This window comes from Natrinema salaciae (genome assembly GCF_900110865.1).
Taxonomy (GTDB): domain Archaea; phylum Halobacteriota; class Halobacteria; order Halobacteriales; family Natrialbaceae; genus Natrinema; species Natrinema salaciae.
Window position 1 is genome coordinate 1 of the sequence record NZ_FOFD01000004.1, and the last position, 54,186, is coordinate 54,186.

General features: G+C 64.3%; 60 protein-coding genes, 1 tRNA gene and 2 pseudogenes (1 of these 63 only partly in view). 29 read left to right on the plus strand and 34 right to left on the minus strand.

Annotated elements, in window-relative coordinates; all coding sequences use genetic code 11:
- The 6 genes and pseudogenes from BMX07_RS13540 to BMX07_RS13560 all read right to left on the minus strand — a co-directional run.
- Window positions 1-218: pseudogene (locus BMX07_RS13540) on the minus strand (transcriptional regulator); the annotation flags it as partial.
- 112 nt (window positions 219-330) lie between these two features.
- Window positions 331-531, minus strand: coding sequence for an RNA polymerase subunit sigma-24 (locus tag BMX07_RS13545; RefSeq protein ID WP_090618458.1), 201 nt, complete (start codon window positions 529-531; stop codon window positions 331-333).
- The gene (locus BMX07_RS13550; RefSeq protein WP_090618459.1) at window positions 521-889 is read right to left on the minus strand and encodes a hypothetical protein; all 369 of its coding nucleotides are present in this window, start codon (window positions 887-889) and stop codon (window positions 521-523) included. The genes BMX07_RS13545 and BMX07_RS13550 overlap by 11 nt, the downstream gene beginning before the upstream one ends.
- Window positions 886-1,014, minus strand: coding sequence for a hypothetical protein (locus BMX07_RS25465; protein ID WP_281246965.1), 129 nt, complete (start codon window positions 1,012-1,014; stop codon window positions 886-888). Before BMX07_RS25465 ends, BMX07_RS13550 begins: the two co-directional genes overlap by 4 nt.
- Window positions 1,007-1,246, minus strand: coding sequence for a DUF7563 family protein (locus tag BMX07_RS25170; RefSeq protein WP_090618460.1), 240 nt, complete (start codon window positions 1,244-1,246; stop codon window positions 1,007-1,009). The genes BMX07_RS25465 and BMX07_RS25170 overlap by 8 nt, the downstream gene beginning before the upstream one ends.
- A 168-nt stretch (window positions 1,247-1,414) precedes the next feature.
- Window positions 1,415-1,488 (minus strand) — tRNA-Tyr (locus BMX07_RS13560).
- A 125-nt stretch (window positions 1,489-1,613) separates the two neighbouring features.
- Here BMX07_RS13560 and BMX07_RS13565 point away from each other — a divergent pair.
- From BMX07_RS13565 to ftsZ, 3 genes are all read left to right on the plus strand, one after another.
- Window positions 1,614-2,249: a double zinc ribbon domain-containing protein gene (locus tag BMX07_RS13565; protein WP_090618461.1), complete on the plus strand. Its 636-nt coding sequence runs from the start codon at window positions 1,614-1,616 to the stop codon at window positions 2,247-2,249.
- 195 nt (window positions 2,250-2,444) lie between these two features.
- A complete protein-coding gene (locus BMX07_RS13570) occupies window positions 2,445-2,624 on the plus strand; it encodes a ribbon-helix-helix domain-containing protein (RefSeq protein WP_090618462.1) in 180 nt (59 codons plus the stop codon).
- A gap of 2 nt (window positions 2,625-2,626) precedes the next feature.
- Window positions 2,627-3,814 carry a cell division protein FtsZ gene (gene ftsZ, locus BMX07_RS13575; protein WP_090618463.1) on the plus strand — a complete coding sequence of 396 codons (1,188 nt, stop codon included), beginning with the start codon at window positions 2,627-2,629 and terminating at the stop codon, window positions 3,812-3,814.
- A 270-nt stretch (window positions 3,815-4,084) separates the two neighbouring features.
- Here the strand turns inward: ftsZ and ncsA are convergent, their stop codons facing one another.
- Window positions 4,085-5,044, minus strand: a complete 960-nt coding sequence (gene ncsA / locus BMX07_RS13580) for a tRNA 2-thiolation protein NcsA (protein WP_090618464.1) — start codon at window positions 5,042-5,044, stop codon at window positions 4,085-4,087.
- A 164-nt stretch (window positions 5,045-5,208) separates the two neighbouring features.
- On the opposite strand from ncsA, the gene BMX07_RS13585 reads away from it, so the two are divergent.
- Window positions 5,209-5,907, plus strand: a complete 699-nt coding sequence (locus tag BMX07_RS13585; protein ID WP_090618465.1) for a hypothetical protein — start codon at window positions 5,209-5,211, stop codon at window positions 5,905-5,907.
- A 28-nt stretch (window positions 5,908-5,935) separates the two neighbouring features.
- On the opposite strand, the gene BMX07_RS13590 is transcribed toward BMX07_RS13585, so the two are convergent.
- Window positions 5,936-6,655, minus strand: a complete 720-nt coding sequence (locus BMX07_RS13590; RefSeq protein WP_090618466.1) for an alpha/beta fold hydrolase — start codon at window positions 6,653-6,655, stop codon at window positions 5,936-5,938.
- A 182-nt stretch (window positions 6,656-6,837) separates the two neighbouring features.
- On the opposite strand from BMX07_RS13590, the gene BMX07_RS13595 reads away from it, so the two are divergent.
- The gene (locus BMX07_RS13595) at window positions 6,838-7,533 is read left to right on the plus strand and encodes a DUF7095 family protein (protein WP_090618467.1); all 696 of its coding nucleotides are present in this window, start codon (window positions 6,838-6,840) and stop codon (window positions 7,531-7,533) included.
- 12 nt (window positions 7,534-7,545) lie between these two features.
- Here the strand turns inward: BMX07_RS13595 and BMX07_RS13600 are convergent, their stop codons facing one another.
- Window positions 7,546-7,917 carry a DUF7344 domain-containing protein gene (locus tag BMX07_RS13600; protein WP_090618468.1) on the minus strand — a complete coding sequence of 124 codons (372 nt, stop codon included), beginning with the start codon at window positions 7,915-7,917 and terminating at the stop codon, window positions 7,546-7,548.
- Between the two features lie 137 nt (window positions 7,918-8,054).
- On the opposite strand from BMX07_RS13600, the gene BMX07_RS13605 reads away from it, so the two are divergent.
- Entirely contained in the window at window positions 8,055-8,732 is a 678-nt protein-coding gene (locus BMX07_RS13605) for a helix-turn-helix domain-containing protein (protein WP_090618469.1), read from the plus strand.
- Between the two features lie 41 nt (window positions 8,733-8,773).
- On the opposite strand, the gene BMX07_RS13610 is transcribed toward BMX07_RS13605, so the two are convergent.
- The 5 genes from BMX07_RS13610 to BMX07_RS13630 form a co-directional block, all read right to left on the minus strand.
- Window positions 8,774-9,562, minus strand: a complete 789-nt coding sequence (locus tag BMX07_RS13610; protein ID WP_090619869.1) for an ABC transporter permease subunit — start codon at window positions 9,560-9,562, stop codon at window positions 8,774-8,776.
- Window positions 9,555-10,523 carry an ABC transporter ATP-binding protein gene (locus BMX07_RS13615; protein WP_090618470.1) on the minus strand — a complete coding sequence of 323 codons (969 nt, stop codon included), beginning with the start codon at window positions 10,521-10,523 and terminating at the stop codon, window positions 9,555-9,557. The genes BMX07_RS13610 and BMX07_RS13615 overlap by 8 nt, the downstream gene beginning before the upstream one ends.
- A gap of 113 nt (window positions 10,524-10,636) precedes the next feature.
- The gene (locus tag BMX07_RS13620) at window positions 10,637-10,945 is read right to left on the minus strand and encodes a 2Fe-2S iron-sulfur cluster-binding protein (RefSeq protein ID WP_090618471.1); all 309 of its coding nucleotides are present in this window, start codon (window positions 10,943-10,945) and stop codon (window positions 10,637-10,639) included.
- A gap of 7 nt (window positions 10,946-10,952) precedes the next feature.
- Complete coding sequence (locus BMX07_RS13625; RefSeq protein ID WP_090618472.1) at window positions 10,953-11,240, minus strand: hypothetical protein; 288 nt, start codon at window positions 11,238-11,240, stop codon at window positions 10,953-10,955.
- On the minus strand, window positions 11,233-12,288 hold the full coding sequence (locus tag BMX07_RS13630) for a ribonucleotide-diphosphate reductase subunit beta (RefSeq protein ID WP_090619872.1): 1,056 nt from the start codon (window positions 12,286-12,288) through the stop codon (window positions 11,233-11,235). Before BMX07_RS13630 ends, BMX07_RS13625 begins: the two co-directional genes overlap by 8 nt.
- Before the next feature lie 250 nt (window positions 12,289-12,538).
- On the opposite strand from BMX07_RS13630, the gene BMX07_RS13635 reads away from it, so the two are divergent.
- Window positions 12,539-13,267 carry a sterol carrier protein gene (locus BMX07_RS13635; RefSeq protein ID WP_090618473.1) on the plus strand — a complete coding sequence of 243 codons (729 nt, stop codon included), beginning with the start codon at window positions 12,539-12,541 and terminating at the stop codon, window positions 13,265-13,267.
- Window positions 13,268-13,380: 113 nt separating this feature from the next.
- Here the strand turns inward: BMX07_RS13635 and BMX07_RS13640 are convergent, their stop codons facing one another.
- The gene (locus tag BMX07_RS13640) at window positions 13,381-14,004 is read right to left on the minus strand and encodes a hypothetical protein (protein ID WP_090618474.1); all 624 of its coding nucleotides are present in this window, start codon (window positions 14,002-14,004) and stop codon (window positions 13,381-13,383) included.
- 178 nt (window positions 14,005-14,182) lie between these two features.
- Between BMX07_RS13640 and BMX07_RS13645 the strand changes: the two genes are divergently transcribed.
- On the plus strand, window positions 14,183-14,431 hold the full coding sequence (locus BMX07_RS13645) for a PRC-barrel domain-containing protein (RefSeq protein WP_090618475.1): 249 nt from the start codon (window positions 14,183-14,185) through the stop codon (window positions 14,429-14,431).
- A gap of 278 nt (window positions 14,432-14,709) precedes the next feature.
- On the opposite strand, the gene BMX07_RS13650 is transcribed toward BMX07_RS13645, so the two are convergent.
- Window positions 14,710-15,360, minus strand: coding sequence for a helix-turn-helix domain-containing protein (locus tag BMX07_RS13650; RefSeq protein WP_090618476.1), 651 nt, complete (start codon window positions 15,358-15,360; stop codon window positions 14,710-14,712).
- 394 nt (window positions 15,361-15,754) lie between these two features.
- Between BMX07_RS13650 and BMX07_RS13655 the strand changes: the two genes are divergently transcribed.
- From BMX07_RS13655 to BMX07_RS13665, 3 genes are all read left to right on the plus strand, one after another.
- Window positions 15,755-16,360, plus strand: coding sequence for a DUF6230 family protein (locus tag BMX07_RS13655; RefSeq protein WP_090618477.1), 606 nt, complete (start codon window positions 15,755-15,757; stop codon window positions 16,358-16,360).
- A gap of 6 nt (window positions 16,361-16,366) precedes the next feature.
- Window positions 16,367-16,984 carry a DUF6114 domain-containing protein gene (locus BMX07_RS13660; protein ID WP_090618478.1) on the plus strand — a complete coding sequence of 206 codons (618 nt, stop codon included), beginning with the start codon at window positions 16,367-16,369 and terminating at the stop codon, window positions 16,982-16,984.
- A gap of 196 nt (window positions 16,985-17,180) precedes the next feature.
- Entirely contained in the window at window positions 17,181-17,642 is a 462-nt protein-coding gene (locus tag BMX07_RS13665) for a hypothetical protein (protein WP_090618479.1), read from the plus strand.
- Between the two features lie 38 nt (window positions 17,643-17,680).
- On the opposite strand, the gene BMX07_RS13670 is transcribed toward BMX07_RS13665, so the two are convergent.
- The 3 genes from BMX07_RS13670 to BMX07_RS13680 all read right to left on the minus strand — a co-directional run bounded on the left by BMX07_RS13670 (window position 17,681) and on the right by BMX07_RS13680 (window position 20,470).
- Window positions 17,681-18,478 carry a class I SAM-dependent methyltransferase gene (locus BMX07_RS13670; RefSeq protein WP_090619875.1) on the minus strand — a complete coding sequence of 266 codons (798 nt, stop codon included), beginning with the start codon at window positions 18,476-18,478 and terminating at the stop codon, window positions 17,681-17,683.
- A 206-nt stretch (window positions 18,479-18,684) separates the two neighbouring features.
- Window positions 18,685-19,569: a deoxyribonuclease IV gene (locus BMX07_RS13675; protein ID WP_090618480.1), complete on the minus strand. Its 885-nt coding sequence runs from the start codon at window positions 19,567-19,569 to the stop codon at window positions 18,685-18,687.
- Between the two features lie 76 nt (window positions 19,570-19,645).
- Complete coding sequence (locus BMX07_RS13680) at window positions 19,646-20,470, minus strand: lipoate--protein ligase family protein (protein WP_090618481.1); 825 nt, start codon at window positions 20,468-20,470, stop codon at window positions 19,646-19,648.
- Between the two features lie 234 nt (window positions 20,471-20,704).
- On the opposite strand from BMX07_RS13680, the gene BMX07_RS13685 reads away from it, so the two are divergent.
- The 6 genes from BMX07_RS13685 (at window position 20,705) to BMX07_RS13710 (ending at window position 28,138) form a co-directional block, all read left to right on the plus strand.
- The gene (locus BMX07_RS13685) at window positions 20,705-21,940 is read left to right on the plus strand and encodes an MFS transporter (protein WP_090618482.1); all 1,236 of its coding nucleotides are present in this window, start codon (window positions 20,705-20,707) and stop codon (window positions 21,938-21,940) included.
- 54 nt (window positions 21,941-21,994) lie between these two features.
- The gene (locus BMX07_RS13690; RefSeq protein ID WP_090618483.1) at window positions 21,995-23,128 is read left to right on the plus strand and encodes a SagB/ThcOx family dehydrogenase; all 1,134 of its coding nucleotides are present in this window, start codon (window positions 21,995-21,997) and stop codon (window positions 23,126-23,128) included.
- A 954-nt stretch (window positions 23,129-24,082) separates the two neighbouring features.
- On the plus strand, window positions 24,083-24,616 hold the full coding sequence (locus BMX07_RS25570; RefSeq protein ID WP_342708180.1) for a nitroreductase family protein: 534 nt from the start codon (window positions 24,083-24,085) through the stop codon (window positions 24,614-24,616).
- Between the two features lie 2 nt (window positions 24,617-24,618).
- Window positions 24,619-26,364, plus strand: a complete 1,746-nt coding sequence (locus BMX07_RS13700) for a M3 family oligoendopeptidase (RefSeq protein WP_090618485.1) — start codon at window positions 24,619-24,621, stop codon at window positions 26,362-26,364.
- Between the two features lie 92 nt (window positions 26,365-26,456).
- The gene (locus tag BMX07_RS13705; RefSeq protein ID WP_090618486.1) at window positions 26,457-26,978 is read left to right on the plus strand and encodes a GNAT family N-acetyltransferase; all 522 of its coding nucleotides are present in this window, start codon (window positions 26,457-26,459) and stop codon (window positions 26,976-26,978) included.
- Window positions 26,979-27,229: 251 nt separating this feature from the next.
- Window positions 27,230-28,138 (plus strand): serine/threonine-protein kinase RIO2, encoded by a 909-nt coding sequence (locus BMX07_RS13710; protein ID WP_090618487.1) that lies wholly within the window; start codon window positions 27,230-27,232, stop codon window positions 28,136-28,138.
- Window positions 28,139-28,470: 332 nt separating this feature from the next.
- Here the strand turns inward: BMX07_RS13710 and BMX07_RS13715 are convergent, their stop codons facing one another.
- Both BMX07_RS13715 and BMX07_RS13720 read right to left on the minus strand, forming a co-directional pair.
- Window positions 28,471-30,147: a transposase gene (locus BMX07_RS13715; RefSeq protein WP_090618488.1), complete on the minus strand. Its 1,677-nt coding sequence runs from the start codon at window positions 30,145-30,147 to the stop codon at window positions 28,471-28,473.
- Window positions 30,148-30,359: 212 nt separating this feature from the next.
- Window positions 30,360-30,980, minus strand: a complete 621-nt coding sequence (locus tag BMX07_RS13720) for a hypothetical protein (RefSeq protein WP_090618489.1) — start codon at window positions 30,978-30,980, stop codon at window positions 30,360-30,362.
- Between the two features lie 150 nt (window positions 30,981-31,130).
- On the opposite strand from BMX07_RS13720, the gene BMX07_RS13725 reads away from it, so the two are divergent.
- Together BMX07_RS13725 and BMX07_RS13730 are read left to right on the plus strand one after the other, a co-directional pair.
- Window positions 31,131-31,715 (plus strand): helix-turn-helix transcriptional regulator, encoded by a 585-nt coding sequence (locus BMX07_RS13725; protein WP_090618490.1) that lies wholly within the window; start codon window positions 31,131-31,133, stop codon window positions 31,713-31,715.
- 162 nt (window positions 31,716-31,877) lie between these two features.
- A complete protein-coding gene (locus BMX07_RS13730; RefSeq protein WP_090618491.1) occupies window positions 31,878-32,507 on the plus strand; it encodes a hypothetical protein in 630 nt (209 codons plus the stop codon).
- Window positions 32,508-32,699: 192 nt separating this feature from the next.
- On the opposite strand, the pseudogene BMX07_RS25650 reads toward BMX07_RS13730, so the two are convergent.
- The 5 genes and pseudogenes from BMX07_RS25650 to BMX07_RS13755 all read right to left on the minus strand — a co-directional run.
- Window positions 32,700-32,822, minus strand: a pseudogene (locus BMX07_RS25650) (ketopantoate reductase family protein); the annotation flags it as partial.
- A gap of 15 nt (window positions 32,823-32,837) precedes the next feature.
- Window positions 32,838-33,344, minus strand: a complete 507-nt coding sequence (locus BMX07_RS13740) for a PIN domain-containing protein (RefSeq protein WP_090618492.1) — start codon at window positions 33,342-33,344, stop codon at window positions 32,838-32,840.
- The gene (locus BMX07_RS13745; RefSeq protein ID WP_090618493.1) at window positions 33,341-33,709 is read right to left on the minus strand and encodes a UPF0175 family protein; all 369 of its coding nucleotides are present in this window, start codon (window positions 33,707-33,709) and stop codon (window positions 33,341-33,343) included. Before BMX07_RS13745 ends, BMX07_RS13740 begins: the two co-directional genes overlap by 4 nt.
- A gap of 182 nt (window positions 33,710-33,891) precedes the next feature.
- Entirely contained in the window at window positions 33,892-34,590 is a 699-nt protein-coding gene (locus BMX07_RS13750) for a YqjF family protein (protein WP_090618494.1), read from the minus strand.
- Window positions 34,591-34,733: 143 nt separating this feature from the next.
- Window positions 34,734-35,465: a DUF7847 domain-containing protein gene (locus tag BMX07_RS13755; RefSeq protein WP_090618495.1), complete on the minus strand. Its 732-nt coding sequence runs from the start codon at window positions 35,463-35,465 to the stop codon at window positions 34,734-34,736.
- A gap of 205 nt (window positions 35,466-35,670) precedes the next feature.
- Here BMX07_RS13755 and BMX07_RS13760 point away from each other — a divergent pair, with 205 nt between their 5' ends.
- The 3 genes from BMX07_RS13760 to BMX07_RS13770 all read left to right on the plus strand — a co-directional run bounded on the left by BMX07_RS13760 (window position 35,671) and on the right by BMX07_RS13770 (window position 37,624).
- Entirely contained in the window at window positions 35,671-36,201 is a 531-nt protein-coding gene (locus BMX07_RS13760) for a hypothetical protein (protein WP_090618496.1), read from the plus strand.
- 232 nt (window positions 36,202-36,433) lie between these two features.
- Window positions 36,434-37,024, plus strand: coding sequence for a 50S ribosomal protein L15e (locus BMX07_RS13765; protein WP_090618497.1), 591 nt, complete (start codon window positions 36,434-36,436; stop codon window positions 37,022-37,024).
- A 165-nt stretch (window positions 37,025-37,189) separates the two neighbouring features.
- A complete protein-coding gene (locus tag BMX07_RS13770) occupies window positions 37,190-37,624 on the plus strand; it encodes a universal stress protein (protein ID WP_090618498.1) in 435 nt (144 codons plus the stop codon).
- Between the two features lie 148 nt (window positions 37,625-37,772).
- On the opposite strand, the gene glmS is transcribed toward BMX07_RS13770, so the two are convergent.
- From glmS to thrS, 3 genes are all read right to left on the minus strand, one after another.
- The gene (glmS, locus tag BMX07_RS13775) at window positions 37,773-38,219 is read right to left on the minus strand and encodes a methylaspartate mutase subunit S (RefSeq protein WP_090618499.1); all 447 of its coding nucleotides are present in this window, start codon (window positions 38,217-38,219) and stop codon (window positions 37,773-37,775) included.
- Between the two features lie 193 nt (window positions 38,220-38,412).
- On the minus strand, window positions 38,413-39,123 hold the full coding sequence (locus BMX07_RS13780; RefSeq protein ID WP_090618500.1) for a phosphoribosyltransferase family protein: 711 nt from the start codon (window positions 39,121-39,123) through the stop codon (window positions 38,413-38,415).
- Between the two features lie 163 nt (window positions 39,124-39,286).
- Entirely contained in the window at window positions 39,287-41,233 is a 1,947-nt protein-coding gene (gene thrS / locus BMX07_RS13785; RefSeq protein ID WP_090618501.1) for a threonine--tRNA ligase, read from the minus strand.
- 327 nt (window positions 41,234-41,560) lie between these two features.
- Here thrS and BMX07_RS13790 point away from each other — a divergent pair, with 327 nt between their 5' ends.
- Together BMX07_RS13790 and BMX07_RS13795 are read left to right on the plus strand one after the other, a co-directional pair.
- Window positions 41,561-42,271: an HAD family hydrolase gene (locus BMX07_RS13790; RefSeq protein ID WP_090618502.1), complete on the plus strand. Its 711-nt coding sequence runs from the start codon at window positions 41,561-41,563 to the stop codon at window positions 42,269-42,271.
- Window positions 42,268-42,909 carry a class II aldolase/adducin family protein gene (locus tag BMX07_RS13795; protein WP_090618503.1) on the plus strand — a complete coding sequence of 214 codons (642 nt, stop codon included), beginning with the start codon at window positions 42,268-42,270 and terminating at the stop codon, window positions 42,907-42,909. The genes BMX07_RS13790 and BMX07_RS13795 overlap by 4 nt, the downstream gene beginning before the upstream one ends.
- Before the next feature lie 4 nt (window positions 42,910-42,913).
- On the opposite strand, the gene BMX07_RS13800 is transcribed toward BMX07_RS13795, so the two are convergent.
- Both BMX07_RS13800 and pyrE read right to left on the minus strand, forming a co-directional pair.
- Entirely contained in the window at window positions 42,914-43,414 is a 501-nt protein-coding gene (locus BMX07_RS13800) for an NUDIX domain-containing protein (RefSeq protein WP_090618504.1), read from the minus strand.
- Window positions 43,415-43,456: 42 nt separating this feature from the next.
- Window positions 43,457-43,984 (minus strand): orotate phosphoribosyltransferase, encoded by a 528-nt coding sequence (pyrE, locus tag BMX07_RS13805; protein ID WP_090618505.1) that lies wholly within the window; start codon window positions 43,982-43,984, stop codon window positions 43,457-43,459.
- A 184-nt stretch (window positions 43,985-44,168) separates the two neighbouring features.
- Here pyrE and BMX07_RS13810 point away from each other — a divergent pair, with 184 nt between their 5' ends.
- Window positions 44,169-45,128, plus strand: coding sequence for an alpha/beta hydrolase (locus BMX07_RS13810; RefSeq protein WP_175480155.1), 960 nt, complete (start codon window positions 44,169-44,171; stop codon window positions 45,126-45,128).
- A 53-nt stretch (window positions 45,129-45,181) separates the two neighbouring features.
- Here BMX07_RS13810 and BMX07_RS13815 read toward each other — a convergent pair whose 3' ends face one another.
- Window positions 45,182-45,727: a CDP-2,3-bis-(O-geranylgeranyl)-sn-glycerol synthase gene (locus BMX07_RS13815; RefSeq protein WP_090618506.1), complete on the minus strand. Its 546-nt coding sequence runs from the start codon at window positions 45,725-45,727 to the stop codon at window positions 45,182-45,184.
- A 207-nt stretch (window positions 45,728-45,934) separates the two neighbouring features.
- Between BMX07_RS13815 and BMX07_RS13820 the strand changes: the two genes are divergently transcribed.
- From BMX07_RS13820 to BMX07_RS13830, 3 genes are all read left to right on the plus strand, one after another.
- A complete protein-coding gene (locus BMX07_RS13820) occupies window positions 45,935-47,116 on the plus strand; it encodes a M24 family metallopeptidase (RefSeq protein ID WP_090618507.1) in 1,182 nt (393 codons plus the stop codon).
- Between the two features lie 63 nt (window positions 47,117-47,179).
- Window positions 47,180-48,466 (plus strand): glutamate dehydrogenase GdhB, encoded by a 1,287-nt coding sequence (gene gdhB, locus BMX07_RS13825; RefSeq protein WP_090618508.1) that lies wholly within the window; start codon window positions 47,180-47,182, stop codon window positions 48,464-48,466.
- 113 nt (window positions 48,467-48,579) lie between these two features.
- Window positions 48,580-49,248, plus strand: a complete 669-nt coding sequence (locus BMX07_RS13830) for a DUF502 domain-containing protein (RefSeq protein WP_090618509.1) — start codon at window positions 48,580-48,582, stop codon at window positions 49,246-49,248.
- A 13-nt stretch (window positions 49,249-49,261) separates the two neighbouring features.
- Here the strand turns inward: BMX07_RS13830 and BMX07_RS13835 are convergent, their stop codons facing one another.
- Together BMX07_RS13835 and BMX07_RS13840 are read right to left on the minus strand one after the other, a co-directional pair.
- Window positions 49,262-52,465 (minus strand): FAD-binding and (Fe-S)-binding domain-containing protein, encoded by a 3,204-nt coding sequence (locus BMX07_RS13835; RefSeq protein WP_090618510.1) that lies wholly within the window; start codon window positions 52,463-52,465, stop codon window positions 49,262-49,264.
- A gap of 6 nt (window positions 52,466-52,471) precedes the next feature.
- A complete protein-coding gene (locus BMX07_RS13840) occupies window positions 52,472-53,461 on the minus strand; it encodes an NAD(P)-dependent oxidoreductase (protein WP_090618511.1) in 990 nt (329 codons plus the stop codon).
- Between the two features lie 127 nt (window positions 53,462-53,588).
- Here BMX07_RS13840 and BMX07_RS13845 point away from each other — a divergent pair, with 127 nt between their 5' ends.
- Window positions 53,589-54,186, plus strand: partial view of an amidohydrolase gene (locus BMX07_RS13845; RefSeq protein ID WP_090618512.1) — the beginning only. 731 nt of this gene lie beyond the right edge of the window; only the first 598 of its 1,329 coding nucleotides appear in the window; the start codon lies at window positions 53,589-53,591; the stop codon falls past the right edge of the window.

Consider the following 54,186-nt stretch of genomic DNA (forward strand, 5'->3'; position numbering starts at 1 on the left):
TGCGGCTCGAGGTCGCGATCGCCGACGTGCTCGCGCCAGTAGGCCAGCGAGCGATCGTATAGGGTACCACGATCGAGCCCTTGAGCAGCAGCGTCGTCGATGTCCGCGAGGTGGTTCATCACCGCGGCGCCGTGAGCGCGAGGCTTCGGGAAGGTATCCGGCTCGGACCCAGTTACGTCGTCAAATTGAACCGGATCGTCAGCAGCGTCGACGCTCATAGCGGGCCCTCCCGCGCGTCGCGAACATCACGCGTACAATCCGGACACAGCCGACGAAGGCCGTCGACGGTCTCACCGCATCGCTCGCACTTGCTGTCCTCGACGAGTCGGCTCACGGCGATCCCTCCTCGAGTTTCTCCTCGGATCGAGCGAGCAGATTGCCGATCGTCCCCGGCTGGCGGTCGGTCCGGCGAGCGAACTCCCGAACGCCGATGCCGTTCTCTCGACAGGAGACGTAGGCCTCACGTTCGGCCTCCGTGAGCACAGAGAGGTCCGGCCCAAAGTCGACCAGCGTCGCTTGCTCACTCGACACGCTCGCTCACCTCCCGTTCGGGGGTCGCAACGTGGCGGACGTGTTCGTCCGAGAAGCGGATCTGGACACCGGTCCAGCCGTCGACGAACGCGCTCGCGTCCTCACCGCCGACTCGCATCGGCAGCACGATCTCGTAGGGGTGGCGCTCGCACCGCCACCCAAACGTGATGAGTTCGTCGAAGGCAGCAGCGAGAGCGACGTGTACCAGGTCCGGTTTCTCGACACGCTGTGATCCCTTCGACTTCACGACCGGATGGCAGCACTCCGGACAGACCGGAATGCCCTCGCTATCCCGCGTGGGTTCCCGAACGATCGCCGGAGAAACGACACCGAACCGCTCGAGACCAGTTCGGCTCATCGCTCACCTCTCTCGAGTGCGCGGCGAACGTCCTCGTCGCTGGCCTGCGTCGCAGGGTGAGCGATGACTGTCCCGGTCTCGACATCGTACAGCCGACTCGCAGGCACGAAGACGGCCTCACGCATCGGCCTCACCGCCGTGACGACCGGCCGATGTTTCCGGATCGGGGATCGAAACGTCGATACCAGCGGCGGAGCCGCGGCTCAGGCGGGCATAGGAGTCACAGTCGCCACAGCGGTGGGCCCGGTCGTCGTCATCACCGAAGACGCGACGGAACCGGTCCGTAACATGGGCTCCGCAGTGGGTACACGTCGAGTTGTCGACCGGCGGCCACGGCGCGACCGTCACGCAGACCACCCCGCCAGTCGACTATGAAAATCGCCCGAAGGCGTACACCCGGAACTGGAAGCAAGTTCCACACCGAATTTGACCCCTGAATTCGAAAACAAGAAATCGGCAATAGAGGCGCTATTAGTCGTGAAAACGCCAGTATCAGGTTCGACTACGCTTCGACGGGAAAGGAAGTCCGCCCTCCCCGATTTGAACGGGGGGCAAGTCGATCTACAGTCGACTGCTCTACCAGTCTGAGCTAAGGGCGGGCACTCCAATGTAGCCGCCGTGGTGCACATAAGGGTTATTATTCGGGACGGCGGGGAGGTGTTACGAGCCGTGAACAGCAGAATGATTGATATAGGAGGCGTGATAACATGTTGGCAACTCGTCCATGAGCAAGATCACGTTTCGGGCCGACGACGACCTCGTCGAACAACTCGAGGGACTCGAGATCTCCAAGAGCGAAGCGATGCGGGAGGCGCTGCGCTCGTACCTCGAGAGCGGGGCGGCCCGGGACGACGACGCTGGCTCCGAGCCGGTGCGCGAGGCCGACGGCGCGATCGACGACCTCGTTCGCGAGCGGGTCGACGAGCGACTCGAGACGCGACTACGGGAACTCGGCCTCGAACACGCGTCGTCGCGTACGCGCGAATCGAATTCATCGCCACCGGCCGAGCCACAGGACGTCAGTATCTCGATCTCGCTCGAGGGTGCGACGGAGTCGGACGACCGAGTTCGAGTCGACGGCGCACGCACGCGTCAGACAACGGTCAACGACGACGGGCGACCGAACCGGTCGCAGCAACGGACGGAGACGCGACCCGAGGAGACGGACACGCAGTGTAACCAGTGTGGCGACCGCCTCGACGGCGATCACGTCTACTGTCCCAACTGTGGTGAAAAAGCCTCGAAGCGGCTGTTCTGCGACTGTGGCGACGAAATCCGATCCGACTGGTCGTTCTGTCCCAGCTGCGGTCGTCGGACGCCCGCAGCGGACGTCCTCGAGTCAGACGGTCAGCAGTACTGACCAGTGTAAGACAGAGAACGTCCAGTCCGACGGAAGTTTTATTATCCATGCTAAACATCCCTTTATTCGCGTAAGACGGTTTGTCTTACACCCGTCGTTCAGACGGAAAATCGCCCGATGTCGGGTGGTTCAAGCGTAAGACACGCCGCGTCTGACAGGGGCGCGCCACCGTCTTACCCCACGGGGAATACAACCATGGAGCGTGTGACACTGCGAATTCCGAAACAGCAGATCGAAGAAGTAGAGCAACTGGTCGATTCGGGCGAGTTTCCGAACCGGAGCGAGGCGATCCGGTCGGCCGTCCGCGAGATGATCAACGAGCAACAGGACGGGCCCACCGAGCAGTCCGGCAAACGCAACTGGGCGAAGGTGTAACGATGCAGGATATCGTTCAGGACGCCCTGGAGAACGCGGAGGAAGAGGCCCGGGAGATGGACGCCTCGATGGGCGACGACGAGTTCGGGGAGCCCCGAATCGTCATCGTCGGCTGTGGCGGTGCCGGAAACAACACGATCAACCGACTGTACAACATCGGCGTCGACGGTGCCGACACCGTCGCGATCAACACGGACAAACAGCACCTCAAGATGATCGAGGCCGACACGAAGATCCTGGTCGGCAAATCGCTCACCAACGGGCTCGGTGCCGGCGGCGATCCGTCGATGGGCGAGCGCGCGACCGAGATGGCTCAGGGCACGATCAAGGAGGTACTCGGCGACGCGGACCTCGTGTTCGTGACTGCCGGAATGGGCGGTGGCACCGGCACGGGTGCCGCCCCCGTCGTCTCGAAGATCGCCAAAGAGCAGGGCGCGATCGTCGTCGGGATGGTCTCGACGCCGTTCAACGTCGAGCGAGCCCGCACGGTGAAAGCCGAGGAAGGCCTAGAGAAGCTGCGCGAGCAGGCGGACTCGATCATCGTGCTGGACAACAACCGGTTGCTCGATTACGTCCCGAACCTGCCGATCGGGAAGGCGTTCTCGGTGATGGACCAGATCATCGCCGAGACCGTCAAGGGGATCTCGGAGACGATCACCCAGCCCTCGCTGATCAACCTGGACTACGCCGACATGTCCACGATCATGAACCAGGGCGGCGTCGCGGTGATGCTCGTCGGCGAGACCCAGGACAAGAACAAGACCGACGAGGTCGTCAAGGACGCGATGAACCACCCGCTGCTGGACGTCGACTACCGCGGTGCCTCGGGCGGACTCGTCCACATCACTGGCGGCCCCGACCTCACGCTGAAAGAGGCCGAGGGCATCGCCGACAACATCACGGAGCGCCTCGAAGCCAGTGCGAACGTCATCTGGGGCGCCCGGATTCAGGAGAACTACAAGGGCAAGGTGCGGGTCATGGCGATCATGACCGGCGTCCAGAGCGCGCAAGTGCTCGGACCGACGACCCAGAAGCAGGCCGACAAATCGCGCCAGAGCATCGAGGGCGTGACCGAAGCCGAGTTCGACGCGAGCAACAACGTCGAGAACGCGGGCTCCGGATTCGGCGCGCAGAGCGACGGCGGCCGCGAAGAAGTCGAGCGACAGAACGGCGTCGACGTGATCCGATAATCGAAGCGGCAGACCGTCCGGCGCGATCACGCGATTGACACACCACCGTCGCGCCGGCCGGGAATCGGTCTCACGGATCGCGTTTCTCGAAAGCGAACTGCTATTCGCGAGTGGCGACGCGCTCGCGACGCGGCCCGTTCGTCGACGTCCCGACGATCGAGAAGGGTTCGAATTCGGTCACGATATGCATTAGAAGTGCCGTTTACGGCCGTATACGGGATAGGACCGATCGGAACTCGTTCGAGTCGACGAGAGACGTGCCGCTGTGAGTCAGACCAGCGACTCGAGCAGCGAACACTTGCGACAGACCTCGCGCGTCGTCGTCGAGCCGCACTCGACGCACTCCCGGAGGTCGGCCCCGTCGTCGCCGGCGTACGTCTCGGCGGCAATTCCCGCGAGTTCCTCGTACCCCGAGAGGATCGAGTGGCGAGTGCCGGGGTGGTTCTCCTCCAGGTCGTAGAGGAGCTGCTGGATCTCGCCGCGGTAGGCCTCGCTGGCGTGGGGGCACTCGGTGATGTGGGCCGGCAGATCGTTGATGTGGGCATAGAGCGCGACCTCTTTCTCGGGAACGTCGCGAAGCGGTTTTGCGCGGGGAACGAATTCGTTCTGCTCCTCGCGCTCCGAGAGCGGGCCGAGGCTGGCGTCGAAGTGTTTCGCGACCTGTTCGACGTCCCCCTCGAGGAAGTTCATGAGCGCGGTCTGGGCCTCGTCGTCGAGATTGTGGCCCGTCAGGAGGAGATCGGCCTCGAGCTCGTCGGCGTAGTTCGAGAGGAGGTCGCGCCGGAAGACGCCACAGTAGGCGCAGGCGGCCATGTTCTCGGGATCGTCCTCGACGACGTCGTCCATCCGAACGCCGAACTCGTCCTCGTAGGTGACGAGTTCGTGGCGGATATCGAGGTCGTCGGTGAGTTCGACGCACGCCTCGACGGACTCGTCCCGGTAGCCCTCGATCCCCTCGTGAATCGTCAGCCCGACGAGTTCGATGCGGGGGTCCTCGGCGAAGGTGTCGTGGAGGATCTGCGTGAGGACGACGCTGTCTTTCCCGCCGGAGAGTCCGATCACCCAGGTCTGGGGGTTCTCGGGTGTCGCGTCGTGGGGAACGAGATCGTCCCGTCGGACCCGGCGGCGCACCCGCTTCTCGACCGATTCGCGGAAGTGATCCGCACAGAGGTGTGCCCCGGAGTAGGCGGCGTGCATGACCGCCTGCTCGCCGCAGCGGTTACAGTCCATTAGCGGTCCGTTGTCGGTCGCCGCCAATCACGGTTTCGTCTGGCGAAGGCGACTGGCGGCGTCTCACGACGAGGTCGCTGTCTTACGCTCGACGTGAGACGGTCGGATCTCCCGCGATCGCGTCGTTCGAAACGCCCTTCCGCGCTCCTCGAGTCGGCGCGCACATGGTGATATACGATCGATCACCGTCGACCGCGACCGAGCTGATCGACGAGTTCGACGGCGGCGTCGGCTGGTTCGCCCATCCGAACGAAACCGGGCTGCGTGCGAGCCACGCCCTGCTGGGCGACGACGGCGGCGTCTGGCTGTTCGATCCCCTCTGGGCACCCGGGATCGACAAGGAGATCGGCGCGCTCGGCGACGTCGCGGGCGTCGTCGTCTGTTCGGCCTACCACGCTCGAGACGCCGATCGGTTCGCTCGCCGGTTCGACGTTCCCGTCGCCGTTCCGCGGTGGCTGGACAGGGTTCCGGCGCGTCTCGACGCACCGCTCGAGCGGTTCGATGGCGCACTCGGGACCTCGGGATTTCGAGTCCGGGAGGTGAGCCCGCTCCCGGGCTGGTCCGAGGCGATCGCCTACCGGCGGTCCGACGGGACGCTGTACGTTCCGGACCTCCTCGGAACCGCGCCGCCGTATCTGGTCGGCGACGAACGGCTCGCGGTGTACCTCCTGCTCCGGCCGGTCGTTCCGACGGCGGTCTTCGAGGGGATCGCACCGGAGCGGATCCTCGTCGGCCACGGGACGGGCGTGTTCGCCGACGCCGCGAGCACCCTCGCGGACGCGCTCGCGACTGCGCGACGGCGGTTCCCGCGGGCGCTACTCGAGGGACGGTCGCAACTGCGTGCACTGGTCGACGCGATCTGAGCAAGGCTGCCGGCTGTGACGTACGGCGTCAGACGGTGACCCGCGCTCGCTCTTCGACGGCACTGGAGCCCTCCTCGAGGGCGGTCAGCAGGAGGTCGACGTACCGATCCCGGCCGGCGGAGGAGAACAGTTCGTGGCCACCGTTGTAGAGGACGACGTGTTCGGCGGGAACCCGCTCGCCGATCGGTCGGAGATTCACGACGGGATCGCGCAGCGAGCAGAAGACGACCGCGTCGTGGTCGATCGTCAACAGCTCGTCCTGCGCGCGGCGCGTCTCTCGGACGAACGCGGGCGAGACCCACGAGGGGGTCGTCGCGAGCTGGTGATCGGTCGCCCGCTCGCCCAGCGCCTCCCTGTCGAGCCCGCTGACCGGCAGACACGGGAACGTGGTCGGAATCTTCGACATCCCGTCCAGCACGGGCTCGGGGAGTCCCTCACCGTATCCCCACCACGGACTCAGGTAGACGTGGTTGTCCGCGCCGTCCAGGGCCTGTGCGACGAGCGCGCCGGCGCTGTGAGCCAGCAGCTGGTACCCGTCGAAGTCGAGGACGTACTCGGCGATCGGCTCGAGCCAGTCGGCTTTGAAGTCGTCGATGTTGGTGGGGAGTTCGAACGCGTGGACTCGGTAGCCGGCCTCGGTCAACGTCCCGATGAGCCAGCTGACGTTCTCGTGGGTCCAGCGGTTGCCCCAGCCCATGACGAAGACGAGCTCTTCGTCGCCGTCCTCGTTGAAGATCCGGTGTCGCATAGGTTTCCGTTCGCCGCGAATCGATAAAAAACCTGATCTCTCGACGCACCGCTCGAGACGATCGCGGCTGCAACCTGCCGGTTTCGCGGCTCGAGCGCACCGGCGCACACCGCGAACCGCCGGGAGAGCCGCGATCGGCCGACTGAGAAACGACTTTGCGCCTCGAGCCCCAAGCGCGACCGATGAGTGGATTTGACCGCAGTGACGCGGTCGACCGCCTCGAGCGGCTGGTCGAGACCGTCGCGACCGACCGGATGCCGGTTCCCGTCCGGGAAGTGTGGGCGTTCGGCGACGTGGCGCTCGGCCTCGATCCGGTCGAGCGACTGGACGTCTACGTGACCAAGGACATCCTGCTGCGCGACGACAGCGAGTCCGCGCCCGCGAGCGCCGGCGGAGCGGCGTCGGACGCGGACCCCGAGGCCGAGTTCCGCGAGTCCCACGGCATCGAGGGCGTCGGCAAATCGGTCCGGGCCGACTGGGCGCGCGACCACCCGGCGTTCCTCCGGGCGAACAGGAACGGTCACGCCGCGCCCGAGCAGTGTCTCGCCGCCCACCTCCTCGAGGACGACGAACCGGTCCACCTCGAGGTCTGTAACTCCCCGTTCGAGGACAACGTCACCCAGCGGCTGCGCGGCGCGCGACTGCGCGAGGATTACACTCAGTTGCTCGATCCACGGGGGGTCTGTCTCTGGGCCGAGGGCACCAGGAGCGACGAGGCGTTCCGAAAACTCCGCGAGAGCGACCTGGCGCTGCCGACGCTGTCCGCCGCCCTCGAGATGCTCGGCATGGATGCGGACGAGGCCGAGACGGCCGCTCGAGAACTCCACGCCTGGCGCGAGCAACAAGACGGCGTGACCGTCCGCGGCGACGTCGTGTGACGCGGCCGGCCGTTACCGGTCGATCGGCGTCTCCTGTAAGTCCGCGACCGTCTCCCGAACCCGCTCGAGATACGTCGCGGTCGTCGCCCGGTCGACGTGGACGACGCCGCGCTGCCGATCGTGTTCGATCAGTCCGGCTTCGTCCAGTTTCGGGAGGTGCACGTGGCGGAGTTCCGTTGCGATCTCCCGACGATCGGGGTCCGCCGCGGCCGTCTCCGGCGCTCGATCGACGACGTAGTCGACGAGCTCCTCGTGCGTAGCGGTGTCGGCCGTCGTTCGCATCGCGTACCGACAGATCGACCGCCGGTACGGATCGTTCAACGCGTCGAACGACGGATCGATCGGTACGGGTTCCACATCGTCCTCCGCGTCCCGGTCGCTCATTGTTCAGCAATGCTCACTTCTGTCGGATAGGTGCGGCGCGGAAGTATTCACGCCCTTTATCCGAGTTCGCGATCGTCGCGGACGGCCGGCCGAAACTGGGAAACCGAACCGATACCTATCACCGGTAGTTCGCCAGTATGCTCCTCGCTACGCTCGTTGTCGACTATCCTATTCTTCGGGAAACGCTGTCGCACGCACCGAACGCGAACGTCACGTGGGAACAGTCCGATCTCACAGAAGCCGGCGGCCATCAGATGCTCATCTGGGTCGAAGGCGACGACGACACGTTCGCCGCGTTCGACGCCGGTCTCGAGAGCGACCCGACCGTCACCGTCCCCGACCGCGTGGTCGAGGTCGACGATCGCCGGCTCTACCGGCTCGAGTTGACGGCCGACGGCCATCGGAGGAGCGTCTACCCGACCGTGATCGAAGAGGGCGGGGTCCTTCAGGAAGTGACCGCAACGGCGGAGGGCTGGTACTTTCGCATCGCCTTCCCCAGCGACGAGGCCCTCGAGCGGTTTCACGCCTTCTTCGTGGATCGCGACCTGGACGTCGAACTCCGGAAACTGCACGAAACCCGAGAGGGCGTCGACGGATCGGGAACGCGTTCCGCGTTCGGGGTGACCGAGAGGCAGCGCGAGGCGCTCGTCGCCGCGGTCGACGCCGGCTACCTCGACATTCCGCGATCGTGTTCGCTAGCCGAACTCGGAGAGCAGCTCGATATCTCGCCGAACGCGACGTCGGAACGGTTCCGTCGCGGCGTCAGATCCCTCGTCGAGAACACGGTGTATCCGGACGACGAATCGTCGAATTGAGCCGTCGCCCTCGCGTGACCGCAGCTGCAGGGTGACGGCGATCAGGCGATATCGATGCGAGCGAACCACAGCTGGGCCGCGACGAGGAAGACGACCGTCATCGCGACGAGAATTCCCGCGCCGACGAAGTCGTAGCTCCCCTCGAGCAGGACCGCGTTGGGATCGTAATACCGCATCGGGGCGATCACGCCGATCGCCCCGGCGTCGGTGCCGGTCAGCAGCGACTCGGACAGGAACAGCGCGAACGTGACGCCGAGAGCGACCCGTTGCGCGATCGCCGCCCGATCGAAGACGACCGACGCGAGCAGGCCGATTCCGGCGCAGGCGAAGAGATAGGGGATCGAGAGCAGGTGGACCGCGAGCACGTCGGCGACGGCGAGGGGTTCGTCGATCAGTCGCGCGCCGACGACGACGACGAGCGGCGGCACGACGTTCACGAGGACGATCGGAACGGCCATCGCGGCGAACCGCTCGCCGACCAGCCGCCGCCGGGAGATCGGCATCGCCAGCAACACGTCCATCCGTCCGCGGTCGACGTCGTCGGCGATCGTCCCCGCCGTGGCGTAGGCCAGATACAGGCCCAGCAGGATGACCCATCCGAACGTGTAGAGTTCGAACGAGAGGAACCCGCCCAGGCTCGCCATCGTCTGGATCCCCATCACCTGCAGGATCGGCTCCGGATAGGCCGACAGCAACTGGTTGAGGTCGATCTCCGTCTTGAACGAGGGGTAGACCCAGATGACCATCGCGGCGAGCAGGGACATCCCGATCGAGAGGTAGATGCCGCCGCGAATCCGGCGTCGGCCGTCGTATCGGGCCAGTTCAAACATCTGCATCACCCCTGGCGTCGGTATCGGCGGCTACGCGATCGGGTTCGTCCGTCCCGTCGTCGGCACCGTCACCGTCGTAAAACCGCATGAAGACGTCCTCGAGCGGCGCTTCCTCGATCGAGAGGTCCAGAAGCCGGTGTTCGCGACACGCCGCGAGCAGTTCGTTGACGTCGCCGGTGAACGTAAACACGTACTCGGTCCCCGATCCGGCGGCGTCCGCGTCGGCTTCGAGATCGTGGACCCCCTCGATCTCGAGATCGGCGCGGGAGATCGGCTCCGCCGACCGCAGGCGGACGACCTTGCCGCTCCTGTCGAGCAGCGATTCCACCGGCTCGACGGTGACGAGCCGTCCGTTCCGGATGATGCCGACGCGATCGCAGAGCTGTCGGACCTCGCTCAGGATGTGCGAGGAGAAGAACACCGTCACGCCGCGGTCGCGTTCGGCCCGCAGAAACTCCGCGAAGCGCTGTTGCAACAGCGGATCCAGTCCGCTGGTCGGCTCGTCCAGAATCACGACGTCGGGATCGTGCATGAACGTCGTCACGAGTCCGAGCTTCTGGACGTTCCCCCGCGAGTACTCCCGGATCTCGCGGTCCAGCGGCGGTTGGAACAGTTCGAGGAGTTCCTCGCTGCGTTCGTCGCCCGTGATCGACGCGCGCAGATCGAGGACGTCTCGGCCGGTCGCCGTCTCGTCGAACGCCGGGCTGTCCGGGAGGTAGCCCAGCTGGCGTTTGGCCTCGAGGAGCTGGTCCTCGTCGGTCACGTCGCGGCCCAGCAGCCGAGCCGTTCCGGCGGTCGGCGAGATGAGTCCCAACAGCATCCGGATCGTCGTGGTCTTCCCCGCGCCGTTGGGGCCGAGGTAGCCGAATATCTCGCCGCGGTCGACGTCGAACGTGACGCCGTCGTTGGCGACTACCTCGCCGTAGTCCTTCGTGAGTCCCTCGAGTTCGATCGCGCCCATACGTCTCCTTTCCGGTCTGACACCATTGCTGTGGCGGTCCGTCGGTCGGTCGCGTCGCGTCTCGAGGCGACCGTCTCCGCGCTCGTCGGGGTGAATGGAGGGGGAGGGTCGACTCAGCGTGCGTCGAGGCCGAGCAGTTCGTTCTGGACCCGTTCGCCGACCCGGATCTCGCAGTCCGCCAGGGGGACGGCACAGCACAGCAACACGTAGCCGTCGGCCGCTCGGTCGGCTGGGAGCGCCGTCCCCTCGCTCCCGTCGAGTTCGCCCTCGAGCAGTTCGCCGACGCACGACGTACACATCCCGCTTCGGCAGGAGTGGGGGAGGTCGAGGTCGGCGCGTTCGGCCGCCTCGAGGACGTACTCGTCGGGGGCGATTTCGACGGTCTCCGTCGCGTCTTCGAGGTGGAACGTGACGTCGTACATCGCCGATCTAGAGTCGCTGCCGGAGTTTGTACAGTTCCAGTGCCTCGAGACGCGGGTCGCCGGTTCCGACCTCGTCGTGCTCCAGGCTGGCACCGCTGACGCTCTCGTTGAACGACGTGCTGACGCCGTCGTCGTCGAACGTCGAGTCCATGATGTAGGCGACGTTCTCGCGGACCTCCGCGACGCTCCGGTCGAGTTCCGCGGCGGCATCCTCGATCGCCTCGCGTACGTCTTCGTCCGAGGCGGTAAACGCCGCGCCGCGGGAGAGCTCCGCGAGGTCGACGTCGTCAGTCATCGTCTCGCCCTCCGTCGGCGGCGCGTTTGCGCCGGTAGAGCTTTCGGTACTCCCGAACCGCATCGTCGACGTCCGTCTCGAGACACTCCTGGTGACGATCGGCGACGAGGCCGACGACCCTGTGGTGGTCGACGTCGAGGTCGAGCGCCTCGTTGAACTGGCCGTCGATGAGCCGGCCTACCCGCAGCAGGAGGTCGTCGAAGCCGATCTCGAGGGGATCGTCGACGGCGTCCGTGAACATGTAGCCGAAGTCAGCGATCGACGCCACGTTCTCGTAGAGGACGTCGACGATCGCCCGGCTGACGCCCTGGAACTCGGGCTCGCCGGCGCGTTCCTTTTCGATCAGTTCGCTCAGCGCCTCGACGCCGTGGGTGATGTGTCGCCCCTCGTCGGTGCTGATGAACTTGAATCCGTGGTTCAACAGCGGCAGCGGGGCGTTCCCCGAGAGCTTGTTGATCGAGTAGAAGCCGCCGCGCGCGAGCAGCCCCTCCACGATCATGTGATACACCGTCAGCGCTTTGGCGATATCGACCGGGTCCGTCGAGTGAGCCGCTCTAGCGGTCAGTTGGCCCTGACGGTCGTACACGTCGCCGAGTCCGGTCGCCTGCACGATCGGAACGCGAGCACCGCCGCGTTTCGGATTCAGGTCGGCGAACGCGTCCTGCTCGCCCAGCACCTCGTGCATGTAGACGTCGATGAACTGCGTGTGTTTGTGTTCGGTCAGCGTGAACATCGTCATGTACATCTCCATCTCCTCGTTGTCGTCGAAACACGGCGCGCCGGCGATGCGCTGGAGGTGATGGCTCGCGTCCTCGCCGACCGCGAACTCGCCGTCGAGGAAACCGGAGAGCAGGTACCGGATCTGCGTCCGCTCGGCCGGCTCGAGCGACGCCAGGATCTCGCGGTCCGCTTCGAAGCCGACCTCGTCGAACAGCTTCTCGACGTCCCACGTTCCGAGTTCGACGCCCTTCTGAAAGAGATCGTACCACTTGCTCTCGGTATCGATCCGTTCCGCTCGAAACGCCGTTGATGTGGTAGCGTGTGTCACAGCCATAGGTTATCGGGTTCGGAAATGAGCCTATCCGTTCGAATGACCGGCTGTTGAAGTCGATGGACCGACCCAGCGGGATGGGTCCCCGTCGCCGCCGCGGTAACCGGGTCGCGCTTCCACGCCGGTTCCTCGTCCGAGCGGGAACCCGGGTGCCCGTGATGAACGGCCTCGTATGACCGGAGAAAGCGCGACGGTAGTTCACGACGATCACTCCCAGACATCGGGCGCTGCGGCCCGATCACCATCTATGAGTACGCACCGACTGCGACCGATCGAACAGTACTTCCCGACCGAACCCTGGCTCGAGGCGTATCGGGACGCGATCAACACCGACGACGGCTACGCCGAGAAATCGGCGGGCTGGGGCGTCGACTTCGACGGATCGTTCGTCTTCCAGATCGAGAACGTCCCCCTCGAGACCACGACGGTCGCCGACCTGCCGCCGGAAATCGTCACGGCGACCGACGACGAACTCTCCGGCCGGTCCGCGGCGGAGATCGAACCGATCCTCGAGGGAGCGCCGGCGGCCGTCCGCGAGCGCGTCGACTCCCGCGACGGCTCGCTCGAGGACCGCGTCGCCGCCGAGATCACGGAAACGACGGTCGCGGCGCTCCCCGAGCGAACGTGGCCGGAACTGCGGGCGGCGCTCCCCGACGTCCTCGACGAACTGATCGTCCAACTCGAGGAGAACGTCGCCGCCGACGGGACCATCTACGCGCAGCTGGATCTCTACGACGGCGAGTGCCGCGGCGTCGAAGCGATCACGGACCTCGACGGTCGGGAGTACGGGTTCCGACTCGTCGGTGACTACGAGCAGTGGGCGACGCTCGTCCGCGGCGAGGGCGACGTCATCGACATGCTGATGGCCGGCGAGTTCGAGATCGACGGCGACATACAGACGATCCTGCAGTACGCCGACGCGGCGGTCGATCTCGGCGAGATCTCGGCCGGCGTCGACTCGCGATTCGTGTTTTGACTCCCGCGGTGACCGATCCCTCGGCCGGCGGTCACCGGCGACCGCTCGCCGTCCGACGCGATCCTCGAGCGAGCCGCGGGGAAGATCGTACGCGACGCAGAACCGCCGGCGGTTCAGTGCTCGAGGATCGATCCGTACACAAGCCCGAGCGTGCCGCCGTACACCGTCCACGCGACGACGCCGACGAGGCCGCTCGCCGTGACGTCGGGCACGACCGCCGGCTGCTCCGTCGCGACGGACAGCCAGAGCGGCGACGCGAACAGGGAGACGAGCACGCCCACCGCGACCCCGTAACCGCTGCCGAGTCCGACCATCGTCGTCGTGAACGCGGACCGCCGGAGCAGCGGGACGAGAACCGCACGTACAGCGTCGTTGCGTCTCGAAAGCGTCGTGATCGACGAGACGAACCCGTCGATCGTTCGCGAGACGACGGGACGAAACGGCAGCGCGAACAGGACGCCGAGCGCGAGCATCGCGAGCCAGCCGCCGTCCAGCGTCGGCGCGCCGACGATCGCCCCGACCCGCCTGATCGCGTCGGTGTCGTACAGCTGGATCACCAGCGCGGCCTGGAACCCTCCGGCGAGACCGCCCGCTATCGCGGCCTCGAACTCCCGAACATCGGCCTCGAGCGACTCGACCCGCTCGAAGAGCGGGGCCAGCGCGACCCGGTACGGCGGCTCGTCGGCGTCGCCGCTCGGATCGGCGTCGGATCCGGTGCCCGCGTCGGACTCGGCCATAGCCGTGCCGCGTGTTGATCGGTGACGCGCCTCAGTGTTGTTCCGCGTATCCGAGGCCATTTATAGCGCGTGACCGGCGCATCCGCCGACCACGGAGCCGTGTTGCGAGCCGATTACCCCTGTCAGGAACGAGAGACGAGACCAAAACCATTTACGATGGGGTGTGGGCCGAGAACGTATGAACGAGCTGTTAGCGCGAAACCTCAGCGGAAAGCCGATCGTCGGAATCGACGGGACCGACTTCGGGACGCTCTCGACCGTTACCATGGACCCGGAGTCCGGCGCGCTCCGCGATCTCGTCGTCGACCGCCCCAGCCGGCTTTCGTCGACCGCCCCCGGCCGACCCGACGACGACGGCCGATTGCGAATTCCCGTCAGCCATATCGAAACGGTGAACGACCAGATCGTCGTTCGGAGGGCCGACTGAGCGACTGCGAGCGGAGCGCTCCGTGCAGTCCTCGAGATCGAGTCCTGCGGCCCCGAGGAGCTGAAGCGCATCGCCGGTCGCCTCGACCGAACGCTCGCAGGCGTACCCTCTCGCGAGCGAGGAGACGCAGTCGCGCGTCGAGGCCCCGTCCGCGAGGGCCTCGGCAGCGCTGGTCGTCCATTTCGACTCCGTGGCGATGAGAAACACAGACGCCGACTCCCCCGTCACTGCGCCGATCGCATCGGATATCCCCGGTCACTCCTCGAGTCGTCCGTCCGTCACGGAACGACCTGGGAGAGCAGCTTCGATTCGATTTTTCGCAGGTGGCCGCCGACCGTTCCCCCGGTACAGCCGAGTTCCTCGCCGATATCGTCGTGGGTCACCGCGCGCGGAACGTCGTAGTACCCCATATCGACGGCGGTACGGAGGATTTCCTGCTGGCGGTCGGTGAGCTGGGAGTAGAGCCGATCCGTGTCCGGTTCGTAGGACCCCGTTTTGAGGAGCTTGAGCCTGATCCCGTCGGGAACGTCCGGGACGGCCTTCTGGAAGCTCTTTACGTCGCCGATCATCGTGACGCACAACCCGCCGCGACGCGTGAACTCGAGGGGCGTATCGAAGATGAACTCGAACTTCGTGAGCATACTCAACAGACCGACGAGCCTGTCGTCGGCTTCGACGTGAATGTAGGCGTGTATCACGTCGTCGACGCCCGAGAGCTGGTACTTCCGTACTCTCGAGGAGTCCTCCAGAATCGACTTGAGCGCGTCTCTATCACCTGTGAACTGATAGAGCGTGACGATCGTCTCGTCGGCGAGGAGGTTGACGTTGTGAAGGAGATCACGGCTGATGTCCGGGTGCGCTTCGATCCGGCGATCGACGGGATGCAGTCCCTCGTCGTCGGGGATGATGATGCATTTTGCGTATCTCATCTCGAGACAGTCACACCATTGGGAACGTTACTATTAGTATTAAGTATAATATATATTAAAAACTAAACTCAACCTGAACTACATGGAGGATACCGATCTGAGGGCGCTGCTATCGTGTTCGGTTCGAGGGGAAACGAACCGCTCCGGGCGTCGACGCAGTCGGGCACGTATACCAACCGCGACGGCTGGAATAACAGGTCGTATATAGTAGTTGTGGCGGACCCAGATATAAATGCCCCCGTATACGAGGAGGTAAAATGATTGGAAATCGTGTTGGGTGTGTCTTTGTGACACACATGCTACAACATCGCCTCGGTCGCTTCGAGTGCAATACGGCCCGAAATTCAGCGAATCGATCACGAACCGCGGAGAGCAACCGATAGCAGACAGGACCATGTACGATACGAAGCGATTAGCGGGCGGAACCGGTGCATCATTTCTCGTCGTCGCGTTGGTCGGACTCATCATCCTGTCGTCCGGAACGGCGTACGCCGCACCGCTGGCGAGCGGGAGCGGATTCACCGTCGAGGCCGACGAGATCAGATCGGACGAGTTCCTCTTCTACCCGAGCGCTGGAGAGAACGACGCCGGGTCGACGCCGGTGATGGTCGCCGAACAGCGCGACGTCGAAATCGACGGACTGAGACTAACCAGAACGCAGGACGTACCGATGATGGACGGGACGATGGAGATCTCCTTCACCGCCGACGAGACGGTCGAGGCGGACCAACAGTATATCAAACTCACCGGACTGGACGCGGAGAACGCGAAGTTCAACGGGCAAGTGATCGACGCACAGCCCAGCGAGAATCCCGAACAGCAGTTCCAGCAGCGGGCCGGTTCGAACGTCGATCCCGAGGACGGCTACATCACTGACGTCGAGGGAGACGACCCCGGAATGGTCCAGCAAGACGTCGAGATCGACATGGTGTACCTCGCCTCGAACGAGATCAGCCTCCCCGGACTCGACGTCGACGTGGAGTACAACTCCGACGGGTGACCACCGATGGCCACTCCAAACGGCCGGGACGACACCGAACGCCTCCCAGAACGGGTCACGAACCGATGGGACCGGCTCTCCGGCTGGCTCGAGCACCGATGGACTCGAGCCACCGGCTGGACCGGCGATCGCTGGAGCCGGTTCAACGATTGGCGGGCCCAGCGCCCGTTTCTGGGCGGTGTCTTGCTCTGTCTGGCCGGCCTGTTCATCACCTGGGTCCCGATGCAGATCCTGCCCGATCTCCTCTTCGTCGGCGGACGGATGACGGGCTTTCTCGCCATCGGGACGCTGTTCGGCGTGTTCGTCTTCCTGTCGGGCGTTTACGCGCTGTACAGGCCGGAACACTCCACCGAGATCGGCGTCGTCGGCGTCGTCCTCTCGATTTTCTCCCTGTTCGGCTCGCTCGGCGGACTGTTCCTCGGCATGCTGTTCGGTATCCTCGGCGGCAACCTCTGTATCGCGTGGATACCGGCCGACGACGCCGACGACGCCGTGTCGGAACCGGGAACCGTCGATGCCGCACTCGTCCGGTTCCGTGAGGGGATCAGCCGCGTCGCCGAGAAGACGGGGACACGGCTTCGAGACGGCGTCGAAACGATCACGCAGAGAGATCTCGATGACTGACACCGATTCCACCGCGACCGCTAGAACAGCTCCCGACCGACGCCCCCACCAGCAGTCGCGAGCGGATCGAAGAGACCACCGGGAGCGTCGATCCGCCGAACGGACGGCCGAAGCAACGAGGGATCAGGCAGCGCCGTGAGACGAACCCGCGCCATCGACACGACCGGGCCGTCGGAGCACGGATCGAGCACCAGCCATGAGTGACTACGAGACGGGTGACGCCGGAGCGAGCGCGCTCTCGCTCAAGGCCGTCGACACCTGGATCGTCCTCGGAGCCGTGATCGGCGGCGTCCTCGTCAATCTCAACGCGTTGCTGGTCCCGCTGCTCACTCGCATCGGGGGCGGCGTCGTCGCCGGGTTCATCGCCGCGTACGCGGCCGGTCGGATCGCGTCCGGCGTCGTCCACGCGGTGATCGCGAGCGCGCTCGTCGGCGGAATCGCGGGGACGGTGACGGCGTCGCTCGGCACCCTTCTCGGACTGTACAACGAACCGCCGTTACTGGTGCTCGAGTCCGTCGGCCCGATCAGCCCGATGCTCACGGGCCTCGGACTACCGAGCGTCGTCCTGATCGTGCTCGCCTTCTCGCTGCTGACCGCCGTCGACGGGCTCGTCGGCGGACTGCTCGGCAGCGCACTGCGAGCGCTTCTCCCGTGGTGACTGCGCGCTCGCGTCGCCGCGCTCGCTCGGCTGGCGCCTCAGGCGACTCGTCCGACGGTGACGAAGAACGGGACCGCCTCCTCGCGGCGATACTCCCGCGCTTCCATCTGTTCGATGACGGACCGCCCCATCTCGCGCCACGAACCGCGGAGCTCGTCGTACTCGGCTTCGGTCAGGGCTCCCGAAAGCATCGTCTCGCGGTCGTCGGCCAGTCCGGCCCCGGTCGCCTTACGCCGGGCCGCGACCACCGCCATCTCGCTGTACGGCGGTTCGACCGTGCGAACGTGATCGTACCGGCGGGTTTCGAGCGCCTCGAGTCCCGCCGCCTCGAAGGTGTCGCGGGCGTCAGCGCCGAGCGCGACGTCCGTGTCGACGCCGTCGAGGTAGGCTCGCCGCGCCCGGCGCTCGAGCCCACCCTCCGCGTCGACGCTCGAGTCGATCTCGACGGCGGCGTTGTCGGGTTCGACGGCCGCGACGAGATCCGTCGAGACGCGCGCGAACTCGGCGAGCGCGGCCGCGGGGTCGGGCAGGTTGATCAACAGCGCCTGACAGACCACGAGATCGAACGTATCGTCGGGGAACGGGAGCCGACGGGCGTCGCCCGCGACGACCGGGACGTGGTCGCGAGCGGCCGCGAGCAGTTCCGGATCGACGTCGCAGCCGACCACCTCGCCCGGTGACTCCGCCGCGAGGACGCGGCTCAGCTCGCCGGTTCCGCAGCCGACGTCCAGAATCCGGTTTCGGGAGTCGAGGGCCAGCGGCTCGAGGGCCGCGCGGGAATCGGCCCACATCCCCTCGCGGGTCCGACTGAGGTAGGATTCGGAGAACTCGCGCACGGCCCGCAATAGCGGCGTCTCGAGTAAAAACGGGTCGGTTTCTCGACGGGTGCCCGACGGATCGACGCCGTTCGAGGGGAGCCTCGATCGGTCGCACCTCGTCGGCGGATTGCGCGCCGAGTCGCTCGGCACTCCAGATCCCTCCGTTTCGGCGAGCGAACGAGCGCGGAGGCTCCGGGACGTCGACGGCTCCGTACTCGACCGTATTAGGGTCGCACCGGCTCCGCCTGCCGGAGTTCCTCGACCGTCTGGATGTTCCACGCGAAACCGCGGCCGTCCTCCGTCGGCGTCTCGAGCGCGAACGGCAGGTCGCGCAGATCGGGATGGTTAACGATCGCACGCATGCCATCCTCGCCGATGTAGCCCTCGCCGATGTGGGCGTGTTCGTCCTTGTGGGTGCCGACGTCGTGTTTCGAGTCGTTGAGGTGGATATACTCGAGGTACTCGAGGCCGACCTCGTCGTCGAACCGCCCGACCGTTTCGTCGACCGCTTCGGGTGTCGTGAGGTCGTTGCCCGCGACCAGCGTGTGGGCGGTGTCGATACAGATGCCGATATCGGTCTCCGTGCGGTCGATGATCCCCGCGAGGTGCGCGAACTCGCCGCCCAGTTTCGTCCCGCTGCCAGCGTCGGACTCGATGAGGATCTGTACGTCGTCGGGCACCTCGAGTTCGTCGATGAGGCTCGCGGCGTTGTCCAGCCCGCCCTCGACGCCCGCGCCCGTATGCGCCCCGAGGTGGACGTTTACGTACGGAATCCCGAGTCGAGCGGCGGCGTCGAGCTCCGCCTGCATGCTCTCTTTGGACTTCCGGCGGAGGTCGTCTTTCGGCGTGCAGAGATTGACCAGATACGCGGAGTGGATGACCCACGGTCCCTCGAGGTGCTCGTCGGTCTCGTCTCGGAATCCCTCGGCGGCCTCGTCGCTGAGCTCGGGCTGTGCCCAGACCTGCGGCGAGGTCGTAAAGACCTGTCCGCAGTTCCCGCCGAACGCGAGCTGGCGGTGGACCGCGTTGCGGATATCGTCGTACGGCGGTGTTTCGTCGTCGGACGAGACGCGCGAACCGGAGATCGAAACGTGTGCACCGACCTTCATGGCCACCCGTCGGTACCGGTTCGTGATAGGTATAACGGAGCGACTCGAGTGCGATCTGATCGGATAGCGGCCGTCATCACTGCTCGCCCGTCTCGAGCACTTCACGGTCCCGAGCCCACGCGTCGGTGCCGAACTTCCGATCGGCGAGGGCCTGAGCCGCCTCGAGTTCGCCGTCGCGCCACGTCGATTCCGTGGCGTCGCACCAGTCCTGCAGCGAGCGTGCGATCGCGTCGACGGCCTCGTCGCGCTCGATCCCCGCCTCGTCGCGGATGCTCGTCACGCGATCGGTGAACGTCGCCTCGTCGATGTCGGCGTCGAAGACGCCGACGTGTGCCCGCGGTTCGAGGGCGTAGCTGATCGAGCCGTGCTGGATGACGACGTCGCGCTGGCGGTACTGGGCGTTGCCGCTGATCTTCTTCGCCGCCTCCCCCGCGACGATGTCGTGTGCCGGGTTGATGTCCCGGAGATAGCACGAGGGCTGGTAGATCGCGTCCTGTTCGGCCGCTGCGAAGCCGGCGTCGACGCCCATTCGATCGAACGCCGCGAGGATCGGCTCGCAGAACAGTTCGTAGCAGTCCATCAGGTTCCCCGGGACCTCGTCGGCGGGCGCAACGATGGTGTACGAGATGTCGGCGTCGCGGTCGTGGTAGATCCCGCCGCCGCCGGTCTGCCGGCGGGTGACGTCGATCCCCTCCCGTTCGCAGAAGTCCCAGTCGACCGTGTCGGCGGCCTGCCGATAGCCCAGCGAGAGGGCGCTCGGCTCCCACGAGTACGTGCGAACGGTTCGAACGTCGTCCTCGAGCGCCGTTCGTGCGGCGATCTCCTCGAGGGCCATCTGCGTCGCCCCGTCGCGGGGGTCGTCCCGGATTAGCCGCCAGTCTCGACCGGCGAGTTTGCTCATACCCGCTCGGACAGTGGCAAGCGGGTTAGAGATTGCGACGCGTTGTGAGTGACGGGTTCAGTTTCGACTATTGCTCCGCAAGTGAGTCGATATCAGCACACTACCGAGAACAGTGTCTCCCAATACCGTCAGGAACCGATATCGAATTCGCCTCGCCCAGTATCGGATACATATTACTATCCATTATCATGCATAAAAGCTTAAATTATGTAACCAAAAAGGGACTGTCGCTCAATGATCGACTTGCGAAAGCACACCTACTTTCGACCGTTAAAGAACGATGACTTTCTCAGACTATTCATATCGATTCTAACGACGAAAATCGGATACTGGTTCACGTTCATCGCATTATTCTCTATTTTCGTGTTCGAAGACGATCTAGGTGCAGTGGGGATCGGTGTGCTCGCACTCGTCCAACTCGTTCCGACGGTCGTTGCAGGGCCAGTACTGAGTACGGCCGTGGACCGATTTAACCGTGGCAAGATCATCTTGGGTACGGAACTGGCTAGCGGGGTCGTTGTCCTCCTGTTGATCGAGATCCGTGAACTTACGCTCGCGTACGCCGTTCTGTTTTGTCTGGGATTGTGTTCGTCCGTTGCGGCACCGGCCCAGAAAGCGCTCGTTCCTCAACTGATCGAGGACGACGATCTTTCGGCGGCGAACGCGCTCGTATCCGGTGCCAGATCGAGCGCTCAACTCGTCGGCCCCGCCGTTGCGGGGTCCGCGGTTGCCATCGTCGATCCCGCCGTGCTCTTCGCTGTCGACGCCTCGAGCTATTTCATCTCTGCCGTTCTTTTCGTTCCACTCCTCGGATACGATGTCCCGGGCCGAACCGGGGAGCCCGATCCCTCGATCACCGGGGATTTCGTCGATGGAATCAAACACGTGGCCGTTTCTCCGGCGCTGCTACTGGGAACCGCCATCGCAGTTCTCATCTCCCTCGCAACGGCATCGATCAACGCAATGCTCCCGTTTTATATCCGAGAGGTCCTGACGTTGTCCGCAACCGCATACGGCTGGCTCGCGTCTGCGACTGCGATCGGCGCTATTTTAGCGAGTACCATCATCGGGAGTGGACGACTCGAAACGTCGGCTACTCTCGGAAGCATCGTCTCGATGGTGGTTCTCGGCACGGCACTGTTCGGTATCGCTACAGTTCACTCACTCCTGTTCGTGGGCATTGCTCTCGTTGTTGCAGCCTTCGCGACGACATCCGGCTTCACGTACGTCACGACACACATGCAGACAGCAACTGACGACGAAAAAATGGGACGCGTATTCGGACTCTTCCGATCCGCGTCGTCGGGAAGTCGAATCGCCTCTATTGGACTCTCTAGCGTCTTGATGGCACAACTCGGTTCGGCACTTGTCTTCGGTATTATCGGCGTAATCGTGGCGTTCTCTGGCTGTATCGGATACGCTATTTTGCGCACCCGCTATCCCAACACTATTGCCGTCAATAATGTCTGAGCCTAATTGCGTAGCGTAAACTCCTATATTATCGAATCCGGTATGTAGGTGATAATGACCGTACTGAAATCGAACTACTGTCTGACGATTACCGCTGATACTTCGGACCAGAAACGGGGGTTCGTTGTAGAGGATCTATTGAACAATGTGAGGTATGATATCGACGGCATCGACCGGCTCGCATCGGTACTCGACTTCGGTACGACGTGGAAAAGCAGAGACTCGTACAAACAGTACCTCATCGATGAATTCGACGTTTCGGTATCGGATGCAGAATCGGCCGTCGACCAGTTCGTCGAGAACGACTTCCTCGTTACGCCGGACTCGAGGCCGGTGACAGTCGAATCGAGTATTCGGGAGTGGGAAGAATACGGGTGGGGCCACGCCGCCGATTATTATCTCTCGATCTACGACTTCCCGTTCAATAATTACACCAGCACGGAAGGAATCGAGTACGACGACGCAAAGATGGCCCAATACGAGGCGGAAGAAACGCCACCGGACATTTACAAACACTACCCAGAGGCCGAAACGGTATCCCTCCCCGAGCCGTCACTAGATCCGGAGGTGACTGTTGGCGCGGGGTTCGAGTACTGGGTGAATCGAGACGAGAACGGAATGCGAACGGAATCGCCTTCGGCAGCGTTCGCCTCCAATCTGCTGTATTATACAGTCGGCGCACTGAACAGCGACGAAAACCCGGAGGAGGAGGCAACTGGAACACTACGAAAAGCGGTTCCGTCCGGTGGTGCGAGACATCCGATCGAAACGTACGTTTTGATCGAAGACGTCGACGGCGTGCCCGAGGGACTGTATCACTATTCGGACCAGAACCATCATCTCTCTCTCCTCGACGAAACGATCGACATCGACGACCTCGAGGCACATATTCCGGAACTGTCCGGCTACAACCGCACCCGTTCGATCGTATTATTGTATACTGCAAGCCTCGATCGAAGTATGTGGCGGTACAGGGAGCCGAGGACCTACTCAGTCGTTCACAACGACCTGGGACACATCGTCGAAACGATGCGGATCATTTCCAATAGCCACGGACGGGCGTTCCAGTGTAACTTCGGTTTCGATGCCGAAGCCGTCGAAGACCTCCTCGAGATCGATGGCTTCGAAGAGCCACTTCTCGCGTTCGGTGCCGTTTACACGGTGGATGATTCTTTCGAGCAGGAGTGAACGACATGCCGCCACGGCAAGCCGAGGCCATCGGCAATTAGTACTATTTACAATCTGGTATTAAATATTAGAATACAATAGCTATAAGTAGATTGTTGGTGAAAGAATAGTTGGAGGTGAAAATAAATGTTCGATATCAATGAAGTCGAGGAAGACGACGTTGCACTCCTCCAACACGACTTCATAAGCCGCGACAAGGAACCTGAAGAGTAAATTCGGGTTCGCACCTGGTATCGCCCTTCAACTACCTTTCATAAATCTCAATGTTTATATATTTATATAATTCTATCTTTAGAAATCTATTTACTATGAGGGGAAGAATTGGAAATTAGTGATCCTAATATGAGCGCTAAATCGGCACACGAGGACGACCTCTCACAGGAAACAACGCGATTCCGCTGTAACGATGCCCTCTATTTCGCCTTCCGAACGTGTGGCGAATCGCAAACTCTCCAGCCGGTCGGACGGGTGTACACGGATTCGTCACGAACCTTCACTCTAGACGATCTGTCGGTACTATCAGTGCTCGAGTACGCGACATCACCGCGTACCCGCAGCGAGTTACTCGATTTCGTCGAACACGAGTTCTCAGTATCTTCTGAAACGGCGGAAACGACGCTCGAAACACTGGTCAGCGGTGATTTCCTTCTTCCGGCGGACGATCCGATTTTCCGCCGGCGTTCGGAGTGGATGGAACGAACGTGGCGGCGTGCGCTGTACTATCACGTCGCAACTCGAGACATCGATTACATCGACGATACGCCCGACGATCGATACGAGTCGAGAGAAACAGCGCTCGATTCGTACCGAAACGAGAACAGTCCACCGGACCTATTCGGGGATTTCGAGAAGTCGACGCTCGTGCCGCTCGGCGAACCAGACGCGCTTCCCCAGCGGTCGCTCGAATCCGTTCTCCTCGAGCGTCGCACGGTCAGAAACTACTCCGGGGAATCGATGACGGAGAGTGAGCTGTCGACACTGCTCGCCCACACGTTTGCTCCTGTCGCAGACGTTCGCGAGTATATCGCGAAGAACTTGGACGATGATCCGACCCTTCACCTGCTCTCTGCACAGTATCCATTCGACGTGTTCGTGATCGTCGGGCGACACGAGACCCTCGAACCGGGGGTGTATCGGTACGCGATGCGTGAACATGCCCTTACCATCGTCGAGCCACTGGCAGATCCCGTCGAAGTCGACGGATTGCTGGACGAGATCTCCCACCAACCTTACTCTCGAAACAGTGCTATCACTGTCTTGTTTACCCAGAATATCGATCGTGAGCGGTGGGCGTACCGACACGACAATTCACTTCGGAATCTCTATGTCAAAATTGCGGGTCACGCACAACGACTCATTCTCGCCGGCGTTTCGATGGAGTTCGGTGCGTTTCAGACGCCAGCACTCGACGATCCCGTCGTCGACGCACTGGTAGATGTCGACGGGTTCACCAATCCTGCATCGTACCTGGTCACGCTGGGCAAATAACGATGGACGACAGTACGGACCGATCAGTAACGTGGTCTCCCGAGGACATATACGAGTCGTCGGATGCGTTCTGGACCAGCCTTGAGCGCGTCAGCGCACGCCTCGACGACCGATCAGCGCTCATAGAGGAGCCGTCGGACGCTATTGCTCTCCTCCGAACGTACGAAGCAATCATGCCGGTGGTAGAACGACTTGTTGCCTATGCACGAGTTACCTATTATACGAACCTCAGGAGCCGAGACGCCCGAAACCGGGTACGAGAATCCCGCCGGCTCTTTGCGGAGGCTCGAGCGCTTCGAGTTGCGCTGCGTGATACACTGGCTACCTACTCCGAGAGCGAACTGGCAGACCTGCTAGCCCATTCCGATCTCCGTCGTCGGGAGACGTTCCTTTGCTATCTTACGTCTCTGCAACCGAATTCCACTATCGAGGGGTTCGCACGGACGCTTCACCGGTTGGAGCCAGTTATTTCCGCACCGGAGTCGCTTCACGAGGATGTACTATCGGACGTTTCCTCAGCAGTGGGTCTGAACGGGACGAACGAGGACGGCCAGCTCAGGAACTCCGATTTTGCGGCTGCACTTACCGGACGCGATCGGAATGACCGGGAACAAGCGTATCGGGCCGTTCAACAGGAGTTAGCCACACGAGAAGACTCGATAGCAGGCATTCTGAGCACGGCCGTACTGAGGGACGAACGGATCGCCAAAGACAGAGGATTCGACTCCGCGCTAGAAGCGACGCTCCGACCACACGGTCTGACTGCCGACCAGTATCGTCGCTACGTCACTACTGTCCGTGAAAACGCTACGGCCACCACTCACCTTCGGCGTCGCCGAAGGCGGCTCGGGGTCGACCAACTCCATATCTGGGACCTGTATGTCCCACTCGATACGGAGTCAGTCGACGTACCCTATTCTCAGGCGTGCGATTACATCGTCACATCCGCCGAGCTCGTCAGTTCGGCGTACAAATCGGCGGTCCAACAGGTATTCGACGAGGGGTGGATCGAAGTCTATCCTGGTCGGCAGAAACGGGACAAAGCGCACACACACAGCCCATACGGAGTTCATCCGTACGTGATGGCAAACTATCGTGGAAACCTCCGGTCGATGTTTACCCTCGCACACGAAGTCGGTCACGCCGTACATGCGCGCTTCACGAACGAGAACCAGCGCTACGTCCATACACAGCCACCGACGTTCGTCTCCGAAATTCCCAGTACCTTCCAAGAACTGCTTTTGGCTCGATACATCATTTCGAACGGCGGGACTCGACTCCGTTCACAAACGATCGAGTACGTTCTCCAATTAGTCTGGAACAAATTCTTCCGGAGAACGCTCTGGTCAGACTTTGAACGACGCGTTCACGAGGCTATCGAAAACCGATCTCGTCTCGGAGCGGCCCGAATCAATCGACTCTTCGAAGAGTGTCTCGGGTCACACTGGCCGGTCGTTACGTGCACCGAGGCTGCAACACGAGAATGGCAACGAATTCCCGACTTCTATACGCCGTACACCGCGTGGAAATACGCGTTCGGAATAACGATAGCGATATCGATAGAGACGCGACTCGATGGCAACCACACGGGACCGGAGGACTACCTTACCTTTCTCAAAGCTGGTTCCAGCGAACGACCGAGCACCCTCCTCGAGCGACTCGGCGTTCGTTTCGACGACGCAGCAGTCGGTGCTGTGTTCGATCGAGTCGAACAGCTACTGCAGCGAATCGACACCGGTTCGGTATGACCAGTATGACGTTCGACACGTGCTGAGCGATCCTCACGGGTAGTATTCGTCCAACAGAAATGCTCTTTTGATTGGTTATAGTAGATGGTGTCATGGATATTAGAACCCTGAAATCCCGAGCGGAAGTCAGGGAGTTGATCAGCGTACACGGGTTAGCATGGCGTAACGCGTACGCGGGACTGCTTCCAGAGCACGTACTACAGGCGCAAACAGTAGATCCGACCGATGAGGAGGTCAAGCAGTGGTTCGAACGATTACGAGACAGCCCTGACGGAGTCTTGATCGCAGTGGACAAAGATGACACCGTCCGCGGGTTCGCGGATTTCCGATGGGGATCGTCCGTGACGAAATCGTTCGTGACGACGAACGACGCCGAGTTGAAATCGATTTACGTCGAGCCGGACTACTGGGGACGGGGAATTGGAACCTCCCTTCTCGAACGGGGGCTCGAGACGCTGCCAGAGCAGACCGAACGGCTCCGACTCGAGGTCCTGTCCGACAACGACGTCGGCAAGCGCTTTTACGAGGCCCGAGGGTTCGAAAAGACGGATACCAGCAGCTACGTGCTCGGGGACAGTGCGTATCCGACCTGCATTTACACGCTGGAGATCTGAATGTCTCGGACTCGAGCAACGATTTCGTGTGCCGAAGACGAGAGCGGACCGTCTACTGCCCCAGCGAGGGACAATTCATATATTGTTATACGATTCATTGCAGCCGATCGGGCAGTCGAGGGCTGATGGATTCGGTCGTCACGGGCGATGAACGGGTCGCATCGTGACGGACGGTAGACGCGGTCTTCGATCGATGTCCTGGTGAATCGCTCGTCACGCCGTTTTTACGTACACGCCGGCTACCCACGTCCATGGTGCGAAACGTCGCCGGGTTACTCCCGGAACTCGAGGAAGAAGACTTCTATCTCCTCTCGGGAGTCGAACAGGGGATGCGATTCTCCGAGTGGGTCCAGCGGGAGAAGCTCCCGAAGTTCGCGAACCTGCCCGAGGAGGAGGTCGACTACCGCCTCGAGCGCTGTCTCAAGCGCGGGCTGATCGAGAAGAAGACGATCCAGTACGAGGGATACACCCTCCAGTTCGAGGGGTACGACGTCCTCGCGCTGCGGGCGCTCGTCGAACAGGACACGATCGCCGAGTTCGGCTCGCCGCTCGGCGTCGGCAAGGAGAGCGACGTCTACGAGGTCAAATCCTACAAGCCGCTCGCGCTGAAGTATCACCGCGAGGGCTACACGAACTTCCGGGAGGTCCACAAGGAACGAGATTACACGTCCGACAACGATCACGTCTCCTGGATGTACACCGCCCGGAAAGCCGCCGAGCGCGAACACCGTATTCTCGAGGAACTCTACCCCGACGTGGCGGTCCCGCAGCCGATCGGGCAGAACCGCCACGCCATCGTCATGGAGAAGATGGACGGCGTCGAGCTCTCGCGGACCCGACTCGAGGATGCGCAGGTGCTCGGCGTCCTCGAGCTCCTGCTCTCCGAGATGGCGCGCGCGTACGCGGCGGGATACGTCCACGCGGACATGAGCGAGTACAACGTCTTCGTCAACGAGGAAGGCGTGAAGATCTTCGACTGGCCACAGGCCGTCCCGACGGACCACGAGAACGCCGGCGAGTTCCTCCGCCGCGACCTGACGAACGTCGTAGGCTACTTCCGCCGGAAGTACCCCCAGCACGTCCCCGACGACCTCGCGAGCGACGACCTCGCTCGCGCGATCGAAGCGGAGTCGTTCGAATCGCTCGAGCGCTACGTGTAACGACTCGATTCAGTATCGAGTCGGCACTCGATTCTCGAGGGACGAGCGGTCATTCCGTGTTCGCTGTGCAATCGTGGGCGTCTCGTTCGGACGCGCCCGGAATCGACGTGACGTGCTCGTTTCGACCGAAGGAGGGGAATGGGAAGTTGAGACTACAGTGGGTTTAGCGGGGCTGTAATGCGTGGTTTCGGGCGAATTTGTGAGTGGAGGACGCTTCGAATCCTCTCTCGAGGATCTTCTCGTGTCGTACTACCGACCAGATCGGTGAATTTTCGAGATTCCCGACAGCGTTGCCACTCAGGAATCCGCATTGCCCCGGACAGAGTACCGCTCTATCCGATTCCCGTTTCCTTCTTCACCAGCGTCAGCGTGTTGTCGGCAGTCACGATCGGCGAATGCTCGTATTCACCGGTCAACTGTACCTGCACGAGTAAATCGACCGCCCGCCAGATCGAGTACAGGAGACACGCGAACGCGAGGTAGAAGAACCGCAGACCGAAGTGCTTCGAGGTCGTCGCACCCATGAACCGCTTGATCGACTTGTAGCCGCTCTCAATCACCCACCGGTACCCGTACTCTGTGAGATGCCCGGTTCCCGTATTTGTCATGAACACCGAGTACTGTCGATGATCGGTGTGTTCGGAATTCTCCTTCCGCCGATAGATGAGCGTCGTTGAATGCCACTCGTTGTCGCCGAGATGCAGTTTCCGATCTGTCTCGTACCGGTCCTTGTTGCGCTTGAGAAGTCGTTTCGCCTGCGCTTTTTCGCTGGTATGCATCCGCTTCGGAACCACATAGGAGAGGCCGCGCTGGCTGATCATCTCCAGGATGTGCTGGCTATCGAACTCGCGGTCCATCAGCACGTTATCGACATGAACAGCCGCTTCAGCAGAGTCCAAGAGGTCCGCAACGATCTCCTTGCGTGTATCGCCTTTCCGAACTGGGCGCGCATCGAGGACTATTGGAACAGCGTTCCCAACCAGCTGGACCGTCGCCCACTGGTAGGCGTACTCGTCGGTTTTCTCCTTCGTCCCGATAATCTCGTCTTCATGGTTCGTCCTATCGCCCGTGAAGGGATCGTCCTCGGTGATATCGATCGCGACAATGCCGGCTCGGAAGAATTCCTCAATCTCCGCGATACGGTCCAGCAGTCGGCCAATGGCTTGGCGGTACATCTCACGAATCTGTTCGATGGTGAGGTCGCGTATATGCTCCCGATGGGCGTGGCCGAGCGGTGTCCGCTCCCGATTAGATTCGTGAATGAAGCTCCGAGCCCCTTCGTTGACGGCAAGGTTCTCTCGAAGTCCGAGATAGGTCTGGAGATCTAAGTAGGCGTTCTCGTGGATTTCACAGCCCTCGCCACGGTTCAGTGAGAACGCTGGGAACCCAACGCGACTCACCTTCTCAGTGACGGTCTCAGCCTGCTCTAATACGGTCTGGTCAGATGGGTTCGATTCCGTATTCTCGTCACGGTGTCTGCGGTTCTGTCGGTCTGGCTTTCGCGGGACTGTGACGCCCGCGTTTTGGGCTTTGATGAGGATGGTCCGTGCTGCCGTCTCGACGGTATCCTGGAGTTCAACAGTGAACCGTTTGTGCCAGCTCCGCCACAGTGTGGACTGATCGGGGACCGACTCCAGGTCCAGTTGATCACAGAGATCGGGATGCCTGGTGAGGTATTCAACGAGAGCGGTTTCGTGGTCCCAGCCGTAGAGTTCCTTCAGCAAGAACAGGCGAAACAGCGTCTCCATCTCGTAGCTCGTTGACCCTGCGTATCGGTCGTGTGCATCAAACTGGACGTATGCGAGCGGCACTGCGTGGACGAATGGTTCGACGGCCTCATGATCGTCATGCTTAAACCATGTTTCCGCAACAAGGCGAACATCCGATTCCAGCGCTGAGAGGGATGAGCGATCGAACAGCGGGCTCGATTCGTAGGTGGGCCAGTCGGCGTAGGATCGCTGGGCGATCTGCCGGAAGACAGTGCGGCGAGACTCACGTGTCAGGGCCACGGCGGGATGGTGGCGGCGACACGCTCAAGTATTCGTCCAACTGCTCAATACAGCAGATGTACTGAATACAGAGGATCGTTCAGCAAACTCGTTTGTTTGTTCCGAGAACCCTATATGAATCAGCCGGCCAAGAGATCTGCGGAGTGACTACTCGGTTTCTAACTGACTACTTCTACCACCCTCCTCACTGTCGTTCTCGTCCCATTCGATGTTCACAGCTCCAGCAACACCCCCTCCGTAATCTGGGTCACGGTGCCGTTCGTCAGATCGACCCGCACGCTGTACCGCACCTCGCCGCTGTCGGCGTGTTCGACTTGGAGCGTGACCGTGCCGTCGTCGGCCGCCGGAGCGCGTTCGACGACAACCACGCCGTCTTCGTCGCTTGACGCAGTGTCGCGTCGCAGCTCGAAGGTGGCGGCGTCGTCGCCCGCGTCACGAGCCGTCGCATTCATCGCCTCGACTCGATAGGTGTGGGCGACAGTGAGTCTGTAGTCGCCGACCTCGTCGAGGCGGTCCCGGACGGTCGCGTTGGCCGTCGCGATGGCCTTCGCCCGCTCGCGCTGCTGGTCGGGGGCCGTGCTGATGTGGACGCCCCCGTCGTCTCGCCGCTCGATTTCGATCCTGCCGACGCGACTAAGGTTCTCGACGACGGTCGCCGTCCGCTCACCGTCGGCGAACGAGACGTTCTCGTCCGAAACGACGAATTTGGGAGTGGGCCCGCCCTCACGTAGCGGGTCGGTCTGCCCGAAAGACGTGCCGACGCCGGCGAAGACGACACTGAGAGCCACCAGCCCGCCCAGGAACAGGAGCGTCGCCCCGATATCGTTCGACATCAGTGTCCGTACGGTTGGCTGAAAGGGCCAATGAATGCTGCGGTGAAAGCGGTTGGAAAGCGATTGAAAAGCAGTTGTACAGGCGTTCCAGCCCCGCTTTTCGGGCAAAGAGCGATAGACATTAAACCGAGTCGTCGGATACCTGCCAGTATGGATTTGCGTGCCCTCCACGGCAAGCAACTCGTCGCGGCCGCCGTCTTCGTCGTCGCGGCGATCGTACTCGCCATCCAGTTGATTACGCCGACGCCCCTGATGGTCTCCGTCGGCCAGAACGGGACCGAAACCACCCAAGTCGGGGAGTATTTCACCTTTCGCGACGTGTCCGTGGTCACCGTCTCGGGGTATCTGCTGGGGTTGAGTACGATGTATCTGGTCAGGGAGAGCGTCGGGCAGTCACTGCCGATGCGGGAGCAGCCACGTGACCAGCCGTCCGAGCCGGTACCAGGCCCCTCGCCACAGGCACCAGCGGACGCGGCGAGCGAGACCGCCGACGAGGACGGCGAGGAGCGAGGCGATTTGCTCGCGGAGCACGCCGCCCGTCTCAAGGACAACGAAGAGGTCGTCTTCGCGCTCGTGGTCAACGCCGACGGCGAGATAGAGCAGCGACGCATCGTCGAGGAGACCGACCTCTCGAAGGCGACGGTCAGCCGGACGCTCGATACGCTCGAAAGCAAGGGGCTCGTCGAGCGCAAGCGCCACGGCATGGGCAACGTCGTCGCGCTCCAGACGGCGTAATTCCCATTTACAACCGCTCTCGAAGCAGTTCACAAGGAGTTTCCAATAAACGACTATCCGCTCTTTCAGCCAAGGTCATATCGAGAGCGCCCCGGTGACGACGACCCGTCGCTGCGCGCCGAGACGCCGACGCCGGGGCCTCTCGACAAGGTGTACACAGAGATGCGATACAAACTAGTCGCGCTCGCGCTGACGGCGCTGGTCGTCGTCGGCGCGGGCGGTGCGATGGCTGCCGGGAGTGCCCAAGACTCCCCGGCGGACGGAACAGCACAGACGAACAGTGATCTCCCCGACAAGTCCACGACGGAAGTAATCGACCCCAACGACACGCTCGAGACCGAGCAGGTCGACGCGGCCGTCGAGGCCGCGTGGGCGAACGACGACGTGCGGAGCTACGTCGAGGACGGCGAGGCCGTTCACTTAGAGGTGTGGGACGGCATGCCGGACGACGACACGGTGTTCGTCGATGTCGCGTCGGCTGACGCCCCGAACGAGACGCGCGTCACTGCGAGGGTCGATATAGACCGCGGCACGGTGACGGACCTCTCGGAACCGGTGACGCTCGACCAGTCCAACGGGATGAGCGTCGAACGGACCGACGATGGTGAGTTTGTGGTCGGTAACGGGACCGACCGACTCGTGACCGAGCAGTCGGCCGACGCCGTCGACGGCTCGGTCGCGTTCGACGTCGACGGCAACGACGACGCCGACACCGTCAGCATCGAGACCGGGTCGAACAACCAGACGGTCGCGTCCGAGGACGGAACCGTCACGTTGACGCTGACCGAATAGCTGGCTTCACGGGCGTCCGGTCGAGGTGAACCGGGCTGCGACCCGTTCGCGGGTCCCGTCTGCTTCTCGATTCGAGGCCTCACCGGATGCCCCTGTCTCGCTCCCAGGTCCGCAGGAGGTCGGCGAGCGTCCGGTTGACCGGCGCGGCGATTCGCTCGGTCACTTAGCCGTTGATGGCGTCGACCTCCGTGGCGCGCCGCTCTCGACGCGAGCCAGCGCAGTCATGGCGTTGATGCCCGTGTTGACCGCTAGTTTCTCCCAGAGTCGCCGTGGCATGTCGGCGGCGACGGTGGTTTCGGTGCCAGTGGTTTCGAACTTCGAGCAAGCCCGTCATCGATACTCCGAAACCGTTCGATACGGGACGTAGTAGCCAATCTCATCGATCCACGTCGACAGCCACTCGTCAGCAGTGGCTTCATCGATCTTCCCAGCATCGATTGCAGCCAACAGAACGCCAACCGACCCGACAACGGTCACCCCCTGGTCTTTCGCAAACGACCGGGCATCTCCGTCGTCTGTCAGCAGTCGACCGTCGTGTGCGTCCGCCAAGGCAAACGCCTGTGCTTCCCCGGGATCGAGATGCTCACCAACAACGGCTTCTCTGTTTGCGACAGTATCCGAAATCGTCGCGACTGGAATCTCGTCGTCAAGTATATTGAGCGCTGGCTGAAGATACGGATGATCATCAACGCCGTTTTCGAGTTCCTCGCGAACGACCGGAACTGCGCAGATTCCAGAGAGTCCTACAACCACCCACAGTTGGTCAATATACGCAAAATTCGAGAGAACAGTCGTATTCAGGACGCTCGGATCCGCTGGAATTTCGTCACCTGTCATTTTGCAGGAGACTCCTCGTCATCCGAATCTTCATCATCGAATTCGAGTTCGCGTGCTGCCTCTACCTCGTAGGCTGCGTCGTCTTCGTCAACGAGGCCGAGGCGAAGTTCAACACTATGCTCGCGGAGAATATCACGCATCGTCCAACGATCGACATCAGCGAGTCTCGCAGCATCACCGAGTGTGATCCGCTCGCGTTCGTAGAGGGCGACCGCAGCTGCAATCCGTTCGTTCTCGTGGTCCTCGAAGTATTCACGCACGAACTCGCGTAACGCATCGCTCTTGCCCCCGAACACACCAGCCTCGACGGCCCCCTCAATGAGGAGGTCGAGATCGTCTGGGTAGGAGCCGGTAATTCGTGCCATCGTTCTATCCGAGACTACGTCTTCATACTATTTATGAACGACGCCGGGGTACCATATGCATTGAAACGACCGGTCTCAACTACTGGGGGGAATTACGCCATACATCAAATAGTGCTATATCAAATCTGTAGTCTGAACGCGTAGGCAGCGATTGGACCCGCCGTACGGGGAGAGCCCCGCTCTCACTCCGCCAACCGCTGACTTCGCCCGGCGATCACGTCCACACCGGGGCTGTAGTAGGTGATCGGGTCCGTCTCCGGGAATCGGAACCCGTTCGCGGTGAACAGGGTGTTCGTCTCGACGTCGGCCGTCGCCGGATAGAGCGTCCACGGGTCGTGGTCGACGTCCGTGTACCGGATGGTTCCGTCGGGCGCTTCGGTGTAAAACCGGTACCGCTCGAGGAGGAACCGTGCCAGCGGATCGTCCGGTGCCGAGAACGGTTCGCCGGCCGGTCCGTAGGTGGCTTCGTAGGCCGCGGGTCGTGCGCCGGGATGACGCCGGTGACTCGAGAACCCCACGCGGCCGTCGTCGGTTCGAGCGAGCGAAATCCGGGCGTAGTAGTACGGGAGGTGCTGAAAGCAACGCGCACCGAGCACGCTCGTCACGCCCTCGGCGTCGAGACTGAAGAAGTAGACCCCCGGCTCGCCGTCACAGGTGACGTACGTCCGGAGGTTGAGTTCGGGCAGCAGTACGCCCAGCCGCGACGGGACGCCTCGCGGCCGAACGGCGACGTTGGTAAACGGGACGACCGAGAGCCACCCGGCCCCGTCGTGCGTGTCGACGGTGAGTCGGTCGGGGAGGTGCGCGTCGAGCACGTCCGCATCGACCGGCCAGTTCTCGAACAGGAGGTGTCGCCACCCCATCTCCAGCGGAACTACCATGCGTTCGAAACGGTCACGCGGTTGATACGCGTTTCCGTTCCGATCGCGTCGGTCGGCGGACGGTTCGATTTCACGGCGTCCGTCGTCTCGGACGCCGCGACGGTCTCGGACCGCTCGAAGAGGCGACGGAAACCCGCCGCGCCTCAAGCCGGCGTTCCGGCCGATCCCGGCTGCGGCTCTGCATCGGGGGGATGCTCGAGCCCGCGGAGTTGGTCGTAGGCTCGGGCGGTGGTCGCGACGGTGTAGACGGTGACGACCGCCGCGACGAGTTGCGCGAGGACGAACCCGGCGGCATCGCCGAGCAGGACCGCCGGAAGCGCGGCGGCGCCGTTGACGGCGAGGCCGGCGACGAGGACGGCGACGCCGAGCCCGAACAGGCGGAGGCGACTGCCCGACGTCAGCGTCCAGCTGCTGCGGAACGCTCGGACGAAGTTCTCGTCCTCGACCGCGACGAAGACGGTCCAGTAGTAGAGGGAAACGAGCAGGAACAGTCCCGGAACGAGCAGGAAGACGCTGCCGACGGCGACGAGCAGCGCGAAGACGAACGTGCCCACGAACACGTTGAGCGTGGCGAACGCGATCTTCCGGCTGCGGAACTCGCGGGGAATCGTCTCGGTTTCGTCGGACGCGAACGTCCGGAGGGCGATGACGGCGGTCGCGATCATCACGAGACCGAGCGCGATCGAGAGCAGCCCGGAGACGGCACCGACGAGCGCCGAGACAGGGCTCGTGTCGGCGGCCGATCCGAAACCGACGCTGACGACGAGCGCATTCAACAGTGCGAGGACGACGAATACGGCGACGAAGACGAGTCCGTTCCGCTCGATGGTGCGGGAGAACCCGTCGGTCATCGCGTCGATGATGCTGAAGACCATACGCCCCGTACGCGCCTCGAGGAGATATATGTAGCACCTGACATATATGTCGGGGAACGTGACGATCGGGGCCGCGTGGAGATTCGAGAGTGCGTCTCCGCTATCGGACTCGTTCGAGCAGCCGCAACCATCGGTTTCCGCGAGCGATTGTCGCGAATACCGATCGATGAGAGGCTTAATGGCGTTCGATTCCGTAGCCCGACATATGAGTGGTAATAACACACATAGTCTCGACGGCGTCGGTATCTGGGGTGGCGGCCTCACCGGTGGATTAGTCGGCGGGGTCGCCATGGGGCTGGTCCTCCATCTGGGCGGCAACCAGATCGAGTTGCTGGGTGGGCTCGCGGCGAACCCCGGCACAGCGGTCGGTGTCGGATGGACGATCCACCTGATGATCAGTATCGTGTTCGGGCTGCTGTTCGCCGCGCTCGCCTCGCGGCGAGCGGTCCAGCAGTTCGTGGATAATTTCAGCGATTACGTCGTCCTCGGGCTCGCCTTCGGCGCGGTCCTCGGGCTCTTCGCCGGCGGCGTCCTGTTTCCGCTGGCGATGGAACGGGCCGGGGTGGCGGCGTTGCCGCTGCCGTTCCTGCCGATCACGGGGCCCACAGCGGAGCTGTTCAGCGCGCTCCTGTTCGGTCTCGGCCACCTCGTCTACGGGCTGGTCCTGAGCAGCGTCTTCGCGACGGTCAACGGGGTCATGCCGAGCGGCGTGCGCGAGCACGCCCCGGTGCGCTAGACCCGATCCGCCGGGCACATCTCTCGAGCGAGCGCCCCAACGATACCGCTGGCGGCGAGTGCGCCCTCGAAGTTCGAAGCCCTTATACTCGAGAGTTGGGAAGGAAGCATAGACTCGCTGGTTCGCGGGCATCAGCGGGCACCTGTACGACAGCCGTCACAGGTCGGGATGTGATCCGCGGGGCGCGTGCCCCGGTCGGGATTGAACCAGCAAACGCCCGCGGGTGAATACAATGGCAAAAAGCTTCTATTCCCACATCAAGGACGCATGGAAGGACCCCGACGACGGCAAGCTCGGGGAGCTGCAGTGGCAGCGAAAGCAGGAGTGGCGCGATCAGGGTGCGATCGAGCGGATCGATCGCCCGACGCGTCTCGACAAGGCACGCGAACTCGGCTACAAGGCCAAACAGGGCATTATCGTGACCCGGGTCTCGGTCCGGAAAGGGACCGCCCGAAAGGAACGGTTCACGGCCGGTCGGCGCTCGAAGCGCCAGGGTGTCAACCGCATCGGACGGCGCAAGAACATCCAGCGCATCGGTGAGGAGCGCGTCTCCCGGAAGTACCCCAACCTGCGGGTGCTCAACAGCTACTGGGTCGGGGAAGACGGCTCGCAGAAGTGGTTCGAAGTGATCCTCGTGGACCCGAACCACCCCGCGATCGAGAACGACGACGACCTCAACTGGATCTGCAACGACGATCACACGAACCGCGCGTTCCGCGGCCTCACCAACGCCGGCACGGCCAACCGAGGCCTCAACAACCGCGGCAAGGGTGCGGAGAAGGTCCGCCCGTCCAACAACGGCGGCCAGGGCCGCGCGAAGTAAGCGGCCGCCGCAACCGATCCCACACCGATTTTTCGCGACGCGTCCCGAACCGAGAGCGGCCGGACCGTGAGGCGATCGCCGATCGAACGGCTGTTCGCCGCATCGTACTCCCAGTACGCTGGACTCGGAGGTGGACTTATTCCGCGGGCTGTCGTATCGATGGGTATGGCACAACACGTTCTCGTGGCAGTCGACAACTCGGACCAGTCGACTGAGGCGCTCGAGTTCGCCTGCACGGAGTATCCGGACGCGACGATCACCGCGCTCTACGTCCTCGATCCGGGCGATTTCTACGCGGTCAGCGGCATCGAGGGGACCGCGATGGCCAACTACGACGAGATCGAGAGTCACCACCAGGAGCGTGCCGAGGGGATCCTCGAGGACGCGCGGGAGCGAGCGACCGAGCACGGCGTCGATCTCGAGACGGAGCACGTCGTCGGCGGCGTTTCGCGATCGATCGTCGATTACGCCGCCGACAACGACGTGGATCACATCGTCGTCGGCAGCCACGGTCGGACGGGCGCGAGTCGGATCCTCCTCGGCAGCGTCGCGGAGACGGTCGCGCGTCGCTCGCCCGTTCCGGTGACGATCGTTCGGTAGTCGGTCGCCGATCGCTCTCGGACCCGACCGTGCAGCGAGCGATCACGTGGGAGGACGTAGCGTTTCGAGGACAGCGGTCGCTCGGCGATGCGATCGAAACGAAAGCGGCGTCGCCGTCGGCCGGCTCGGGGAAGGCGAGCGGCCGGGCTCAGGCCGAGACCGTCTGGCTTTCCCGTTCGCTCTCGGTCGAGCGCATGTCCAGATCGGCCCGGAGTGCCTCGATAGCCTCCTCGGGATCGGTCTCGGAGTCGAAGACCCGATCGAATCCCATCTCGCGGAAGAATTTCCGCGTCTCCTCGAAGTCGTCCTGCCCGACGGCGAGGTTGCCGCCGATGTAGGTCGTCACGTCGAGGTCGGAATCCGCGATCAGCTGGTGGAAGCCCTCGCAGTCCTGTTTGGCGTGGCCGTAGAGCGACGAGACGAGTACAGCCTCGGCGTCGTTGGCGGATGCGGCTTCGACGAACTCTTCCTGCGAGCTCTGGACCCCCAGGTTGACGACGTCGAATCCGGCTGCCTCCAGCGCCTGTTCCAGGATGGTAATCCCGACGACGTGAGCGTCGGACCCGATCACGCCGAGGATGACTGTCTTCGTCATGTGCGTACCACCACAAACTGGGGGGACCACCATAAACCTAATGATTAATAATGTGCTACTCGTTCACACGGTCTCCCTCCTGCGGTTACTTGCGGCCGTCCAGCGAACGGCCCGGTCGATGTGTCGTCCGTTCGCTCTCGATCGAAATTTTCGACGGATCGTCTCGGCAGCGAGCCGACGGCGAGTCGTTCGGTCAGACGCTCGTGAGCGCCCCGATCGGGGCATCGGTGCGCTCGCGGGCGCGCCAGATGCCGTCTTCACCGGCCGCGATGAGCGCGAAGACGCCGGCGACCTCGGCCTCGGCCGTCTCGACGATATCTAACAGGAGTTCCTGGGTCTCTCCCGAGCGGATGAGATCGTCGACGACCAGAACCGATTCACCGGGATCGACGGCCGAAGCGGGCAGGTAATAGGTGAGTTCGATCCCGGACTGGAGCCGCTGGCGGGCCTCGATGAACTCCTCGACGGCGGTCTCCTTGCTCTTCTTGGCGTAGGCACAGCGGACGCCGTAGTAACTCGCGAGCGCGGCCGCGAGCGTGATCCCGTCGGTCGCAGCGGTGAGGACGACGTCCGGCCGCTCGAAGTCGAACCCGTTGGCCACGACCGGGGCGGCCAGATCGAGGAAGGGCTGGTCGAAGACGGTCGCGGAGTTGTCGACGTACCCCTCGTCGTCGACGCTGATCCGTGCGTCGAGCTCCCGGCCCAGTGCCTCCCGACCGAGATCGTCGACGACGTCGCGCGCGCGATCGGTTCCGGGAAGGACGTGTCCGTTGACGTACCGGTTCAGGTCGCCCGCCGGGAGCCCCGTCGTCTCGGCGAGTTCGTCGTAGGTCCGCGTCTCCTTCAACATCCGCAGGACGTCGACGGCCCGCAACTGGAGGGCCGCCTTCTCGGCTCTGTTCATACTGCTATGCACGATTCCGCAACCATGGGTATTACGATCGGAATCAGATCGTCAAATCAGCACGAACGTGGCCGTCGCTCGAGGCAGAGCCGTCGACGGAGACCGGTCGCGAACGGGCGTCGTGGCGGCCGTCGCCCCCACCGAACGCGACGGAGACGAGTCGTTACTGCAGGAAGTCCGGTTCCGTCCGCTGCTCGTCGCGCTCGGCCTCGAGGTGCTTCCGGAACTCGTCGATTTCGACGTCGTACTCCTGGTCCTCGAAGCGGTCCCGCACCGAGATGTTTCCGTCTTCCTCCTCGTTGTCGCCGACGATGATCTGGTAGGGGACGCGATCGTCGTGGGCCGCGCGAATCTTCCGCTCCAGGGTCGAGTCGCGACCGTCGACCTCGACGCGGAAGTCGTCGAATTCGTTTGCGACGCGGTGGGCGTAGCCGAGGTTATCGTCGGAGATCGGCAGCACGCGGACCTGTTCGGGCGCGAGCCACAGCGGGAACCGTCCCTCGTAGTGCTCGATGAGCATCATGAAGAACCGCTCGTAGCTGCCGTACAGCGCGCGGTGGATCATGACGGGACGGTGTTCCTCGTTGTCCTCGCCGACGTAGTTCAGGTCGAACCGCTCGGGCATGTTGAAGTCCAGTTGCACCGTGGGACCGTCCCACGAGCGGCCGATGGCGTCCTCGAAGGCGAAGTCGATCTTCGGCCCGTAGAACGCGCCGTCGCCGTCCTCGATCTCGTACTCGTGGCCGTGCGAGTCGAGCACGCTCTCGAGTTGCGCCTCCGCGCGCTCCCAGATCTCGTCGCTCCCGACGCTCTTCTCCGGGCGCGTGGCCAGGGCCATCTCGTACTCCAAGTCGAACGTCTCGAGGACGTCGGTGATCATCTCCATGATCTCTTCGACCTCGCTTTTGATCTGCTCGGGTCGGACGAACAGGTGGCCGTCGTCGATGGTGAACGCCCAGACTCGTGAGAGCCCGGAGAGTTCCCCGCGTTGCTCTTTCCGGTAGACCTTCCCGTTCTCCGCGTAGCGAATCGGCAGATCGCGGTAGCTCCAGGAGTGGTCCTGGAAGATGGCGGCGTGGCCGGGACAGTTCATCGGCTTCAGGCCGAACTCGTCGTCGCCGACGTCGAAGATGAACATGTCGTCCTGATAGTTCTCGTAGTGGCCGGACCGATGCCAGAGGTCCGTCTTGAAGACGTGGGGCGTCTCGACGTAGTCGTAGCCCGCGTCCTCGTTTAACTCCTCGACGAATGCCTCGAGCTCCGAGAGGACCGTCTTCCCGGCGGGGTGATAGAGCGGCAGGCCGGGACCGGTGACGTCCTGGATCGAGAAGAGGTTCATCTCGTTGCCGATCCGTCGGTGATCGCGCTTCTCGGCCTCCTGCTTGCGCTCGAGGAACGCCTCGAGATCGCCCTCGTCCTCGAAGGCGGTGCCGTAGATGCGCGTCTGCATCGTGTTCTCCTCGTCGCCGCGCCAGTAAGCGCCGGCGATCTCGAGCAGTTCGATCGCGCCGATCTCGCCCGTCGAGTCGACGTGTGGGCCGGCACAGAGGTCCTCCCACTCGCCCTGCCGATAGAACGACACGGTGTCGTTCTCGTCGGCGAACTCTGCGAGCAACTCGAGTTTGTACGGTTCGTCGGCCAGCCGCCGTTCGGCCTCCTCGATCGAGACGTCCTCGCGTTCGATCTCGTAGTCCTCGTCGATGATCGCTTCCATCTCCGCTTCGAGGTCGGCGAGATCCGCCTCGTCGACGTCGAGGTTGTCGAAGTCGTAGTAGAAGCCCTCGTCCGTCGGCGGGCCGATAGCGAGGTCGACGTCGTCGTAGTGGCGCTCGACGGCCTGGGCGAGACAGTGGGATGCGGAGTGGCGCATGACCTCGAGGTACTCGTCGGACTGATCCGTGACGATCTCGAGTTCGGCACCGTCGTAGACCGGAGCCTCCTTGGCGACGAGTTCGCCGTCGAGTTTGCCGGCGACCGTGTCGCTACCGAGTCCGGGGCCGATCTCGTAGGCGCAGTCCTCGACCGTCGCGTCCGCGGCGACCTCGAGCTCCGAACCGTCTGGCAGTACGACCGCTATCTGCTCCTGTGACTGGGAATCTGATTCTGACATGGGTATCGATGTGCGTGTGGCTGTCGCTGGTCTGGGAACTTCGATGAGAAGTTCGGTCGGGCGTCCGCCTTGGCCGCTCGACTGTGCGGTGGCGTCGACACAGCGAGCGGTAGGTGTGGATTAGAAGCGGGCGAAAGCCCCTGTAAAGCGGACACCTACCATCGTGGATTCGAATTATCTCGAGCGGGATAAAAGCCTTCTGATGGTGTGTCGGCGCGTCAGAACTGGCCGATCGGCGCGCTCGCCTCACAGCCGTCGTCGTGTCGTGTGCTCTCGACGGACCGCTCGGACCGGTACTCGTTTTTCGCGCCGGGTCGATAGGCCGGTATGAGCATCAACGCCGTCCTCTTCGACTTCGACGACACGTTCTATCCCTACTCGCCGTGTAACGAGGCGGGAAAGGACGCCGCTCGAGAGACCGCACTGGAACTCGGCTACGACTTCGATCGCGAGTCGTTCGAGGCGTTCTATCAGGCGGGACGTCGTGCGACCAAGCGCGAGACTCCCGGCACGGCGGCCTCTCACGAGCGCTTCCTCTACTTCAAACGCGCCCTCGAGCGCCGCGTCGGGCGTCCGAAACCGGCGGACGCGCTGGCGCTCGGCGACGCCTACTGGGAGGCGTACATCGACGAGATAGCGCTCTATCCCGGCGTCGAGGGAACCCTCGAGACGCTGCGCGGAAACGGGATCGACGTCGCCGTCGTGACGAATCTCACGACGCGCATCCAACTCGAGAAACTCGCCGCCCTGGAACTCGAGCCCGTCATCGACCTGCTTCTCACCTCCGAGGAGACCGGCCGGGAGAAACCGGGGTCGGTCATGTTCACGGTGCCCCTGTCGCGACTCGATCGACGGCCGTCGGAGGCGGTGATGGTGGGCGACGACGTCGAGGCGGACGTCGCGGGCGCGAACGCCGTCGGGCTGGAGACCGTGCTGTTCGACGCCGACGGCGATAGCGACGACGAGGCACTCGAGGGGCATCGCCGTCCGGACCACAGAATAGATGCGTTTGCGGACCTCCAGGAGGTGGTACTGTGATCCTCGAGTCCCAGCGGCGAGCGGTGGTCGAGCACGCGCCGGCGCTCGCTGCGCTGACGCCCGGCCGGACGGGGAACCTGAGCGTTCGCGACGGCGCGGCCGGCGACGCCTTCGCGGTCACGCCGACCGGCGTCCCCTACGACAGTTTCGACGTCGAAGACGTCCCGGTCGTCGGCGTCGAGGGCGACCGGCGCGACGGCGATATGGCCCCGAGCAGCGAGGTCCCGATGCACGCCGCGATCTATCGGCGCGAAGACGTCGGCGCGATCGTCCACACCCACTCACCGTGGGCGACCGCGATGGCCGTCGCACACGAGCCGCTGCCGCCGATCCACTACATGATCGTGGCGGTGGGCAAGCGCGTCCCCGTCGCCGAGTACGCACCGTACGGGACCGACGAGCTGGCCGAGCACATCGTTCGCGCGATGGACGAGGCCGACGCGACGGCGACGTTCGTCGAGAACCACGGTCTCGTCGTCACCGCACCGGACGTCGAAACCGCCCTCGAGAACACCCACCACGTCGAGAGCCTCGCTCGGTTGTACCTCGAGACCCGCGCGGCCGGACTCGAGCCGCGGACGCTCTCGGACGCGCAACTCGAGACGGTCCTCGAGCAGTTCGAGTCCTACGGGCAGTGAGTCTCTAGACGCGTTTCAGGTACGGCCGAAGGAGATCTCCGTCGTGAAGGCGTTCGGGAAGTGTCTCGAACCAGCGCGCTGCTGTGATTTCGTCGGGAGTCACGCCCAACCGGTCCGCGTCGGGAATGGTACCGTCAGCCCGACCCGAAAACAGCACGTAGTGCGCCGAAAACCGCACCGCGTCGTCGCGGTCGGAGACGTACGTCTGGTCGACGACGACCAGCGTGTCGTCGACCGTCACGCGCAGCCCGGTCTCTTCGCGCACCTCTCGGCGGGCAGCGTGGATCGGCTCCTCGCCGGGCTCGACCCCTCCTCCGGGCGGAATCCACCCGCGTGACCAACCGTTTTTGACGAGTGCGACCCGTCCGTCGGGATCGGTCACGCGAACTGCAGCGGTCAGCCCGGTGCCCTCGACCGCCCACTCCCGGAACGACGCCAATTTCGAGTCGGAGAGTCGGATCTGCTGGTGTTCTCGGGCGACGTCGGCTCCGATATCGAGGTCCATTTTTCGGTCTTTCGTTCGCTCCGGCGACGATCGAGCAGCCGCTCAGTCCCGGTCGGCCAACAGCTCGCTCGCGGTGACCAGCGACTCCATCTCGACGCCGGCGTCTTCGACGGTCTCGCGGCCGCCCTCCTCGCGGTCGACGACGACCAGCGCGCGCTCGACCGTCGCGCCCGCGTCCCGGAGCGCCTCGACCGCCTCGACGAGGCTCGTCCCCGTCGTCACGATGTCCTCGACGACGACGACGGCCTCGCCCTCGGCGAGTCGACCCTCGATCAGGTTTCCGGTGCCGTACTCCTTGCGCTGTTTGCGCGCGATGACGTAGGGGACGCCCGCCGCGACGCTCGTCGCGGCGGCCAGCGGCACGCCGCCCAGCGCGACGCCGCCGAGTTTGTCGTCCGGGTCGACGCGGTCGGCGAACGCCTCGGCGATCAGCTCGAGGCAGCCGGGATCGGTCTCGAAGAGGTACTTGTCGACGTAGTACTCGCTCGTCCCGCCATGCGAGAGTTCGAACTCGCCGAACTGGACGGCGTCGGCCGCACGAAGGGCGTCGATGAGGTCCTGATTCGTCATCGTCCCACAGGGCGCACCGAACCGAAATAAGCGGTGTGGAACGGCCCGCCGACGCGAGCGAGACGGACTGCGGATCGGGCGGGCGGGCGACCGGGTCGCTGCCCCGGTCGAGTGCCGGACCCGACCACCGGCCGCGACTCCGCCGCAGGTAGTTTTTTGTCTCCGCGTGGTAGTGTATTCTACAATGACACCGGACAGCGCGGCGGAACCGCACCCGGACGTGCAGGCGTTCCTCGAGCTCTACGAGTCCCTCGACACGCCGTCGTTCGACGAGGTCTCGCCCGAGGAGGCCCGTCGGATGTTCGACGAGATGCAAGTCACCGAGGAGCCGGACATCGAACTCGAGTCCGTCGAGGACCGAACGATCGACGGGCCCCACGGCGACCTGCCGATTCGGATCTACGATCCGGGCACCGAGGGTGAGGATCGGCCGCTACTCCTGTACATCCACGGCGGCGGCTGGGTCATCGGCAGTATCGACACGCACGACGGTACCTGCCGAAAACTCGCCGCCGACTCGGGCTACCCCGTCGTCAGCGTCGACTACGGGCTCGCACCCGAACACCCCTTCCCCGGGGGACTCCGGGACTGTTACGCGGCCCTCGAGTGGGTCGCCGACGCTGCCGACGAACTGAACGCCGATCCGGGCAAACTCGTCGTCGCGGGCGACAGCGCCGGCGGCAACCTCGCGACGGGGCTGTCGCTGTTCGTTCGGGACCACGGCGGTCCCGAGATCGCGTATCAGCTGCTGATCTACCCCAGCACGGGGAAGGTGACCGAGACCGACGCCTACGAGGAGAACGGCGAGGGGTACATGCTCACGAACGACGACATGGCGTGGTTCCGCGACCACCGCTTCGAGCGCGAGATGGATCAGGGGAACGTCTACGCGACGCCCCAGCTCGCACACGACCTCTCGGACCTGCCGCCGGCGACGGTCGTCACCGCCGGCTTCGACCCGCTTCGCGACGACGGCGCGAACCTGGTCGAGCGACTCGAGGACGACGGCGTCCCCGTCGAACACCACCACTACGACGACGTGATCCACGGCTTCTTCGGCATGATTTCCGATCCGGTCGATCTGGACCGGGCCCACGAGGCCCATGCTGACGCGGTATCGGATCTCGAAGCGGCCCTCGAGTGAGCGAGCCGGTCACAGTGGACGCGCTCTCGACGGAGTAGGAAACAGGCGTTCGGCTACCACGGCTCGTTTTTCAGTCCGAGCTTGTACGCGATCATATTCGTCGTCACGTGGAGGATCGGCGTGAGGACGACGACGACGAGGATCACCTCGAGCGAGAACCACTCGCGGAACCACTCGAAGTCGAGCAGTCCGACCAGCGGCAGGGAGACGACGACGAAGTCCAGCTGGTCGAGACCGGGGAACATCGCGCCGCGCTGGCGGCCGGTGCGGCGCTTGAGAAAGGAGGCGAGGATGTCGCCGAGCATCGCGCCGCCGGCGAGGCCGAGCGCGGCGAGCGGCGTGAACCCGGGGACGGCGAAGCCGAGGGCGTCGCTGACGGTCGGCTCGAGGGCGGTGAGGACGGCCGCGAGCGCGAGCCCGGCGGCGACCCCCACAGCCGTGCCCCGCCAGGTCTTCCCGTCGCCCAGCACTCGCTTCTCGCCCCACGTTCGGCCGCCGTCGATCGGTTGGCCGCCGCCGGCCAGTACCGCCGCGTTGTTGGGAACGTAAGCGGGCAACATCGCCCAGAACGCGATCGCGATAGTCTCGATGATTGCCATATCGACCGGGACGAACCGACGCGTCTTAACCGGCGGTGGTTCGGCGGGACCGAACCGGCCGCACTCGAGTCGCCCGACTTCGGGACGAGAGGCGGCGGTACCGCTCGTCGCCGGCTGGCCGCCAGTGTGTAAACAGTATCTGTAACCAATATACACGAAAAACTTTTAGCACTCCTGATCGATGCTCCTCGTAGAGCCCCTGTTATCATGCCACGAGAGCATATTTTCGACGCAGCGGAGTACGAACGGCGCGTCTCGCGGGCGAAAGACCGGTTGCGCGAGGCGGCGCTCGACGCGATCGTCGTGGCCGATCCCGCGAACATGAACTACCTGACGGGGTACGACGGCTGGTCGTTCTACGTCCACCAGGCGGTCGTCGTCACGCCCGACCGCGACGAACCCGTCTGGATCGGCCGCGACATGGACGCGGGCGGCGCGCGAGCGACCACACACCTGTCCGAGGAGAGCATCCGCGCGTACAGCGACGATCACGTCCACTCGCCGTACGATCTGCACCCGATGGACTACGTCGCGGGCGTCCTCGAGGAACTGGACGTCGACGACGGCCGGATCGGCCTCGAGATGGACGCCGCCTACTTTACAGCGAAGTCCTACACCCGCCTCCAGGAGAATCTCCCCGACGCCGAGTTCGAGGACGCGACGCTGCTCGTCGGCTGGGTTCGCATCAAGAAATCCGAGCAGGAACTCGAGTACATGCGCGAAGCGGCCCGGATCTCCGAGAACGCGATGCAGGCGGGGCTCGACGCCATCGGGGAAGGCGTGCCGGAGTACGAGGCCGCGGCCGCGATCTACGAACAGTTGATCACCGGTACCGAGGAGTACGGCGGCGACTACCCCTCCATCGTCCCGCTGATGCCCTCGGGCGACCACACCGGCACGCCGCACCTGACGTGGACGGACCGCGAGTTCGAGGACGGCGATCCGGTCATCATCGAACTCTCCGGCTGTCGCCACCGGTATCACTCGCCGCTGGCCCGCACGACGTTCGTCGGCGACCCGCCCGCCGAACTCGAGGAGACCGCCGAGATCGTCGTCGAGGGACTCGAGGCCGCGCTCGACGCCGCCGAACCCGGCGTCACCTGCGAGTCGGTCGAAGAAGCCTGGCGCGGGACCATCGCGAAATACGGCCTCGAGAAGGAGGACCGCATCGGTTACTCGATGGGACTCGGCTACCCGCCGGACTGGGGCGAACACACCGCGAGCATCCGCCCCGGCGACGAGACGGTGCTCGAGGAGGACATGACGTTCCACATGATCCCCGGCATCTGGACGGACGAGATCGGCATGGAGATCAGCGAGACGTTCCACGTCACCAGCGACGGTGCCGAGACGCTCGCCGAGTTCCCGCGCCAACTGTTCACGACGTAGCGCGGCCCACACCGACCATATCACCGCCGCAATACACCCGACTACCCCACCACTACCAAATCGATGACAACACCATCGCCCGCAACCGAGAGCAAGTCCGAGGACGAACTCGATTCGGCACTCGTCACCGCCCGCCGGCAGTTAGAACGAGCCGCGACGCACGTCGACGTCGACCCCGGCGTCGTCGAGCGCCTGAAACACCCGACGCGGGTCCAGCAGGTGTCGGTGCCGCTCGAGCGCGACGGCGGCTCCGTCGAGGTCTTCACGGGGTACCGGGCGCAGCACGACGACGTCCGCGGCCCCTACAAAGGGGGGCTGCGCTATCACCCCGAGGTCAGCGCGGAGGAGTGTACCGGCCTCTCGATGTGGATGACCTGGAAGTGCGCGGTGATGGATCTCCCCTTCGGCGGCGGGAAAGGCGGCATCGCCGTCGATCCCAAGTCGTTGAGCGCCGACGAGACCGAGCGGCTCACCCGCCGGTTCGCGGAGGAACTGCGCGACGCGGTCGGGCCGACGAAGGACGTCCCAGCGCCGGATATGGGCACCGACGCCCAGACGATGGCCTGGTTCATGGACGCCTACTCGATGCAGCAGGGCGAGACGATTCCCGGCGTCGTCACGGGCAAGCCGCCGGTCATCGGCGGTTCCTACGGTCGCGAGGAGGCCCCCGGCCGCTCGACGGCGATCGCCGCGCGCGAAGCCGTCACGTACTACGACCGCGAGGTCTCGGCCACGACGGTCGCAGTCCAGGGGTTCGGCAGCGTCGGGGCCAACGCCGCCCGCTTGCTCGAGGACTGGGGCGCGACCGTCGTCGCCGTCAGCGACGTCAACGGCGCGATATACGACCCCGACGGCCTCGAGACGCACGCGATTCCGACTCACGATGAAGCGCCCGAAGCGGTGCTCGAGCACGACGCCCCCGAAATGCTCGGCAACGACGAGATCCTCGAACTCGACGTCGACGTGCTGATCCCGGCCGCCGTCGGCAACGTCATCACCGCCGACAACGCGGACGCCGTCGCGGCCGATATCGTCGTCGAGGGCGCGAACGGGCCGACCACGTTCGCCGCCGACACCATCCTCGAGGAGCGCGGCGTGCCCGTGATCCCCGACATCCTCGCGAACGCGGGCGGCGTGACGGTCAGCTACTTCGAGTGGCTCCAGGACATCAACCGCCGTCAGTGGTCGCTCGAGCGGGTCAACGACGAACTCGAGGAGCACATGCTCGAGGCCTGGGACGACGTTCGTGCGCAGGTCGACGCCGAAGGGTTGACGTGGCGTGACGCGGCCTACGTGGTGGCGCTGTCTCGGATCGCGGAGGCGAAGGAGACGCGCGGGCTCTGGCCGTAGTCGGACCCCGACCGGCGGCGGGACGACCGGGGCCCGGTTCGGCGACCGATCGCGCGACGAGTCGAATCGGGAGAAGGGAAGGGCTCATGTCACACCAGCCGTATGCTCCGATAATGGCCTCGTGGAAACGAGTGTTCGCGAGCGGGCTAATCCTCATCGGACCGATACTCGTCACGCTGTACGTCGTCTATCGCGTCTACGCGATCGTGACCGGGCTCACGCCCACGATCGCGTTCGGCACCGAGGCACTGCGCGGGTTCATCGGCCACGAACCGACCCGCGAACTCGTCGTCCGCGCCCTCCAGATCGCGGCCTCGTTGAGCTTCTTCCTGCTCGTGACGCTCGCGATCGGCATCCTGACCAGAACGACGGTCGGCGAACTCTTCGCGCGGGGCATCGACGGAATCGTAAATCGCGTTCCGGGGCTCCGCGTCGTCTACAACGCGTCGAAGATCGCCGCCGAAACCACGATCGGCGAGGAACAGGCGCTGCAGGAATCGGTCACCGTCGAGAGCTGGGACGGAACCCAGATGCCGGCGTTCAAGACCGGCCACACCACCAGCGACGGGCGGATCGTCCTCTTCATTCCGACGGCCCCGAACGTCAGCTCGGGGTTCGTCGTCGAAGCCGAGGCCGATCGGGTCACCGAGACGGACGAGAGCGTCGAAGAGACGCTCGCTCGAGTCCTGAGCGGCGGTTTCGGCGAGTCGAAGCATCCGCAGAAGACGGGGCCGACCGTCCCGGTCGATCCGTCTGGCGATCGGGAGACGGACGACGAGTGACGGCAGGCAGGGACTACCGCGAGAGCGCGGCGGCGACTTTCTCGACCGGATGCGGCGGCTCGTCGCAGCCCTCGTGGGTCGATAGCTGCGTCCGACAGGACGCGCCCGGCGCGACGACCGTCTCGCCGTCGCTGTCGTCGACCTGCTCGAAGAGGACGTCCCCGATCGCCCGGCTCAGCGAGTAGTGCTCGGCCTCGTACCCGAAGGAGCCGGCCATCCCGCAACAGCCCGAGTCCAGCGCGTCGACCTCGTAGCCCACCGTTCGCAGGACGGCTGCCGCGTGCCCGTCTTTCTTCGTCGCCTTCTGATGGCAGTGACCGTGGTAGGTCAGGCACTCGTCGGGCGCGGCGGTCGGCAGCCCGGCCGCCAACTCGAATCGGTCGAGATACTCCATGACGCCGGAGGTGTTCGCCGCGACCCGCTCGGCGTCGCGCCCCGAGAGCAAGTCGAGGTAGTCCGACTGGAGCATGACCGCGTCCGAGGGCTCGACCAGGACGACCTCCCAGCCGTCCTCGACCCGCGGTGCCAGCGCCTCGACGTTCGTCCGGGCGCGCTCGCGCGAGACGTCGAGGAACCCCTTCGAGTGGGCCGGACGGCCGGTGGACGTGACGTCGTCGGGGACCTCGACGCGGATCCCCGCCGTCTCGAGCACCTGCACGGTCGCTTTCCCCGCTCGCGGGTGGTTGTAGTTCGTGTACGTGTCGGGGACGAGGAGGGCCTTTCGGGAGGCCTCCTCGAGCGGGATTCGGGAACCGCCTCGCGTCTCGAACCAGTCCTCGAAGCTCTCGCCGGCGAAGGTCGGGAGTTCGCGCTCGCGTGCGATGCCGACCGTTTTTTCGGCGATCGTGCCGGCACCGGGTAGCGACGCGGCCCAGTTCGAGAGGGGCGCGAGCGCGGAGCCGACGGCGTTGAGCCGGTCGACGTTGGCGAAGAGCCGATCGCGGAGGGTCGCACCGTTTTCCCGGTGGTTCGCGTGCTCGACCTCGGCCTTGAGTTTCGCCATGTCGACCTCGCTCGGGCAGTCGCGCGCACAGCCCTTGCAGCCGATACAGAGGTCCATCACTTCGGCCAGGAACTCGGGGTCGGTCGACTCGGCGTCGAGGTCGCCGTTCATCGCGCCCCGGAGCATGTTCGCGCGGCCGCGGGTACTCAGACTCTCCTCTTCGGCCGCGCGGTAGGTCGGACACATCACGCCGCCCGTCGTCTCCTGCTCGCCCCGACAGCCGCCGCAGCCGTGACAGAGCTCGACCATCCCCTGCATCCCGTTGTCGACGTCCCACTCGAGGGCGGGCTCGAAGCCGGCGTCGAACTCGTACTCCGGCGAGAACCGCAGGTGCTCGGTCATGTCGTGGTCGCCGCAGACGGTCCCCGGGTTCAGGAGCCAGTCCGGGTCGAAGGCGGACTTCAGATCGCGGAAGAGCGACCAGACGTCCTCGCCGTAGAGCTTCCGGTTCCACTGGGTCCGGGCGCGGCCGTCGCCGTGTTCGCCCGAGACCGATCCGCCGTACTCGACGACGAGGTCGGTCACGGCGTCCGAGATCGCCTCGAACTGGGTCAGTCCGGCCGGGCTCTTCGTGTCGACCAGCGGCCGCATGTGCATACAGCCCGGGCCAGCGTGGGCGTAGAAACTCGCGAACGTGTCCTGTTCCTCGAGCACCGCCTGGAAGTCGGCCACGTAGTCCGCGAGGTTCTCGGTCGGAACCGCCGTGTCCTCGATGAACGAGATGTGTTTGGCGTCCGACGTGCGAGACAGGAGGATCGGCGCGGCGCTCTTGCGGAGCTTCCAGAGTTCGGCCCGGTCCGCGGGCGCGTAGGCTTCGAGCGCGTCGAACGCGCGGACGGGGTCGGTCGCGGCGTCCGCCTCCGATCCGGGGACGGCAGTTCCGCCGTTGGCCGCCGGGGCCTGCGACTCGGGGAGTCGATCGGCGAGCATCGCGGCGACGTTCCGCCGCGCGTCGGCCTCGTCGTCGGCGTAGAACTCGACGAGCAGCGCCGTCTCGGTGCCGTCGGGGAGGGTCGCCGCGACGTCGGCGAACTCCTCGGTGTCGCGGGCGAGCTCGAGCAACACGTCGTCGATGGCCTCGATCGCCGCCGGGTCGTGGGTTCGGACGATCGCGTCGACGTCGGCCATCGCCTCGAGCAGGTCCTCGTAGGTCAACAGGGCGACGCCGGTCGTCTCCGGAATCGGCTCGAGTGAGACGGTCGCTTCGGTGACGACGCCGAGCGTCCCCTCGCTGCCGGCGAAGACGCGGGCGAGGTTGACGACGGCGTCGGGGTCGGGCTTGCCGTCGATCTCGACCAGGTCGTCGGTCGACTCGTCGAACGCGTCCGGATCGCCGTAGGCCTCCGCGACCAGCCGGTCGAGGTTGTAGCCGGAGACGTTCCGCTTGAGCTGCGGGAACGCATCGCGGATCGCGTCGGCTTCCTCGTCGACGACGCGGCGCAGCGCCTCGTGAATTCGCTCGAGCGGGGTGCCGTCCGGGTCCGCCCGGTCGCGGAGCCCCGCGACCGTCACCTCGCCGAACCGCTCGACGGTGCCGTCGGCGAGGACGACCTCGCACGCTTCGACGTAGGCGTCGGTCTTGCCGTACTGCAGCGAGTGCGCGCCGGTGGAGTTGTTGCCGATCGCACCGCCGATCGTGCTGCGGTTCCCGGCCGCCGGATCGGGCGCGAACTTCAGCCCGTGGGGCTCGAGTTCGCCGTTCAGGTCGGCGAGGACGGTCCCCGCCTGTACCGTCGCCCGCCGCTCGTCGGGCGCGACCCCGACCACGTCGCTCATGTGCGTCGTCAGATCGAGGACGACGGCCTCGTTGACAGCCTGGCCGGCGAGGCTGGTGCCGCCGCCACGCGGGAGGACCGGAATCCCGTTCTCGGCGCAGTACTCGACGACCGCGGCGACGTCCGCGGTCGAGCGCGGGAGGACGACGCCGACGGGCGTCACCTCGTAGGCGCTCGCGTCGGTCGCGTAGAGCCGACGGCTGTACTCGTCGAACCGAACCTCGCCGTCGATCCGCTCGTCGAGCGCCGCGACGAGGTTGGGACGGTCGATATCGCCGCCCACGTAGTCGTACTCGGCTCGCGGATCGGCCGCGGGGTCGCCCGCTCCCGGGTCCGACGGCGGCCCGAGGGCGGTCTCGTCGGGGGTCGACGTCCGATCGCTGTGATCGGTCGTCGACCGCGAATCGTCGGTCGGAGAGCGCGAGTTATCGGTGGCCATCGATGCTCAACTCGAGTCGGGGCGGGAGACGACGTTCTCGAGGGCCGTCGCTCCGCCGGTCTCGATCGCCGCGACGTTCTCGGCGACGATGTCGGCCAGCCGATCCCAGTGTTTCGGCGTGTGGCCGCCGGTGTGGGGGGTAATGAGGCAGTTCTCGAGGTCCCAGAGCGGATGGTCGGCGGGAAGGGGCTCGGGGTCGGTGACGTCGAGCGCGGCGCCGCGAATCCCCTCGGACTGTAGCGCCGAGACGAGCGCGTCGGTGTCGACGATGCCCCCGCGGGCCGCGTTGACGACGACTGCGGTCGGCGGGAGCGTCGCCAGTTCGTCCTCGCCGACGAGCCGACGGGTCAGGTCGTTGAGCGGGCACGCGAGCACGACGTACTCGCTGCGGGAGAACGCCTCGTGGATATCGTCGTCCTCGAACCCGAGCACCTCGTCGGTCGGGCCTCCCTTCTCGGGCGTGTACCGAATTCCGATCGTCTCGACCTCGAACCCCTCGAGGCGCTGGACGACCGCTTGGCCGATCGAACCGAGGCCGACGATCGTGACGGTACTGTCGGTGAACTCGTGGGACTGGAAGTGCCGCCATTCGCCGTTTTCCTTCCGTCGCCACCCCTCGTGGAGCCGGCGCGCGAAGACGAGCATGTTGCCGATCGCCTGCTCGGCGATGCCCGGCGCGTGGATCCCGCCCGCGTTGGTCACGGCGACGCCGCGGTCGGCCAGCGCGTCCATCGGCACGTGATCGGTGCCGGCGAACGTACACGCGAACAGCTCGAGCCGGTCGGCGCGCTCAAGGAGAGGCTCCTCGATCGTGATGCCGGTCACGACCCGCGCCCTCGGGACGAGTTCGCGTTCGTCCTTCGGCGTCCGCGCGAGTGCCACGGTGTGGTCGGGCAGCCGCTCGCGCAGGGTTTCGGCGTACGACTCCATCGACAGCCCTTCCGTTCCCTCTCGAAGAACGACGACGTCCGGATCTGCGTCTGAATGTGCGCTCATATCGGTGTAACCGCGTCGGAGTGACGCTTTGGGGTACGATTGTCACGGCCCCCCTTATCCTTTTTGTGTAGTCGTCGTAAACACTGATTGTGTATAATTAAGTCGCTGGGGCACGTCAGTCCCTCGCATGAGCGAGCCGATTCAGGACCGACTCGTGACGGTTCGTCGCAACTTCCACCGCCACCCCGAGCCCGCGTGGCGCGAATTCTACACCACGGCCCGGCTCGTCGAGGAGATCCGGGCGGTCGGCGTCGACGAACTCGCCGTCGGTCCCGACGCCTACGACCCGGCCGATCGAATGGCCGTCCCCGACGCGGACCTCGAGCCGTGGCTCGAGCGCGCTCGCGACCGCGGCGCGGACGAAGACCTACTCGAGCGGATGACCGGCGGCAACACCGGGGCGGTGGCGGTACTCGAGCGCGGCGAAGGGCCGTCGATCGGGCTCCGGGTCGACATCGACGGGCTGTTCATCGAGGAGTCGACCGACGCGGACCACGATCCGGTCGACGAGGGCTTCCGCTCGGAGATCGACGGGACGATGCACGCCTGCGGCCACGACGCGCACATGACGTGGGGACTGGCCGTTCTCGAGGCGATCGCCGAGAGCGACTTCTCGGGGCGGCTGGTGGTCTTCTTCCAGCCGGCCGAGGAGACGGGCGGCGGCGGCTGCCCCATGGCGAGAAGCGAGTTCGCGGCCGATCTGGACTACCTGCTGGCGGTCCACG

Excerpts from the sequence above, each read along its gene's own strand:
- BMX07_RS13595 (WP_090618467.1), top strand. The coding sequence starts at position 6,838 with ATGAGTGGATTTGACCGCAGTGACGCGGTCGACCGCCTCGAGCGGCTG.
- BMX07_RS13685 (WP_090618482.1), top strand. The coding sequence starts at position 20,705 with ATGATCGACTTGCGAAAGCACACCTACTTTCGACCGTTAAAGAACGAT.
- BMX07_RS13740 (WP_090618492.1), bottom strand. The coding sequence starts at position 33,344 with ATGACAGGTGACGAAATTCCAGCGGATCCGAGCGTCCTGAATACGACT.
- ncsA (WP_090618464.1), bottom strand. The coding sequence starts at position 5,044 with ATGGACTGTAACCGCTGCGGCGAGCAGGCGGTCATGCACGCCGCCTAC.
- BMX07_RS13620 (WP_090618471.1), bottom strand. The coding sequence starts at position 10,945 with ATGTACGACGTCACGTTCCACCTCGAAGACGCGACGGAGACCGTCGAA.
- ftsZ (WP_090618463.1), top strand. The coding sequence starts at position 2,627 with ATGCAGGATATCGTTCAGGACGCCCTGGAGAACGCGGAGGAAGAGGCC.
- BMX07_RS13705 (WP_090618486.1), top strand. The coding sequence starts at position 26,457 with ATGGATATTAGAACCCTGAAATCCCGAGCGGAAGTCAGGGAGTTGATC.
- BMX07_RS13730 (WP_090618491.1), top strand. The coding sequence starts at position 31,878 with ATGCGATACAAACTAGTCGCGCTCGCGCTGACGGCGCTGGTCGTCGTC.
- BMX07_RS13750 (WP_090618494.1), bottom strand. The coding sequence starts at position 34,590 with ATGGTAGTTCCGCTGGAGATGGGGTGGCGACACCTCCTGTTCGAGAAC.
- BMX07_RS13590 (WP_090618466.1), bottom strand. The coding sequence starts at position 6,655 with ATGCGACACCGGATCTTCAACGAGGACGGCGACGAAGAGCTCGTCTTC.
- BMX07_RS13600 (WP_090618468.1), bottom strand. The coding sequence starts at position 7,917 with ATGAGCGACCGGGACGCGGAGGACGATGTGGAACCCGTACCGATCGAT.
- BMX07_RS13570 (WP_090618462.1), top strand. The coding sequence starts at position 2,445 with ATGGAGCGTGTGACACTGCGAATTCCGAAACAGCAGATCGAAGAAGTA.
- BMX07_RS13625 (WP_090618472.1), bottom strand. The coding sequence starts at position 11,240 with ATGACTGACGACGTCGACCTCGCGGAGCTCTCCCGCGGCGCGGCGTTT.
- BMX07_RS13680 (WP_090618481.1), bottom strand. The coding sequence starts at position 20,470 with ATGAGCAAACTCGCCGGTCGAGACTGGCGGCTAATCCGGGACGACCCC.
- BMX07_RS13640 (WP_090618474.1), bottom strand. The coding sequence starts at position 14,004 with ATGGCCGAGTCCGACGCGGGCACCGGATCCGACGCCGATCCGAGCGGC.
- BMX07_RS13665 (WP_090618479.1), top strand. The coding sequence starts at position 17,181 with ATGAGTGACTACGAGACGGGTGACGCCGGAGCGAGCGCGCTCTCGCTC.
- BMX07_RS13720 (WP_090618489.1), bottom strand. The coding sequence starts at position 30,980 with ATGTCGAACGATATCGGGGCGACGCTCCTGTTCCTGGGCGGGCTGGTG.
- BMX07_RS13820 (WP_090618507.1), top strand. The coding sequence starts at position 45,935 with ATGCCACGAGAGCATATTTTCGACGCAGCGGAGTACGAACGGCGCGTC.
- BMX07_RS13815 (WP_090618506.1), bottom strand. The coding sequence starts at position 45,727 with ATGGCAATCATCGAGACTATCGCGATCGCGTTCTGGGCGATGTTGCCC.
- BMX07_RS13745 (WP_090618493.1), bottom strand. The coding sequence starts at position 33,709 with ATGGCACGAATTACCGGCTCCTACCCAGACGATCTCGACCTCCTCATT.
- BMX07_RS13810 (WP_175480155.1), top strand. The coding sequence starts at position 44,169 with ATGACACCGGACAGCGCGGCGGAACCGCACCCGGACGTGCAGGCGTTC.
- BMX07_RS25465 (WP_281246965.1), bottom strand. The coding sequence starts at position 1,014 with ATGCGTGAGGCCGTCTTCGTGCCTGCGAGTCGGCTGTACGATGTCGAG.
- BMX07_RS13770 (WP_090618498.1), top strand. The coding sequence starts at position 37,190 with ATGGCACAACACGTTCTCGTGGCAGTCGACAACTCGGACCAGTCGACT.
- BMX07_RS13655 (WP_090618477.1), top strand. The coding sequence starts at position 15,755 with ATGTACGATACGAAGCGATTAGCGGGCGGAACCGGTGCATCATTTCTC.
- BMX07_RS13605 (WP_090618469.1), top strand. The coding sequence starts at position 8,055 with ATGCTCCTCGCTACGCTCGTTGTCGACTATCCTATTCTTCGGGAAACG.
- BMX07_RS13765 (WP_090618497.1), top strand. The coding sequence starts at position 36,434 with ATGGCAAAAAGCTTCTATTCCCACATCAAGGACGCATGGAAGGACCCC.
- BMX07_RS13725 (WP_090618490.1), top strand. The coding sequence starts at position 31,131 with ATGGATTTGCGTGCCCTCCACGGCAAGCAACTCGTCGCGGCCGCCGTC.
- pyrE (WP_090618505.1), bottom strand. The coding sequence starts at position 43,984 with ATGACGAATCAGGACCTCATCGACGCCCTTCGTGCGGCCGACGCCGTC.
- BMX07_RS13760 (WP_090618496.1), top strand. The coding sequence starts at position 35,671 with ATGAGTGGTAATAACACACATAGTCTCGACGGCGTCGGTATCTGGGGT.
- BMX07_RS13615 (WP_090618470.1), bottom strand. The coding sequence starts at position 10,523 with ATGGGCGCGATCGAACTCGAGGGACTCACGAAGGACTACGGCGAGGTA.
- glmS (WP_090618499.1), bottom strand. The coding sequence starts at position 38,219 with ATGACGAAGACAGTCATCCTCGGCGTGATCGGGTCCGACGCTCACGTC.
- BMX07_RS13800 (WP_090618504.1), bottom strand. The coding sequence starts at position 43,414 with ATGGACCTCGATATCGGAGCCGACGTCGCCCGAGAACACCAGCAGATC.
- BMX07_RS13565 (WP_090618461.1), top strand. The coding sequence starts at position 1,614 with ATGAGCAAGATCACGTTTCGGGCCGACGACGACCTCGTCGAACAACTC.
- BMX07_RS13660 (WP_090618478.1), top strand. The coding sequence starts at position 16,367 with ATGGCCACTCCAAACGGCCGGGACGACACCGAACGCCTCCCAGAACGG.
- BMX07_RS13790 (WP_090618502.1), top strand. The coding sequence starts at position 41,561 with ATGAGCATCAACGCCGTCCTCTTCGACTTCGACGACACGTTCTATCCC.
- BMX07_RS13840 (WP_090618511.1), bottom strand. The coding sequence starts at position 53,461 with ATGAGCGCACATTCAGACGCAGATCCGGACGTCGTCGTTCTTCGAGAG.
- BMX07_RS13610 (WP_090619869.1), bottom strand. The coding sequence starts at position 9,562 with ATGTTTGAACTGGCCCGATACGACGGCCGACGCCGGATTCGCGGCGGC.
- BMX07_RS13690 (WP_090618483.1), top strand. The coding sequence starts at position 21,995 with ATGACCGTACTGAAATCGAACTACTGTCTGACGATTACCGCTGATACT.
- BMX07_RS13830 (WP_090618509.1), top strand. The coding sequence starts at position 48,580 with ATGGCCTCGTGGAAACGAGTGTTCGCGAGCGGGCTAATCCTCATCGGA.
- BMX07_RS13835 (WP_090618510.1), bottom strand. The coding sequence starts at position 52,465 with ATGGCCACCGATAACTCGCGCTCTCCGACCGACGATTCGCGGTCGACG.
- BMX07_RS13755 (WP_090618495.1), bottom strand. The coding sequence starts at position 35,465 with ATGGTCTTCAGCATCATCGACGCGATGACCGACGGGTTCTCCCGCACC.
- thrS (WP_090618501.1), bottom strand. The coding sequence starts at position 41,233 with ATGTCAGAATCAGATTCCCAGTCACAGGAGCAGATAGCGGTCGTACTG.
- BMX07_RS13585 (WP_090618465.1), top strand. The coding sequence starts at position 5,209 with ATGGTGATATACGATCGATCACCGTCGACCGCGACCGAGCTGATCGAC.
- BMX07_RS25570 (WP_342708180.1), top strand. The coding sequence starts at position 24,083 with ATGACGGAGAGTGAGCTGTCGACACTGCTCGCCCACACGTTTGCTCCT.
- BMX07_RS13780 (WP_090618500.1), bottom strand. The coding sequence starts at position 39,123 with ATGAACAGAGCCGAGAAGGCGGCCCTCCAGTTGCGGGCCGTCGACGTC.
- gdhB (WP_090618508.1), top strand. The coding sequence starts at position 47,180 with ATGACAACACCATCGCCCGCAACCGAGAGCAAGTCCGAGGACGAACTC.
- BMX07_RS13645 (WP_090618475.1), top strand. The coding sequence starts at position 14,183 with ATGAACGAGCTGTTAGCGCGAAACCTCAGCGGAAAGCCGATCGTCGGA.
- BMX07_RS13675 (WP_090618480.1), bottom strand. The coding sequence starts at position 19,569 with ATGAAGGTCGGTGCACACGTTTCGATCTCCGGTTCGCGCGTCTCGTCC.
- BMX07_RS13710 (WP_090618487.1), top strand. The coding sequence starts at position 27,230 with ATGGTGCGAAACGTCGCCGGGTTACTCCCGGAACTCGAGGAAGAAGAC.
- BMX07_RS13700 (WP_090618485.1), top strand. The coding sequence starts at position 24,619 with ATGGACGACAGTACGGACCGATCAGTAACGTGGTCTCCCGAGGACATA.
- BMX07_RS13635 (WP_090618473.1), top strand. The coding sequence starts at position 12,539 with ATGAGTACGCACCGACTGCGACCGATCGAACAGTACTTCCCGACCGAA.
- BMX07_RS13550 (WP_090618459.1), bottom strand. The coding sequence starts at position 889 with ATGAGCCGAACTGGTCTCGAGCGGTTCGGTGTCGTTTCTCCGGCGATC.
- BMX07_RS13650 (WP_090618476.1), bottom strand. The coding sequence starts at position 15,360 with ATGAGATACGCAAAATGCATCATCATCCCCGACGACGAGGGACTGCAT.